Genomic DNA, 57,403 nt, shown 5'->3' on the forward strand with positions numbered 1-57,403 from the left:
GAAATAAATTTTTTTAAAAATAAAAAAATTTTGATTACAGGAATTTCCGGAATTATAGGTATTAATTTATTATTTTTTTTTAACACAATAATAAAAAAGAAAAAAATTCAAATATATATTGATGGAACATTTAATAAATCTCTTTTTCAATTCGTTAAGAATTATTTTAAAAAGAACAAACGGGTATATTTTAGAAAAATAGATCTATCAAAAAAAAAACTAGATAAAAAAAAAAAATACGACTTCATTTTTCATTGTGCGGGTTATGGTCAACCTTCAAAATTTTTAAAGTATTCTGAAGCTACTTATAAATTAAACTCGGCTGCTATTATTAGTTTGAAAGAGAATTTAAAAAAAAATGGAAAATTTATTTATATGAGCACGACTGAAATTTACTCAGGTAATAATAAATTATGTGATGAAAATAGCACTGGTTATACTTCAACTTCTCATCCAAGATCGCCATATATTGATAGTAAAAAGTTTGGTGAGTCTTATATAATAAACAATTTTAATAATTTTATAATTTATAGAGTTTGCTTAACATATGGTCCTGGAGCGAAATTAAATGATGAAAGAATACTAAATTTGTTATTAATTCGAGCAATTAAAAATAAGCAAATTGATATTTATGGAGGTGTCAATCAACTCAGATCGAATTTATATATTGGCGATGCAATTAAAATGATTATTAAAAGCACAGCAAAATATCAAAATCAAATTTTTAACATTAATAATCATAAAATGATAACATTAGGTAAAATGGTAAAGATAATTGCAAAATTATCTAAAAAGAAAATAAAAAGGCATAAAAGTTTTTTAAAAGGAGCACCTTCAATTATAAAAATCTCAAATAAAAAAATTTTAGGCTCAATTAACTATAAGATTTCAACAAAGTTAGAAGATGGATTGTTAAAAACTTATCAATGGTATTCGAATTTAATTAGCTAATAGCTCTTTAATATCTCTTTGAATATTTTTTTTTATTGAAATATTTTTCTTTGAATTTTTTTTATACCTTAAATACTTACTTTCTCCTGGGTATAAAATTCTCTTAATTCCTTTTAATTTTGGGAGTTTTTTTATTGTTCTAATATTATCTTTCATTCTGTTAATGTAATTTTTCTGAAATAAATTTGATTTAAAAGTTAAAAATAAATGTCCAACATTTTGAGGGCCCGAAAAATCAACGAAAGGATCTTTTACTTTTCCTGAATGATTACTTCCCGTAAGGACTCCGCTTAAAATATCCACCATCCAAGCAAAGCCGGATCCTCTATAACTAGCTATTGGGAGTTGAACACCTGCCAATGCTTTTCTTGGTTCAATAGTTGGTTTGCCAAATTTATCTAAAGCTACACCTTGAGGTATTTTTTCATTATTTTTTTCTGCGTATCTGATTTTACCTCTATTAATCATTGAGATGGAAGTGTCTAAAATAAAAGGTGCTTTTGAACCACTGGGCGATCCAAAACAAATTGGATTAGTACCAAATAAACCCTTTAGAGCTCCATGAGGAGCAATAGCTGGTGGAGCATTTGTATATATCATAGTAATTAAGTTTTTCTTAACAGCTTGTTCAGCGTAATATCCTGATAAACCGTAATGACCACTGTTTTTAACTGCTACTAGACCAATTCCAGTTTTTTTTGCATTTTGAATTGCTTTTTTGATTGCTATATCTGCAGCAACAAAACCAATGCTGTTGTTAGCATCTATGTGAGAAATAGATTGAGATATTCTTTTAATTTTTATTTTTGGTTTTGGGTTTATTACTTTTTTTCTAATTCTTTCACAATACATTTTGAGCCTTGATAAGCCATGACCGTATGCGCCAACCAACTCAGCATTAATGAGTGCTTTTGCAGATATTTCAGCATGTTGAGAGCTTAACTTGTGTTTAATGAAGATTTTTTTTACTAAATTAGATAAATTTTTATTTTTAATATTCATTTAATTTTAGTTTCATCAATTAAATTATATTATAATTTAATTTTATAATATAAAGAAATTAATGAAACTTTTTGATTGCACCACATATTATGATGAGGAGTTAATAATAGATTTAAGACTCAATATGTTAAATCATTATGTGGACAAATTCATTATTTGTGAGGCTAAATTTTCACATTCAGGAAGAAAAAAAAAACTGAATTTTGATATTAAAAAATTCTCTAAATTTAGAGACAAAATAGAATACGTTATATTAGAAAACGAGCCAGATGATTTAGTCTATGAAGATGAGGATAAAAAAAGTGAGTCACATTTAAATTGGAGGTCTAATTCGGTGAAACGGATAGCATTTCAAAGAAACAAGCTATTTGAGGCTGTTAATAAAATTGCAGAGGAAAATGATTATATTATGTACAGTGATAATGATGAAATACCAAATTTAGATTTGTTTGATCCTAAAAAAAATAAAAATAAAATTACAATTTTTGAACAAGATTTATTTTATTATAAGTTTAATTTATTATGTGACAGAATTAAGTGGTATGGGACACGTATGATAAAAAAAAAAGATCTGATTAATTTTGAATGGTTGAGACAAATTAAACCAAAGAAATATCCTTTTTATAGAATTGATACATTTTTTAAAAAAGACCGTTTTATGGATATAAATATAATTCAAAATGGTGGATGGCACTTCACTAGGATAATAAGTCCAGAAGAAATTCACAAAAAAGAATTAGATACAGAACATCATGATGAGTATCGTACTTCAAAAAAAACTCCAGAGAAAATTAGGGATTTTATAAAAAGAAGGGTAATTGATCATGATCATTTAGCTGATTCCAGAGAAAATAAATTTGGTAAAGAATTCCCTTTAAAACAACTAGATATTAATAAGATGCCTAAATATATTAGAGAAAATCAATTTAAATATAATAATTGGTTAGATATAAATTAAATTATAATAAAGATATTGTTTAATAAATTTAAATGAAAAAAAATATCATAATTGTTACAGGTGGTGCAGGTTTTGTAGGTTCAAATATGATTGAATACTTACTAAAAAAAACAAAATATAAAATTATAAGCATAGATAATTATTCATCTGGATATAAAAAAAATCATTTAAAGAACAAAAGAGTAAAATATGTTAAGGCTAATACAAAAGATATATTTAGGTTAATTAAGTATCCAAAAAGTATTCAAGCTGTTTTTCATTTCGGTGAATTTGCAAGAATTTATCAAAGTTTTATAAACATGAATGAGTGTATAGACTCTAACACTATTGGAACTAACTCTATTTTCAATTTTTGTTTAAAGAATAATGTTAAATTGATTTATTCAGCTACATCTGCGTCTTTAGGAAATAAAGGAAAAGACAAAAATCTTTCACCATATGCTTTTACAAAAGCAAAAAACTTGGAACTACTAGAAAACTTAAAAAAGTGGTTTAATTTTAAGTTTGAAGTAATTTATTTTTACAATGTTTATGGACCAAAACAAATAACTAGTGGCAAAATGTCAACAGTTATAGGTATTTTTGAGGAAGCTTATAAAAATAAAAAGCCTTTGCCCATAGTTAGACCTGGAACACAAACTAGAAGATTTACGCATATAAATGATACAATTGAGATTTGCTATTTAGCTTGGAAAAAAAATCTATCAAGACATTATAGTATTTCAAGCAAACAAAGTTACTCAATAATTGAAGTTGCAAAAATGTTCAAATCAAAAATAAAATATTTAAATAAAAGACCTGGTGAGAGATATGCATCTGCATTAACTAAAATGAACCTATCAAATAAAGTTTATAGATATTTTGGTAAAATTAAACTAACTGATTATATTGGAAGTTTTAGAGAGAGTCGGAAATAAATATTAACCTTTTCCTCGCCACGGTATCGTTTTATCAATTATTTTTCTTAAAGTAATGTCGAATAATAATCCAAGCATTCCCATAATAAAGATTGTTATCCATATCACTTCATATTGAAAATATTTCTTTGCTACATTTTCAACAAAACCAATACCAGTGGTGCCAGCTAAAAATTCTGCGGCTACCAAGGTTCCCCAACACATACCCACTGCCACTCTAATACCAGTAAGTATCTCTGGTAATGAGTTTGGAAAAATAACATGTCTTAATATTTGTCTTTTTGATGCTCCTAATGAGTGAGCTGCATGGATTTTTGATAATTGCGTTCCTGATGCACCTGCTCTTGCAGAAATAATCATTATAGATAAAGAAACCATAAATAGTAAAAACACTTTTCCAGTATTATCAATTCCTAAGACTGAAATTATAAGTGGAGCCCATGCAAGAGGAGGAACAGGTCTATAAAGTTCAATCAAAGGATCAAAAAAACCTTTTGCAAATCTATTTAAACCCATAAATAGACCAAGCGGTACACCAATTAATATACCAAAAACTAAACCAAGGAAAACCCTTAAAAAAGAATCCCAAATATGTCCATAAGGAACAGGCACTTTAAATAAATTAAAATCACCTGTTACAATTTTTAAAACTCCACCTTTGAAATTCTGTTTTACTATTCCGTCTTTAGTGTGAACAGGATATTCACCTGGCAAGATATCTGCAATCCAATCTGGTAAAATGAAGCCAATCATTTTACTCACATCAACCATCTGTATCCACAATAGAGGAATATCTTTGTAACCAACACTAGGTTTTGACATTAATATGAATTTATTGAAAGTATCGGATGGTTTAGGTAACCATCTACCTGATCCCTGTTCTGAACAACTTGGACCGCTAGCAACGATAGTTCCCGCAGGAAATAAGAAAATATCAATTAATCTCAATCCACCTTGTTCTTTTTTTTGAGCATTATCAAATTTAACAATAGCTGTCTGCATCTTATCTAATGCATTTGGAGGGTAGATGCTTGCAAATTCAATTCTTCTAGCAATCTTAACAATATTTTTTGCGTATGTTGAAGCCACTTCCTCACTATCACTTAAACTTTTTCTATAAGATTTAATTTCTTCTTTAAGTTCTTTAATCTTATTTTTAAATTGAGGGTTATGATTTCTTAATTTAAAAAACTCATCACTGATTAAATTTAATTCTTGGGCAGCAGTGTGAAACTTTAAACCTCTATACGTTGCAGGTACTAAAGGCACTTCTAATGTATTTTCAATAGAACCTGAACCTGCATCTACTTTAGTTATACCCCAACCACCTTCTTCATCTACCGCTTTCAGTCTTTCATTTAGCTCTTGCTCAGTTTCGAATGGATAATCAGGTTTTTGGAAATTTTCAATTAATAGATTAATTTTTCCAGTGATATCATCTATTTTTTGTTGAGTCTCAATCTCTAATAAATCCTCATTCGTAAGCAATGGGATAAGTTGATTAGTTTTGCTTATATAACTAATTAGTATTGTTTTTTGTTGACTATTTAGTTCTTCAGAATTTTGAATTTCACTTTGGATTATTTTTAAGTTTTTGTTCTCTTTTTTAATTTGTGAAGTACTTTTGAATTCTCTTTCTTCAATTGGAAACTGATATTTCAATCCAAGAAGAGAGTCATTAACTTTTGCAACTTGGCATAGTTCGTTGGCAGATTTTGGGTAAAATCCTTTTGCAATATCCCATGAATAATAGAGCCAAATTAAAAGTAAAAAACTACTTCCAACAATTACCCAGTGAGTACCCCCTAGTGCTCTCTCTGGATTTCCAAATACAGCATCTACTTTTTCAGTCCTTATTAATCTTCTTCCATAAAGAATACAGCCGATTACAGCGAAGAATATTAGAAAAGTTATTATCTGAGTTAACATTTAATTATCTTTCCCCATAATTTCCTCTTCCATGTTCCAGATCATTTCAAGGATTTCTTCTCGTTTTTGAGAGAACTCTTTATTTTTTTTAATTTCTCTTAAATCTTCTTTTAAACCCATTGAAGCGAATGGTAGATTATATTCTTTATGTATTCTCCCTGGCCTTGGAGCCATTACATATAGTCTTTCTCCAAGAAGCAAAGCCTCCTCAACTGAATGAGTAATCAGAATAATTGTTTTGCCTGTTTCTTTCCAAATTTTTAAAACTAAAGACTGCATTTTTTCTCTTGTAAGAGCATCAAGAGCTCCCAATGGCTCATCCATTAAAATTAAATCTGGATTATTTATTAGACATCTTGCAAGAGCAACTCTTTGCTGCATTCCTCCAGATAATTGATAAGTTGGTGTATTTCCAAAACCTTTTAAACCTACAATCTCTAACCATTCATCAACTTTTTTTTGAGTTTCAACTGGATCTTCTTTTTTCATTCTTAATCCAAAGTTGACATTTTCAGCAACTGTTAGCCATTCAAATAAAGCACCTTGTTGAAAAACCATTCCTCGCTCAACTCCTGGTCCATCTATTTCTTTATTATTTAGAGTAATACTTCCTGAAGTTGGTCTAATAAATCCTGCAGTAATGTTTAGTAATGTGGTCTTTCCACAACCAGATGGCCCAAGAACTGTAAGAAGCTCTCCTTTTTTAAGAGTAAAATTTAAATCTTTTAATGCGTGAACAGTTTCTCCTTTAGGAGTTTTAAAAATCATGTTTAGATTTTGTGAAATTAAATCACTCATAAAGAGACTTTATATTTGAATTTTTAATAAAAAAATAGGCACCAATTTATTACAATTGGCGCCTATTAAAATTTAAATTACCTTTAGATTATAAAGGTAAGAAACTAGTATCTACGTTTCCTCTTGGTGTTCCCATTCCTTTTAAGAATGCATCAAGATTTCCACTTTCCATAGATTGTTTAGTTTCCTCAGGTGTTAGAAATTTAAAGCCACTTAAAGTTTCTTTCATATCAGCAACTTTCATTTCAGAAGCTTTTGACATTGAGTTCATATCGCTTTTACCAGCTCTATATCTCGCATTAGCTTCATGAGTTACTTCAATAAAAGTTCTTAGCATACCTGGATTTTCCTTCATAAACTTAGTAGTTACTGAAGTAATATCAATACCTAAGATACCTGCATCTCTAGCTTCTTGAACTGTAAGCAATCTAGATCCAACCGCAGTTGCAGCTTTAATTGAGTTACCACCAAATAAACATGCCATTACGACATCACCACTTACTAAAGCAGCAGCACCTTCCTCAGGGTCCATTTGAATGATATCCATTTTTTTTCTGTCCGCACCAACAACTTTCATACTTTCATCAAAAACGTATTCAGCCATTGTACCTAGTGGAACAGCAACTTTTTTACCTTCAAGTTCTGTAGCGTTAGCTTTTGTTATACCTGAAGCATTAGATGTTACACATGTTGTACCACCCATTCCGTATTCCATAGCAATATCTACAAGTTTGATAGGAGCTTTTGATTTAACAGCATTAATGAATGGAACTAAACCTTGAGAGTAAGATATATCAATATCTCCTGCTAACATAGCATCAGTCATTGCACCACCGTTAGTAAAGTTTGTCCACTTAACAGGAACCCCTAAAGCTTTAGCGAAGTTTTTCTTCATCATGTCCTCTAGATTTGGGCTCGGCCACTCTAAGAAGTAAGCAACTCTAACTTCATTAGCTGCTGAATTAGCAACTGAAATTGAAAGATTAAGAGCTACAAAACATCCAAGAATAAAACTAATTATTTTTTTCATTTTTCCTCTTCCTTGTTTATTTATATGTTCTAATTTTAAGATTAAATTGACCTAGATGTAAAACAAAAAAATGCTCATTCTAGTTACACAACTTTAAGTTGTGACAATTATTTTGGTGGTTTATTGGACTTAATTAGTCTAAGGATTCATTAATTAACCATTTATAAATTTTTAATATGAGCTCAGAAAAAAGAACATCTGTACCAAATTCTTTAAACGAACATTGGATGCCATTTACATCTAACAAAGATTTTAAAGAAAATCCAAAACTAATTGTAGAAGCAAAGGGTGTATACTTAAAAAATCACCAAGGCAAAACCCAAATCGACGCGAGCTCAGGATTATTCTGCAATCCATTAGGTCATGGTAGAAAAGAAATTATTGATGCAATAACTAATCAATTACAAACTTTAGATTATTGCCAACCGTTTCAACAAGGATTTGGTGGATCGTTTGAATTAGCAACTAGAATTTCAAAACATACTCCAGGAAATTTGAATAAGATTTTTTACACAATTTGTGGATCTACTGCAGTGGAAACGGCAATTAAAATTAGTATTGCATATCATAAAGCAAGAGGTGAGGGACAAAGATTTAGATTTGTTGGAAGAGAACGTGCTTATCATGGCATGAATATTGGAGCAACTTCAGTTGGAGGAATGATTAATAACGTTAAAGCTTACGCCAGCGTTTTAATGCCAGGAGTTGTTCATATGAGACATACTCATTTAGATGAACATAAATTTATATCAGGTCAACCCGAAACAGGCGCTGAAATTGCAAATGACTTAGAGAGAATTTGTACTAATTTTGGTTCAGAAAATATTGCAGCCTGTATTGTCGAACCAATTGCTGGTTCCACAGGAACATTAGTTCCTCCAGTTGGTTATTTACAAAGATTAAGAGAGCTATGTGATAAACATAAAATACTTTTAATATTTGATGAAGTAATTACAGGTTGGGGAAGAACTGGTTCAGCATTCGGAGCTCAAGAGTTTGGTGTAACACCAGATATAATGACAATGGCAAAAGCAACTACAAACGGCATAGTTCCATTTGGAGTTGTTGCATGTAAAGAAGAAATTTATGATGCGGTTATGGATAATTCTCCTAAAGGTGCAATAGAATTATTCCATGGTTATACTTATTCAGGAATACCAGTATCTGTTGCAGCAGCATTAGCAGTGCAAGATATTTTTGAAAAAGAGGATATTTTTAATAGAGCAAAAGAATTAGCTCCCTATTTCCAAGAAGGATTATTTTCTCTAAAAGATATTGATGTAGTAGATAATATCAGAGGATATGGAATGATGGGTGGTATCGATATCAAAACAGATGGAAGACCTGGTAAAGCAGGTTTAGCAACTTTTAAACATTGTTATGATGCAGGAGTAAATTTCAAAGCTACAGGAGACTGTTTAATTATTGCACCAATGTTTATTTGTGAAAAAAAACACATAGATGAAATTATAGATAAGCTTCGAACGGGAATTACAAATTACGCGAAAAGTAAAAAAAATTAAATTTCATTAATGAAAATTGGTGTACCCAAGGAAATAAAACCTCAAGAGACTAGGATTGGATTAACACCTGATAGCGTAAAGGTTTTAGTTTCAGAAGGTCACGATGTTTTAGTTGAGAATAATGGTGGTTTTGAAGCAGGCTTTGATAATGATCAATACATAAAAGCTGGTGCAAAAATAGCAAGAAATGCCTCAGATATTTTTAATGATTCAGATATTATTGTAAAAGTCAAAGAACCTCAAAAAACTGAAGTTGATATGATTAAAGAAGATCAAATAGTTTATACGTATTTACATTTAGCTGCTGCAAAAGAACTTACTAAGGGATTAATAAAATCAAAAAGTATTAATATTGCCTACGAAACAGTCACCGATGATAATGGAAGACTTCCTTTATTAGCACCAATGAGTGCAGTTGCTGGAAGGATGTCTGTTCAAGCTGGAGCTCACTGTTTAGAAAAAAATCAAAAAGGCAGAGGAATATTATTAGGTGGTGCTCCAGGGGGTGAGCCAGCAAATGTATTAATTCTTGGTGGTGGTGTAGTGGGTGAAAATGCAGCAACCATTGCTACAGGTATGAAAGCGAAAGTTCATATAGTTGATAAATCTAAGGAAAGATTAAAACAATTGGTTCAAATGTTTGGAGATAAGATTATTCCAGAGCAAAGTGATAAAATAGATTTAGGAAAATTAGTAGCAGAGGCTGATTTAGTAGTTGGCGGAGTTTTGATACCAGGCGCAGAGGCACCAAAGTTAGTCAGTAAAGAAATGATAAAATCTATGAAGAGAGGATCAGTTATAGTCGATGTGGCCATTGATCAAGGAGGATGCGTTGAAACTAGCAAACCAACAACTCATGGAAACCCGACCTTTATAGTTGATGATGTCGTTCATTATTGTGTAGCTAATATGCCAGGTGGAGTTCCAAGAACCTCAACATTTGCATTAAATAAAGTTACACTCCCGTATTTAGTAAAACTTGCTAATAAAGGGTATCAAAAAGCCTTATCTGAAGATAAAAATTTTTTGGCAGGTTTAAATATTTTTAAAGGTCAAGTTACCTACAAAGCAGTAGCAGAAGTTTTTGGTTATGATTATGCAGATCCTTCTAAGCTTGTTTAATTATAATAATTTAAATACCAGTCCAAAAATTTTCTAATTCCGGTTTTAAAATTTGTTTTCGGATTATATCTAGTTATTTTTTTTAATAAATTTGTATTGGATAAAGTTTGCTTTACATCACCTTTTTGTAAAGGCATGTATTTTCTCTTTGCTTTTTTTCCTAATACTTTTTCAATTTCTTTAATGAAATCTAATAAATATACTTTTTTTGTGTTTCCAATATTTAATATTCTAAATGGAGCAATAGGGGAAAGACTGTCATTTTTGTATTTTCCTAATTGTTTTGTATTAGGTACTTTTTTTATTAATAAATTTATTCCACTTACTATGTCATCTATATAAGTAAAATCTCTGTACATTTTACCATTGTTATAAATATCTATTTTTTTATTATTCAGTATTCCTTTGGTAAATTTGAATAAAGCCATATCTGGACGACCCCATGGCCCGTAAACAGTAAAAAATCTAACCATTGTAATTGGAACCTTCCATATATTAGAATACGCGTGAGCCATACTTTCATTAGATTTTTTAGTTGCAGCATAAATACTCATTTGTGTTTCAGTTTTGTCTATTTCTTTAAATGGAATTTTTTTATTTGCACCATACACTGAAGAACTCGAAGCCATAATAAGATGCTTTACATTTAATTTTTTTGAAATTTCAATAATATTATAAGTACCAGTGATATTTGAATCTAGATAAACTCTTGGCTTTTCAATGCTATATCTAACACCTGCTTGTGCAGCTAAGTGGATAACAACAACTGGTTTAAATTTTTTAAAAGCTTTGTCTAAATTTTTTTTATCTTCAATTTTTGCTTTTGAAAATGAAAAATTTTTATATTTTTTAAGTATACTTAATCTAGCTTTTTTTAGATTAACGTCATAATAATTATTCATTGAGTCTACCCCATGAACTTTTTTACCACTCTCAAGAAGTTTCTTGGAAACATGAAAACCGATAAAGCCAGACGATCCAGTTACTATAATTTTCATTTATTAAATTCTAATTATCAAATATATTATATTTGATATATCATAAATTCTATGAGTAAAGAAATTCCAAATCAAACAAAGGTAGTAGTGATAGGTGGAGGGGTCGTTGGTTGTTCTGTGGCTTATCATTTGGCAAAATTTGGTTGGAAAGATACAATTCTTTTAGAGAGAGATCAGTTAACTTCAGGTACTACCTGGCATGCTGCGGGTCTCGTAAGTCAATTAGGTCCATCAGCAGCGATAACTAAGATAAGAAAATATACTTTGGATTTATACAAAGAGCTTGAAAAGAAAGTTGATCATTCAGCTGGATTAAGATTAAACGGTGCACTTTCAATTGCTGAAAATAAAGGTAGATGGCAAGAACTTCAAAGACAAGCAACAACTGCACAGCTCTTTGATGTAGATGTAAGAATTTTGAATAAAGATCAAATTAAAAATGATTATCCAATTATAGATACCAATGAAGTTCTAGGAGGAATTTTAATGCCCGGCGATGGTGCAGCAGATCCATCTGGAGTAACTCATATGTTGGCAAAAGCAGCTAGAATGGAAGGAGCAAAGATTTTTGAAAAATCTCCTGTTGATGAGATCTTAACTAAAAATGGAAAAATTTCTGGAGTAACAGTAAATGGAAAAAAAATTGATTGCGAGTATATAGTTTTAGCATCAGGAATGTGGTCACGCCAAATTGGAGAAAAAGCTGGAGTAAGCATTCCTCTTTATCCAGCAGAACACTTTTATATTATCACTGAGCCGATTGAAAATCTTTCTAAGACTTTACCAGTGATAAGAGATTTTGATAACAGAACTTATATAAAAGAAGATGCTGGAAAAATATTAGTTGGAATTTTTGAGTCTCAATCAATCCCGGCATGGGATAAGATTAATAAAGTTCCAGAGGATTTTTCCTTTGGAGAATTTCAAGAAAATTTTGAGCATTTTGAACCTTATTTAGCGTCTGCGATTAAAAGATTTCCAGTTTTAGAAACTGCGGGAATTAGAAAATTTTTTTCAGGTCCTGAGTCTTTTACCCCAGATACAAATACATTGCTTGGAGAAGTACCAGAGATAAAAAACTTTTTTGTATGCTGTGGTTTAAATAGTATTGGAATTGGTAGTGGAGGGGGTGTTGGTAAAGTTACAGCTGAATGGTTAATTAATGGACATATTAATGAAGATATTTTTTGCTATGACATCAAAAGATTTCAAAAATTTCACTCTGAGCTAGGTTTTATTAAAAAAAGAATTACGGAGTCTTTAGGAGATTTATATGGAATGCATTGGCCGTTTAAACAACATAAAACCTCAAGGAATATAAAAACACTTCCATATCATGATGAGTTGAAAAGTTTTGGTGCGTGTTTTGGGGTTTCTGGTGGATACGAAAGACCAATGTGGTTTGCATTAGATGGAGAAAAAACAGAATATGAATATAGTTACAACTATCAAAATTGGTACCCATCAGCAGAATATGAAACAAATAATACAATAAAAAATGTTGGTTTGTTTGATTTAACTCCCTTTTCAAAGTTTGAGATAAAATCGGATAAAGCTCACAAGGAATTACAGAAAATTTGCACAGCTAATATTAAAAATCAGGTTGGAAAATGTACTTATACACATATGTTAAATTCTGATGGTGGAATTGAAACAGATTTAACAGTTGTTTGTATCAATAAAGATCACTTTAGAATAATAAGCTCTGCAGCTACACGAGAAAGAGACAAATTTCATATAAAAAAATACCTTGCAAAAGATGTTGAGTTACAAGACGTTACAGATGATTTTTGTGTATTCGGAGTCTTTGGACCAAAAAGTAGAGATTTAATGAAACTAATTTCAAAAGATAATTTTGAAAATGATAATTTTAGATTTAGTACAGCAAAATACATCTCGATTGATGGAATTAAAATTTGGACTCAAAGATTGTCATATGTTGGAGAATTAGGTTACGAGTTATATGTAAAATCTAAAGAAGCTAAAAAAATTTATGAATTATTGGTTAATAAAGGAAAAGATTTTAACCTCTCAAATTGTGGTATGCATGCTATGGATATTATGCGGATGGAGAGTGGATTTTTACATTGGGGACACGATATTTCACCAGAGGAAAATCAATATCAAGCCGGTTTATCTTTCACGATAAGTTCTAAAAAGGAGGATGGATTTATTGGCAAAAAAGCTTTGGAAAAAATTAAAAAGGAAAAAATAAAAAGTAGATTTGCAATGTTTATTCTTAAAGATAGCAAACCAGGTGAGCCATTATTGCTTCATGATGAGCCTATTTATTTAGAAAATAAAATCATAGGTAGATCAACATCTGGCAATTATTCTTTTAATTTTAAGAAAAATTTAACATTTGGTTATATCAATAATGATATTTCAAATGATGAACTTCACAACAAAGATCTGTTCATAGAGGTAGAGAAAAAAAAATACCCTATAGAGATAATCAACAAACCTTTAAAGCAAACAAATTTTAAAAAAAATTAAGTTTTTCCTCTTAAGAAAAATACAAAAAGAACTGAGGTCATCATCATTATCAAAGCATATGCTGCAGTCGGAACCATATATGTCATATTTTGCCCAAATAATTGAGTGCCTACAAAAACAGCCAATGTCCCATTTTGTAATCCACACTCAAGAGATATACATTTTTGTTGGGCAACACCTGATGCAAAAAATTTAGCAACATAGAAACCTATAATCATCATGGAAATATTTAGAACTAAAGCAATAGTTCCTGCTGTAGTGAGGAACATTATGATGCTGTCCCATTCCTGAATATAGATAGCAATAAAAACAATTGAAAATAATCCTATAGATGTTTTCTCAATAATTTTCATATTGTTTTCGATAAAATCACTGAAAAATTTTCTAATAATCATTCCAATTATTACTGGCACAGTAACTACGAAAAACATTTTCAATGATATACCAAGCATTGAAACTTCTTTTTCAACGTAAGTAATATTAAATAAATCAATTGATAAAAAAACAATATAAGGAACTGAAACAATACTTATTAAACTGGTAAAAGCAGTAAGAGATATAGATAGCGCAACATCGCCGTCTGCAAATTTAGTAAGGACATTTGAAGTTACTCCACCAGGAGCAGCTGCAATTAACATTACTCCTAATGCTAACTCTATTGGGGTATTTAAAATAATTATTAATGAATAACCTATAATTGGAAGAACAACTAATTGACAAATTAAACCAACAAAAAATTCTTTTGGATGCTGAAAAACTCTTGTAAAATCTTTTACTGTTAATGACGCACCAAGCCCTAACATAATTAATGCTAACGCAAATGGTGCAATTGATGTTACTATACCCATGACCCCTCTAAGTACTTCCGCAACAATATACTAGAACATAATTTTTAAGATATTACAAGGAGATTTAAAACTTTACGAATAAATTTAGCTTTGTATTTAAAAATTTCAGTTTGATAAGGTAAAATTTTTCTAAAATTCATAGAAGTTAATACATATTGTTTTTTTTCATTTAATTTTATTAAATCTTCTTTAATTAAATATTTACACTTTCTAATTATTGTTGCTCGAGGAATTTTTGTCATATCAGAAATTGACATTGCACTTATACCGGTATTTGTACCAAGATTATCTATGAGAATGTTATTAGTAGCAAAATAATCTAATGATGATTTTTCATTACCTGAATTTAATTGGCTTGAAACATTTAAAACCTGATTCATACAAACAGTCCCCCAAATATGAAAAGTTGTCAAATCTTGAAAAAATTTATGATATCCTATAATTAAAGGTATCTGCATTCTGTAAAACCATCTCCATGATAATGAAAATTTTTTTTTTATTACATTTTCAATAGTTTTTTGATCGAGTTTTTTTGAATAAACTTTGTCTTTATTTAAGGCTTGTGAAACTAAGTAAATATACTTTGATGAAAATCTTATTTGGTTATCAGGTTTAACAAATGGAAATGCTTTTCTATCAATAATTATTTTTTTTTTATTACGTGTTATAACTCCATCTTTCTCAAGTTCTAAAACCTTTCTTCTAACAGTCTCTTTTGGTAAATCTAATTTTTCACAAAGTTCAGTAATACTAAATTTTTCTATTTGTTGATATGATTTAGAATAATATTCATCATATGTATATTGAATATTCATTTGGTCATAAAATTGAAGAGTTTTTTCGACCAAAGAAATTATTATCATATATTTGTAATGGTCATTGAATGATGCATAAACGTTATTCATCCAATTCCATTGGTGTGATATCCACTCTTTGCTTAGAGTAGAATAATGTGACATTATAGACTCATAGACCTGGTCATCACTGAGAGTTTTAGAAAAATCTATTTCTTGAATACTCATAAATTATAAAAAGTGCAGTAAAGACCCAAATTGGACATGTGTCAATTTATAATTAACCCAGTTTGAACTTCCAAGAAAATTGTTTTTTTTTAAAATTATGGTTTAATGTCCACATGACATCTAAAGGCTTTACAGGAAAAACTAATAATATCGAGACCCCACATGATATTAATTTAACTGAAAAGCCTTTAAATTCTAACAAAATTAGCTCAGGTAGAGTCGATATCAATGTTTTAAAATCAAAATTAGAGGCTGAGCAAAGCAAGGAGTTAAGAAAAAATATTTTTATTTTTTCATTTTGTGTCCTTCTGTTAGGTTCGATTGGAATATTTTTATCTCTATAATTTTATTTGCTAATAAATTAAAAGGATGGTTTATTTAGCTTGATGAAAAATTTGACCGATCCTCTTAAACAAAAACTTGTTTCTAAATATACAGTTTCAGATTCACCACAATCTACCACAACAAATACAGACATTAACGTTCTTTTAAACAGAGTAAAATCGAATAAGAGAGAAGAAATTAAAAAAAAATTTTATTTTTCAGCCATAGCATCTACAGGCCTGATTCTGTTTGGTTTAGTTATTTTTTCCTAAAATTTAAAAAATTTAATTCATTAGGAAAAATATTAAATTTTTCCTGCTTTTATTGACTTATTAACTATTTTTACCAATTAATTTTACAGTTAAGTTAGTAATAATCTGTATGGAAGAAATTTTAAAAAAAATAATAGATTACTTAAATAATAATCAATTAATAGAAGCTCTTCAATTATGTAATAAACATACAGAAAAAAAAATTGAACATTTAATACTAAATATTAAAGGTGTTATTTTTTTTAAACAAAATAAACTTGAGCTTGCAAAAGAAAACTTTTTAAAATCTATAGATCTTAGCAAAAACTTTATTGATCCATATAAAAATCTTTTTAAAATTCACTTAAAACAAAAAGACTATATATCGGCTATTGAAAGTGGAAAAAAAGTAATTGAATATGAAAATAAGAAAAATCCTTTATCCTACTTCAATTTAGCTTTAGCTTTTGATCTAAATGAAGATTATAAAACTGCGATAAAATTATATAAAATTGTAGAAAAAACAGATTTCAAAGAAAAAAAAATTTTATTCAATAATTTGGCTAAATGTTATTTCAGTGATAGAAATATAAATGAGTCTACACATTATTATCATAAGGCATTAGAAATTGATAAAAATGATAAAATAATAATAAATAATCTTTTAAATTTATATCTTAGAATCGAAAAAATAGATGAGGTTGAATATTATTATAATAGGGCAAAAGAGATTGATGAAAATTATATTGAGTTTAAATTAAACAAATCTGAATACTTGTTATTAAAAAATAAAACTGAAGAAGCGATAAAACTTTTAGAATCTATAATTAACGAAACAAAAAGTTATATAGCATATCCAAAATTAGCAAAAATTTACGCAATGATAAACAACAACAAAAAAGTGATAGAAACAATTGATGAAGCTCTTAAAGTCTATCCAAATATGAGAGATTTAAAGTTTACAAGAGGTTTACTTCATTTAGCTGAGGGCGAATATGAAAAAGGTTGGGACTTATATGAGCTTAGACCTAGTATACAAAAAAGAAAATTTTTTGAAAATATAAAATTATGGAGAGGGGAAAATCTTAAAAATTCATCGATTTTAGTTACCTCAGAACAAGGAATGGGAGATGTTTTACAATTTTCAAAATTTTTAATCAATTTATCTCCACTATGTAAAAAAATAGATTTTTTAGTTTATAGTAAACTTTTACCTCTTTTTAAAAAAAACTATAAAAATATTAATATTTGTGAAGTTAGTGAAATTCAAAATAGAAAATATGACTATCGAATTTCTATAGGTTCTTTAAATAAGTATTTTTATAAAGATGTTAAATCAGACACTTCTGAACTTATTAATTTTGATAATGATAAAAAAAATGAATGGGAATCAATTTTGTCTAAAAAAAAGAGAAATATTGGTTTAATTTGGTCTGGTAATTTTTTTGGACCAAAAGAACCATATAGATCAATCGAGCTTAAAAATTTTCAAAAATTGCTAAAATTAGATTTGAATTTTTATTCATTTCAAAACGAAATTTGGGATAGAGACAAAAATTTTTTTCAAAATTCAAATATTGTAGATTATAGTCAAAAAAGCTTTTCCGATATTATAGCTATAATTCAAAACTTAGATCTTGTAATATCAACTGATACTCTCTTTTTACATTTATCTTGTATTATAAATAAAGAAACTTGGGGCTTGATATCATTTAATGCTGATTGGAGATGGTATGATTACTATAATTACAACCCGTATAAATCCTTAAAAATTTACAAACAATCTGAAAATAGAAATTGGGATGGTGTGATAGATTTAATTTATAGCAATATAAAAAACAAATTTTTAATTTGATATAATTTTAATTTGATCAAACACATAATTGAAATTCTTAATTTCTTGTTTGAAAGAAAAAAAATAAGTAGTATATATCAACGTGAATTTAATGGCGGGGTAGCTCAGTTGGTTAGAGCGCGGGACTCATAAGCCCGAGGTCAGTGGTTCGATCCCACTTCCCGCTACCATAAATAATGAAAAAAATTTATAAGTCATTTAAAAATTCTCCGAAATATTCAATAAAATGGAATAATTATTTTGATATTTATGAAAATCTTTTTCAAAAGTTTTTAAAAAAAAACATCAAGATTGTAGAGGTTGGAATTGGCGACGGTGGTTCATTATTTATGTGGAAAAACTTTTTTGGAAAAAAAGCAAAAGTCATAGGCATAGAATTAAATCCTGATGCAAAAAAACTTGAAAAAAAAGGTTTTAAGATTTTTGTTGGAGACCAATCCAGCCCGACTTTTTGGAAAAATTTTTACAAGAAAGTTGGAAATATTGATATTTTAATTGATGACGGTGGTCATACAAATCTTCAACAAGTTACAACTTTAATGGAGTCAATAAATCATATTAAACCCGGTGGAATGATATTAGTAGAGGATACCCATACAAGTTATATGAAAAATAAAGGTTTTAAAAATCCTTCCAAATATTCTTTTATTAACTTCACATCATCCTTAATTGAAATTATTCATCGAAGAAATCCCTCATTAAATAAAAATTTAAATTTTATAGCAAAAAAAATTAATTCAATTGAGTATTATGATTCTATTACTGTAATAAATATAGCTAATAAGAGTTTAAAAAAATCTAAGAATCTTGAAAATAACAAAAGATTAAGAAGTTATTTTGATGATTACAGATATAAGACAGTAAATATTTCCAAAAAAAATAAAAATAAGATATCATTAAATTTTTTAACACAAAAAATTTCGAAGAGAAGTTATTTATATAAGATTTATGAAAATAACGTTATTAAGAAGTATTTAAAATTAATAAAAAAATAATCTTAATTATTTCAAAGCTTTTAAATATTTTTTAATATTCATTGATTGCTTCAGAGGAAATTTTTTTCCCAATATTTTTTTTGCAGATATAGGCTTAACTTTATTGTTAGATTGCTTTGCAAACTTATAAACAATTTGTTTTTGACCACCGATATTAATTATACCTTTTTTATTTATCAACTTTAATAAATTTTTTGCTAAGTCTTCATGAAACATAAAATTCATCTCAACATCGTTAAAAGCGACTTTATGTACAAAAGGTTTTTCAGTCATACAAATTCTTAGTATCAAAGAATTTTTATACATTTGAACTGCGCATTCCCCACCTAATTTTGAAATTGCATAATTATTGATTGGAAGTACTGGATCATCCTCAGAATAATTACCTTTTGTTCCCGGATAAACATAATTAGTTGAAAAGTAGATTAGCTTAATATTTTTTTTTACACACGCTCTTACAATATTTGAAGTCCCAATAATGTTTATAAGGATACTTTTAGAGATATTTTTTTCATGAATTTTCATTGGTCTTGATAGTCCAGCACAATGTATTAAATAGCTAGGTTTTTTTTTTTCAAGATACTTCAATACCGAATAAAAATTTTCAATATTTAATTGTTTCTTTGATGGGTATTCAATCTTATATTTATGCTTTATCTTTTTGAATACCGTCGCAAATCTGCCAGAACCCCCAGTAAAGACAATTTTTTTCATAAAATTTTTGGTGTTGGTGTGTGTATAATAAATTTCCCACCTCTTTTAATAAAATTTTTTTCTTTTTTAAATATTTCTTTTTTAAAATTCCAGGCACCTAAAAATACAAAATCAATATCTTTTTCAATAAATCCTGGATACTTAAAAATTGGAATTTTAGTCCCCGGAGTATATTTATTTTGTTTAGCCTTAGTAGTATCAATAAAGTAAGAAACCAGGTCATTTCCAATTTTGCAATAATTTAATATTGTTGTCGATTTTGCAGTAACCCCATAACCAATAATTTTATTATCATTTAAAATAATTTTTAAAAAAATTTTTTTTAACTTTTTTTTTGATAATTTTACCCTTTTTGCAAATTTTCTATATGTGGATATTTTATTTATACCATATTTCATTTCTTTTTTTTTCTGATCTTTGACACTAGATGAAATTTTTTTTTTATTAATTCTTTTCTTGATAAAATATCTATTTGATCCCCCATGGATCTCTAAAGTTTGAATATGAAAAATTTCAAAATTATGTTTTTTTAAAACATTTTCTAAACCAATTAGAGAGAAGACATATATATGTTCATTATAAAATTGATCATAAGTATTTTTTTTTAAACACTCTAGTAATGATGGGTCCTCTATGATTAAAATTCCGTTATCATTCAGAATAATATCAATCGATCTAAAAACTTCATCAAGATTTTCTATATGACTTATTGTATTCGCTGAGTAAATTAAATCTACCTTACCCTCTTTAATGAGTAACTTTTTTGCCGTTTTCAAGTTCCAATACAATGGATATGTATTAAAACCTTTTTTTTTCGTAATTTTTTCTACGTTTGAACAAGGTTCAATTCCAATTACTTTTTTTTTTGAGAAATTTTTAATAAAACTTCCATCATTACTTCCAATTTCAAGTATTTTTTTAGGTTTAAATTTTTTATTAATTAACACCGCTAAATTTTGAAAAGATTTTAGCATAGTTTTAGACATTGAAGATCTATAGGGATATTTATTATTAAACATTAATTTACTAGAAATTGGTTGATTGATAGAAACAAGTTTTGTACCAATATTAATTCCTATTTTTAATCTATATTTTTTTTCTTTCCTATTGAGTTGATTTTTTTTCAAGTAGTTATTTGCTAGAGGTTGAAGGCCAAGATCTAAAAAATTTATATTATTTTTCAATTTATTTTTTCCTTTCTTAAATCATTGAACACGACTGGCCATTCAAGACATTTTGAATATTTATTAAACCAAAATGGTAAAAATCTTTCAGCTAGGAAACCGTAAATTCTAATTTTTCCATATCCATTTAAATCAAAACCAAATATTTTTTCACATTCATCTAACCAACTAAAAATAGTCTCATAATATTTACGCATCAATTTTTTAGATTTACATATAAACATGTTACCTTGATTATAGGAACTATTAGTATTCACAAATTTTCTAAAATCTTCTCTATCATTTTCGTTTAAAACATTTATAGCTTTATCCAAAACTCCGTTTCCATGAAACATATCAAATTGAAATTTGATTGATCTATTTCTTTTAAGAATAGCTTTAGGGTTTTTTAATAATGAAATTTTACCATACTTTAAAATCTTTATCCATTTTATGTCATTAATACTTATCTTATCACCCAAAATTACTTGGTAATCTTCCCATAGTTCTGGAATTTTTTTTAGCACTTTATCTTGAAAATTTAAATTTTGTTTATTGTTTTTTTTTTCATTTAGCCAGAATCTTCTATAAGCACAAAAACCAATCCAATCATTTTCACTAATATTATTTAATTTATTTTTCCAAAACCAATAATGAAAAGTATACTCACCGTAAAATTTATTTTTTTTTGATATATTTTGACCAATATTATCTGTGATCCATTCATCATCAAATTTGTCATCGCCTAGTCCTACAGGGATATAATTTAATTTTTTTACTTTTGGTAAAAGTTCGTTATGTATACAAACACAAAACATCTTAAGATTTTGCATTTTAAAACTTTACTTCTCTAAACTTAAGGTTTTTCTTGTCTTTTTTGGACAAGATAGGTGACTTAACATTCCAATTAATTTTTAAATCTTTATCATTCCAATTTATACCAATTTCTGAATCTTTATCTCTATAATTTGTACAGCTATAAATGACTATATTTTCTGTATCCAAACCTAAAAAACCATGGATAAAACCTGGAGGTATATAAATTGATTTACAATTTTTTTCACTTAATACTATTTTATAGTGTTTTCCAAATGTTTTTGATTTTTTCCTACAATCTACTACCACGTCCAAAATTTTTCCTTTGATACAAGAAATATATTTTCCCTGTTGATGCTTTCTTTGCATGTGCAAACCTCTTAAAACATTTTTTTTTGATCTTGATACAACAGTAAAGGGAAATCTTTTTTTTATTTTTTTTTCTAAAGTTAATTCTCTAAATAAGCCTCTTTTATCGTAAAAATTTTTTGACGAAAAAACTATTAAATCTTTGAATTTTGTTCTTAAAATTTTCATTTATAAAAGTTTTGTTAAATACTTTGAATATTCGCAATTTCCGTAAAATTTTATAGATCTTTTTATATCTCTCTTATTAGTCCATTTGTTGTTAAATGCAATTTCCTCAAGACAAGCAATTTTCAAACCTTGACGATTTTCAATAGCTGATACAAAGTTACTAGTTTTATAAAAATCATCCATCGATCCAGTATCTAACCACGCTCCACCTCTACCAATTAAATCTGCTGATAACCTCTTTTTTGTTTTGTATAAATTTAATAAATCAACAATTTCCACCTCACCTCTTTTTGAGGGTTTTAATTGTTTTGAATATTTTACAACATCATTATCAAAAAAATAAAGACCAGTAATTGCAAGATCTGAAAAATATTTTTTTGGTTTTTCTTTAATCTTTATAATTTTGTTGCTCTTATTAATCTTCGCTACACCGAATAACTCAGGTTTTAAAACTTTATGTAAAATAACTCTTGCTCCTCTTTTCAATTTTGTATTAGCTAAAAGTAATCTAGAAAGATTTTGGCCATAAAAGAAATTGTCACCTAAAATCATTGCAACATTTTCTTTTCCTATAAATTTTTCACCAATTACAAACGCATCAGGTAGTCCTCTTGGTTCGTTTTGCTCTAAATAACTTATTTTAATTCCTAAATTATCTCCATTAGGTAATATCTTTTTATATTGTTTTAGCTGACCTTTATTCACAATAATTAAGATGTCTTTAATTTTTGCTAACATCAAAATCGATAATGGGTAAAAGATCAATGGTTTGTCATAGATTGGAAGCAACTGTTTGTTCACAGCTTTTGTTAAGGGACTCATTCTTGTTCCTTTCCCCCCTGCTAGTATTATTCCTTTTTTTATCATCTTTTGCCTAATCTATTCAAAATATCTCTTTTTGATAATGATTTGTAGTATGTCTTGTTCTTATAATACCAGTTGAGTGTAAATTCTATTCCTTTAGAAAAATTTGTTTTTGGAAGCCACTTGAGCTCTTTTTTGATTTTATTACTATTAAGAGCATATCTTAAATCATGACCAGGGCGGTCTTTAACAAAATTAATTTTTACTTTCTGACCAAGTTGCAAAATTTTTTTTGATTTTTTTAAAAGCTCTTTTGTGACTTGTAAATTATTTAAGTTTTTATTTGATCCAATGTTATAAAACTCTCCCAATTTTCCTTTATAAAAAACTTTAATTAGTGCTTCGCAATGATCCTTTACATATATCCATTCCCTTGAATTAGTTCCTTTTCCGTATATTGGAAGAGGTCTGTTATTCATTATATTATAAATTAGTTTTGGAATTAACTTTTCTGGGTGTTGTTTTGGACCATAATTGTTAGAACAGTTTGTTACAATCGCTGGTAAATCATAAGTCCTTATATAAGCACTAACCAGATGATCAGATGCAGCTTTACTAGCAGCATATGGTGAACTGGGATTATAGGGATAATTTTCATTAGTTCTTCCATTTAAAACATCTCCATAAACTTCATCAGTGGAAATATGAATTAATCTTGATCTGTTTTTTTTTGAAAAATTTTTAAAACATTCTAGTAAATTGTATACTCCAACAATATTACTTTGTATAAAACTGTCTGGGTTATCAATTGATCTATCAACATGAGTTTCTGCAGCTAGATTAAAAATTCCTGAAGGTTTAAAATTTTCAAATACTTTGCTTATTTTTTTGTTTGCAATATCAAGTTTTATAAACTTGTAATTTTTAGATTTCTTAAAATCTTTTACATTATAAAAATTTGATGAATAAGTTACTTTATCAATGTTAATTATTTGAAAATTTTTTTTTAATAAAAGCTCTATTAGATTGCTTCCTATGAAGCCAAGACCACCAGTAACTATGATTTTTTTCATTTTTTGATTTTTACATTAAAAATAAATTTTAGTATAGTCGACTATATATATATTATGTCAATAACTAGGCAAAATCTTTCAGTCATAATCGTTAGTTATAGAAGTGATCATGTGATTGAAAATTGTATCAATTCTATTGATAGCGAAATAGAAATAATTGTTATTGATAATTCAAATAATCATGAATTAAAAAAGAAAGTTGAGTCAAAATATCAAAATGTCAGATGTATTTTATCAAAAGAAAATTTAGGTATGGGTGCAGGAAATAATTTAGGTATTAAAAATGTGAATAAAGATTTTGCTTTTATATTAAATCCTGATGTTACTTTAGAGAGGAATTCTATGAAAGAAATATTTGCAGCATCAAATGAAATTGATGACTTTGGAATTATTGCACCAATTTCAAATAAAGACGAATATCCAAATTACGTTTTAAAAAAGGGTCAAAATTTTGATACAGAGAAACCTTTTAAAGTTAAAAGTGTTGACGGATATGCGATGCTTTTAAATTTAAAACAATTAAAAAAAATAAATGATTTCAATTTTTTTGATGAGAATTTTTTTTTATATCTTGAAAATGAGGATTTATGTAAGAGATTAATAGAAAAAAATAAGGATATTTATATTATACCAAAATCAAAAATAAATCATTTAGGAGGAAAAGCTGTAGATCCAAAATATAAAAATGAAATTGAATATTTAAGAAATTGGCATTGGATGTGGTCAAAATTTTATTTTAATAAAAAACATTACGGCTATTCAATTGCTTTATTCAAAGTTTTAAAAAATTTGATTTCTGCAAAAATAAAATTTTTTTATTATTTGATTACCTTTAATACTTTTAAAAGAAAAATTTATCAGATGAGATTGTTAGGATTAATAAATTCCATGATAGGGAAAAATTCTTATTATAGGCCTAGCTTTTGAAAATTTAATGACCTGGGAATTCGATTAAATTTTTTACCTGATATCCTTTTTTAATCAAATTGTCAGAACCATTTAAATCAAAAAGATTTATTACAAATACAAATCCTGCGACTTTTCCTTTAGAAATTTCTACAAGTTTTGCTGCAGCATTTGCAGTACCACCAGTCGCAATTAAATCATCAATAATTAGAATAGTGTCTCCTTCAACTATAGAGTCTTTATGAACTTCAATGGTAGCTTTTCCATACTCTAATTCAAAATCAACAGAGTGGACATCAGCAGGTAATTTATCTTTTTTTCTAAACATAATAAATGGTTTTTTTAAAATATAAGAAACTGCTGAGGCAAAAACAAATCCTCTAGACTCAATTGCTGCAATTTTATTAAATTCTAAATTTTTTGATTTTTCTATAATTAGATCAATTGTTTCAGAAAAAGCTTTCTCGTTTTTAATTAGCGTAGTTATATCTCTAAATAAGATACCTTTTTTTGGATAATCTGGGATAGATCTAATAAAGTCTTTTAAATTCATAAGAGTAAATTATAAAAGCATAAATAAATTAATTTTATAAGATGACAATGAATAAATTAGCAATTATTGGTGGCAGTGGCCTATATGATGTTGAGGAGTTCAAAAATAGAGAATTATTGGATTTAAACACTCCTTGGGGGAAACCTTCAGACCAAATTTTAAAAACTAATTATAACAATAAAGAAGTTTATTTTTTACCAAGACATGGAAGAGGTCATTTTATTTCTCCTTCAAAAATTAATTTTAGAGCAAATATTGATGCCTTAAAACAATTAGGTGTTACTGATATTGTATCTGTTTCAGCTGTTGGTTCGTTAAAAGAGAGTTTACCCCCAGGAAAATTCGTTATTGTTGATCAGTTTATTGATAGAACATTTGCTAGAGAGAAAACTTTTTTTGAGGACGAAATAGTTGCACATGTTTCTATGGCTTATCCCACATCTAATGGTTTGATGAACGCGTGTGAAGAGGCAATAAAAAAAGACAAAATTGAATATCAAAGAAATGGAACATATGTTGTTATGGAAGGACCTCAATTTTCAACATTAGCGGAGTCAAACTTATATAGATCTTGGAAAGCAGACGTAATTGGAATGACTAATATGCCAGAGGCAAAATTAGCAAGAGAAGCAGAGATAAGATATGCATCTGTATCAATGGTCACTGATTATGATTGTTGGCATCCTGATCATGAAAACGTTGATGTTCAACAAGTTGTAAAAGTTTTATTAGATAATGCCGCAAAGGCAAAAAACATGATCAAAAACTTAATAGAAAATTTTGAAAATCATATTGATCCTAATGATCCAACCAATAATTGTTTAGATGTTGCAATTATAACAGCACCTGAAAAAAGAACAAAAAAAACAATAGAAAAACTTTACACTGTTGCTGGTAGAGTTTTAAATCAATGAGAATAGAAGGAAAAGAATATCGTACTATTTGGTTTGAAAATAATGTTGTAAAAATTATTGATCAAACAAAACTTCCACATCAATTTATCATTAAAGACCTTAAATCAGTTAAGGACTCAATAAATGCGATTAAGGTTATGGAGGTAAGAGGAGCACCTTTAATAGGAGCTACAGCAGCTTATGGAATGGTTTTAGCTATAATTGAAAATAATGATCAATCATTTTTAAAGAAATCTGCAGAAGATTTAATTAGTTCAAGACCAACGGCAATTAATTTAAAGTGGGCTGTTGATAGAATGATGAATAAACTATCAGGTGTTAATAGCGATAAAATCTTAGAAATAGCCTTGAATGAAGCAAAAGATATATGTGAAGAGGATGTGAAATTTTGTGAAAGTATAGGTTTAAACGGACTAAAAATTATTGAGGAAATCTATAATAAAAAAAAGGATACAATTAATATATTAACTCATTGTAATGCAGGTTGGCTTGCAACAATAAATTGGGGGACTGCAACTTCTCCAATTTATCATGCACACAAAAAAGGAATTCCTGTCCATGTATGGGCAGATGAAACCAGACCCAGAAATCAAGGAGCAAATCTGACTTCTTATGAATTAAATGAAGAGGGAATTAAAAACACAATCATTGCAGATAATACAGGTGGTATATTAATGCAAAGAGGTGAAGTTGACATGTGTATTGTTGGAACAGACAGAACTTTAGCCAATGGAGATGTTTGCAATAAAGTTGGAACTTATCTTAAAGCATTGGCCGCCCATGATAATAAGATTCCTTTTTATGTTGCACTACCAAGTTCAACAATTGATTGGAATATAAAAGATCATAAAGATATTCCAATTGAGGAGAGAAATTCAGATGAATTATCTCACATTGAAGGTTTGGATGAAAAAGGAGATTTAAAGAAAATACAAATTTATCCAAAAAAAAGTAAAGCTATAAATTTAGCTTTTGATGTAACTCCAGCAAAATATGTTACAGGATTAATAACTGAAAAAGGAGTATGTGAAGCTTCAGAAAAAGGACTGAAAAAATTATTTAAATGAAGAATTTAGATAAAAGAAATCAGATTATTGAATATTCACTAAAGTTAAATTCAACAAATCTTTCACCTCTTAGGTCAGGCAATATATCATTGAGAGGAATTGAGGATGATATAGAAGGATATTTAATAACTCCATCAGGAAAAAAATACGAAACACTAAAACCTGAAGATATTGTTTTTATGGGGTTAAATGAAGAAGAAGAAAAAAACGATTCAAGCAACAAACCATCATCAGAATGGAGATTTCATCGAGATATTTATGTAAATAAAAAAGAAGCACAGGCTATTGTTCATGCTCACTCTCCACACGCAACAGCTGTATCCTCTCATGGAAAACCAATTCCACCATTTCATTATATGATCGCTCTTGCAGGCGGAGACGACATTAAATGTGCAGAATACGCTACTTTTGGAACAAAAGAGTTGTCTAAAAATGTTATCAAAGCTTTAGAGAATCGAAGTGCTTGTTTAATGTCTAATCACGGTCAGGTTGCTTTTGGAAAAAATTTAGATGATGCATTCGAACTTGCACAAGAGATAGAAAATATTTGTCATCAATACACTATTGCTCTAAAGTTAGGTCAACCTAAGATTCTTTCATTTGAAGAAATGAAAAAAGTTTTAGATAAGGCTAAAAACTATAAAAAAGGGTAAAATGATTAAGGTAGGGGAGCATATTACTTTAGATATTATAGGTACTACAAAAGAGTACGATTCTCCGGTTTTCGAGAAAGTCATAAATAAAATTGCCAAAGCAGCAGATGTAACTATCCTTAATATTTCTAAATATAAATTTGAACCTCAGGGCTTTACAATTTTAGCTTTATTAGCCGAAAGTCACATCAGCTTTCATACATTTCCAGAAAAAGGAATAATTAGTTTTGATTTTTTTACCTGTGGAAAAATAAGTCCATCAGTAGCAATTGATATTGTTAAAAAAGAATTTGAACATAGGCGTATAGTTAAAAAAAAATTTAACAGAGATACTAGATCTCTTTACCACGATATCTATAGTTCACCGGGATTACAAAAATCATATGTTGTAAATGAAGTTTTAGAAGACTTTAAATCAAAAGTAGGTCAACACATTGAAATTTTAGAATTAGAACAATTTGGAAAATCTTTATTTATTGATGGTGAAATTCAAGTAGCTGCTTCAGATGAACATTTGTATAGCTCAACTTTTGTTGGTGCTGGTTTAAAATTAAACAAAAAAAATGAGAGAGCTGCAATAATTGGTGGTGGTGATGGTGGTGTTGCAAGAGAATGTATTTCAAAAAAGTTTAATTTTATAGATTGGTATGAATTAGATCCAGAAGTTGTTGAAGTTTGCAACAAACATCTTGGTGATATAGGAAAAAAAGCTACAGAAAAAAATTCTGTAAAATGTGTCTGGGGTGATGCTTTTGAAAGCATAAAGACAGTGAACGAAGATACTTATGATCATATTTTTGTTGATCTAAATGATGACCAATTTTGCATAGACCTTGCTGCTAAAAATATGGACTCTTTAGTTAGAATACTTAAACCTAAAGGAGTTATTACTGCTCAAGTTGGTAGCCAAGACAAAAAACCTCTTCAAGTTGAAAATTGGTTAAACGTTTTTAATCACCATTTTGGAAACACTAATTTATCTAGAGTTTACATACCTAGTTTTGATTGTTCTTGGAATTTCTCATCATCGATAAATCATTAATTTTTTCTTTTTAATACACCCAATCTGTGAAATACTATTACTTTTATTAAAGGAGATAACAATGAATATATTCAAGAAAACTATTTTTTCAGTTTTACTTTCTCTATTAGTAATGGGAAATGTTAATGCTGATAAAATAAGGATTGGAACAGAGGGTGCTTATCCTCCATGGAACTCAAAAAATGAAGCAGGTAAGTTAATAGGTTTTGAAGTTGAATTAGCTTATACGCTTTGTAGATACATTGGACAGCAATGTGTAATTGTTGAGCAAGACTGGGATGGGATGATACCAGCGCTTATTATGAGAAAGTTTGATGCAATAATGGCAGGTATGTCAATTACTGCAGAAAGACAAAAGGCTATTAGTTTTTCTCAAGGATATGCTGATGAAGTTGCATCTTTAGCAGTCATGAAAGGTTCTAGCCTAGAAGGTTTAGATACCTCTGCTGGGATAAATCTTACTAAACCAAATGCTACAGCTAAAAAAGATCTTAAAACACTTACTGCTGCATTAGCAGGTAAAACTGTTTGTGTACAAACTGCTACAATTCACCAAAACTTTTTAGACTCTGGTGATGTTGGAAAAGTAAATGTAAGAACTTATAAAACACAGGATGAAGTTAACCTAGATTTAGCATCAGGTAGATGTGATGCTGCATTAGCTGCTGCTGTCGCATTCAGTGATTATGCAGAAAAATCTGGTAAGCCAGTTGTCTTAACTGGACCAACTTTCTCAGGTGGTGCGTTTGGAAACGGTGTTGGAGTAGGTATTAGAAAAGATGATACCGAACTTTTGAAAAAGTTTAACGCCGCTATCAATAAAGCAAGAAAAAACGGAGACATTAGTAGAATTGCTACTAAGTGGTTTGGTTTCGACGCTTCTATGTAATTAAATTTTAGATTTGGCGACTATCATGTATAGTCGCCAATCTGTATGGAACTTCTAGCATTTGGAGACACTGGTTGGGGTGATGAATTATTTTACGCAACCCTGATGACTATAGCTGTTTCAATAACAGCAATGTTTATAGGTTTTCTTTTTGCATTAATCTTTACTCCATTAAAATTATCTAAAAACAAGTTTTTAAATTTTATAGCAAATTCTTACACAACCATCATCAGAGGTGTCCCAGAATTATTAGTAATTTATCTTTTCTTTTTTGGTGGAACCGGTGCAGTAATGTATGTTGCATCAATATTTGGTTATAATGAATACATTGAAATAAATGCATTTATCACAGGGGCTTTTGCAATCGGAATAATCTCTGGTGCTTATTCAACTGAAGTTTTTAGGGGAGCCATTCAATCAATTGATAAAGGCCAGTTCGAAGCTGCCAATGTATTAGGTCTAAATAAATTTGGAAAATTTTTTAAAATTATTTTACCTCAAACATTAAGGTTAGCTATTCCAAATCTAAGCAATGTTTGGCAAATAACTCTAAAAGATACTTCTCTAATCTCAGTCACAGGTTTAGTTGAAATCATGAGACAATCTTATATAGCTGCTGGATCAACGAGAGATCCACTATTCTTTTATTCTTTCGCTGCAGTTTTATATTTATTACTTACTTTTGTGAGTATGAAATTAATCAATAGATTAGAAATTAAATATAGTAGGGGGTATTGATGGATCTTGAATTGATGATTAACAGTTTCCCAAAGTTATTAAGTGCAGCAGTGATAACTTTAAAACTTCTCTCAGTTTCTTTAATAATAGGATTATTCATTGGATTGTTTTTCGCAATTCTAAGATTAAATAAAAATATATTTATCAATAGATTTGCATATGGATATTCGTATGTGTTTAGAGGTACTCCACTTTTGGTTCAAATTTTTATAATTTATTTTGGACTAGGTCAGATTGAATATTTAAGATCGACAATTCTATGGGTAATTTTGAAAGAACCATATTGGTGTGCAATTATTGCTTTTGCTCTAAACACGGGTGCTTACACTTCAGAGATTTTAAGATCAGCATTTCAAACAATTAAACCTGGAATAATTGAGGCAGGTAAAAGTTTGGGCATCTCAAACAATATAATTTTTTATAAAATTCAGATACCTATCGCTATCAGACAATCTTTACCAGCTTATGGGAACGAAATTATCCTGATGATGAAAGGAACTTCTTTAGCAAGCACTGTCACCATAATGGACCTTACAGGTGTTGCAAAATATATAATTTCAACAACTTTTAAACCAATTGAAGTATTTATAGTTGCTGGTGGAATTTATCTATTTATGACTTTTATAATTCACAACGTAATTAAATTTTTAGAGAAAAAATATAGTTTTAATTAAAGTATTACTAAATCTAACTTTTGTTTACCGAGTCTTTCATTGCCATCTCCTGTAACTAAATAAGTTTCACCTAGGTTCATTGCTAATTGGTTTTCAGAGTCCATTAATATCATATGCATAAAAAAAATATTTCCAGGCTGAATTACATAAGGATTATTTGTATATAGCATCGGCCAATCCATCCAGTTTGGAGAAAAAGTATTTCCTAAAGAGTAACCACAAGCGTTCATTCGGGCTTTTTCAAATCCAAGATGATCAAATGTTTTTGCATGAATATCAAAAACTTCTCCAACTTTATTCCCAGGTTTTAATTTACTTTCACAATTTTTAAGAGCTTCGACACATGCTTCATGCATTTTATGATGTTTAGGATCTGCTTTACCTATAGGAATAGTTCTAAACATTGCAGAATGGTAATGTCTATAAGTACCAGCCCATTCAATAGTTAATTGATCTTGTTTGTCTAAAATTTGTTTTTCTGCTTGATAACGACAAAGCAGTGCATTTTTACCAGAACCAATTATAAATTCATTTGCGGGATAATCTCCACCACCTTCAAATATAACTTTATTCATTTCTGCTAATATCTTAGATTCACTTACTCCAGCTTTTGCATGTTTCCATACTTCGTCTAAAGCTTTATCTGCAAGTTCTGCAGCTTTCTTAACATAAACAATTTCTTCATTAGATTTTACAACTCGTAATTTTGTTATTAAGTCTGATTTATCTTCAAGAGAACAATAATTTTCTAAAGATTTGTTTAATCGAAGAGCATTACGACCAGTTAAACCATAAGCTTCATATTCAACTCCTAATTTTTTTCCTTTAAGATTTAATTCATTCAAAATAGCTTTAAGATCATTAGTTGGATTTGATTTATCTTTATCAACCCATATCCTAATATCTTCTATATTGGATGTATTTTGAGCTTGTCTTAAATCAGGAGCTCTTGTGAGTAGTATTACATTCCCGTTTTTATCTAAAACTAATGTCTGAAAAAAAACATAACCAAAGGTATCGTATCCAGTTAACCAATACATGGACTCTTGTCTAAACATCAAAAGAGCATCAAGGTTTTGCTCTTGCATAGAATTTAAAACTTTACTTTTTCTGCTAGAAAACTCTTCTTTTGAAAAATGAAGTGCCATTAATATTACTTAGTAACTAGTATATTCTTTTATCTCTTTTATGACTGAACCAGTGTGATTATTAATTTCTAATTTTATTTTTGCTCGATCGTCATTAAGAAAATGGACGTCTCTTGAAAGTTTAATAAATTTTTCGCCAAAATCTTTATCTCTTTCACACTGTCTTTTATCATCCTCAATGACCCATAGTTTAGAATTTATTTCTTTTAATGATTGATAAAGATCATTAAGTTTATTGTCAGATTTTACATTCATATTCAATTGATCTTTTAAAATAGAGTGTTCATTGTTAATAAATTTTAGTTTTTCTGGATTTTTAATTTTTTCTTGTTTGATTTCTAAAATTGAAATTTTATCTAAAAGTTCACCTATCGAGACTTCTACTATAATTTTATTCATAAAATTTAATACTGTGCTATCTTGTTATAAATATGTCTAATATTTTAATAATTAAACACGGATCATTAGGAGATATAGCTCAAGCAAGTGGTGCAATTCAAGACATATCTGAAAATCATAAAAATGATCGAATTTATTTACTAACTACAAAAGCTTATTTAGAAGTTTTTAAAAAAAATCCATTTATTCACGAGGTAATCCTAGATAAAAGGTTACCAAGATATAATCTGATATACTTATACTTCTTAATGAGAGATCTTAAGAAACATAGTTTTTCAAAAGTCTACGACCTTCAAAATTCTTCAAGAACAAATTTTTATAAAAATATTCTTTTTCCTAAAGCACAAAAAGAAACATGGTCTAGCTCAATTACAACTTTGCCAGAAGTAATAGATAAAAAGGAATTTGATAAACATTCTGTTTTAGACAGATTTAATCATCAACTACAAACTTCTGGATTAAAAACATTTAATACAATAAACCCAGATTTTAGTTGGGCTTGTTCAGAAATTAGTGAAATTAAAAATTATTTTAAATTAGACAAATTTATTTTGTTATTTCCTTTTTGCTCGCCACATTTAAATATTAAAAAATGGCCTTATTATAATGATCTTATTAAACTTATTTTAGATAAATTTGGTAAAGAATATAAAGTTGTGACTGCTCCTGGTCCTACTGAAATAAATGATGCCAAGGAAGTTAACGCTTTAGCTATATTAAACAATGGAAAAGCACTCGATATCTCTCAACTAACCCGTTTAATTAAAGAGAGTTCTTTTGTAGTAGCAAATGATACTGGACCAGCTCATATAGCTGCTCATGTGGGAGCCAAAGGTCTAACTTTATTTGGCAAACATACAACTGCTTATAAAGTAAGTATTGAAAGAGAAAATTTTAAAGCAATTGAAGTAACAGACTTAAATAATTTAAGTGCAGAGAAAGTTTTTGAGAGATTAAGCAATTCTTTAAATTAATTAAGAATTTTTTTGTATTGCTCTAAAGTTTTGTCCCATTGAAATTTTGAAACGTGCTCTTTTGCATTTTTTCCAAGTTCAATATATTTTTTATTTTCAATCATTGAATTTAATGATGAATAAATATCATCTAGATTGTTACCATCACAAATTAATCCTGTTTTGTCATGATCTATGGCATCTGATGCACCACCATCTTTTCCTCCAAGTGAGGGAATTCCATATTGAGCTGCTTCCACATAAGCTATCCCAAAACCTTCCACAGAAGTTTTATGGATTATAGATGGCATAACAAAAATATTAGATTTAGCTATTAATGCATTTTTTAAATCACTGCTAATGTCTTTAAAGAGCATAACTTGTGAAGTTAGATCTAATTCTTCAACTAATTTTTTTATGTTTTCCTCTTCATCACCATAACCAATACAAATATAAACAATGTCAGGATATAATTGTTTCAAATTCCTTAATGCCATAATTACTTTTTCATGATTTTTTCTTTTATCAAATCTAGAAACTGTAACTAGCCTTGGTGTTTTTACTTTTAATAAACTCTCAACTTTTTCCAAAGATTTTTTATTTAATTCTTGAACTGGGTCTATCCCAGGATTTATAACTACAACTTTATCTTGTTCTACACCATTATTAATAGCTAAATTTTTAGTGTACTCAGAATTTGCAATTACTTTTTCAACATTATTAAGAATTTTTACAACTCTTTTATTCAATGAGCTACCTACGGGATGGTTGATCTCTTTCCCATGGATTAAACAATACTTTTTTTTATCAGTTTTTATTAACTCTAAACTTTTCCAGTGATCAGCAATAATACCTTGAACTTTATTTTCTTTTAAAAATTCATTAATTAATTGAGCTTTTCTAATTTTTCTTAAAAATTTTATTCCGCCAACTCTTTCAATTGAAAAACTAGTTTGCTCATCAAAATCTTTATGATTATCTTGGTAATCTGCAAAAACTTTAATCATAAAATTTTTGGACATTTCACGGGATAATCCCCACATCAAACTTTGCATTCCACCTAATTCTGGCGGGAATGATCTTGTCACAATTAGATACATTAATTAGTTTTCCACTTAATACCACATCCAGCACTAGGAATTTGGTTTTCAGGTCCTTTATTAGTTTCAGCAATTTGCATCATGGCTTTTAAAAGATCACTATCTCCATCTCTTACAGGAATTAATTTTTTGAGCTCTCTTACTCTTCCTCTGTATTGAAGTTCCAAATCTTTATTATAACCAAAAAAATCAGGTGTGCATACCGCATCGTAAGTTTTTGCTATCTCTTGAGTTTCATCAACTAAATAGGGGAAACCAAATTGGTTTTCTTTTGAAAATTTAATCATATTTTCATATGAGTCTTCAGGATAATTTTCTGCATCATTAGCACAAATAGCTACAGAGTTAATACCGATATCTTTTAATTTTTTACAATCTTCAACAATGTCTTTTGTAACCGCTTTTACATATGGGCAATGATTACAGATAAACATAATTAATGTTCCTTTTTCACCTTTCACATCTGCTAAGGAAAGAATTTTACCCTCTGTTGATTTAAGCTTAAAGTCATGAGCTTTTTGACCAAAATCACATATTGGAGTTTGTATTGGCATAATGTAATAATATATAAATTATGTTTTACGATTTAAAAGATAAAAAACCAAAAAACTCTGGCGAAAATTGGGTAGCACCAAATGCAACTATCATAGGTGATGTTACCTTAGAAAAAAATTCTAGTATTTGGTTTAATGCAACCTTAAGAGGCGACTTAGAAAATATTCATATTGGCGAGGGTTCCAACATTCAAGATGGAAGTGTTTTACATACAGATCCTGGTTATCCTTTAAAGGTTGGTAAGAATGTTACTGTCGGGCATATGGTTATGCTTCATGGATGTACAATAGGAGATAATAGTTTAATCGGTATTGGAGCAGTAATTTTAAATAACGCAAAGATTGGAAAAAACTGTCTTATTGGAGCTAAAGCATTAATCACAGAAAACAAAGAAATTCCAGACAACTCCTTAGTTATTGGTTCACCTGGAAAAGTTGTAAGAGAAATTACTGAGGAAGAAAAAAAAGCAATTATTGAGAATACAAAACACTATCAAGACAATTGGAAAAGATATTCTAAATCTGTCTTTTAAGGAACTAACCAATTATTCTTATTTGTATCTAAATCAAACTTAGCTCTTCGATGTCCTTTTGCTGCAAGGTAAAGCCATTCAATAGATTTAATTTTACATTTAATCACTGTAAAGTTTTTATAACCTTCCTCACTTTGTTCCATTGTATAATCAAAATCTTCTAATTTAGATATCATTCCTGATGTTGGATTATTCGATGTAGTTCCTGGAGGATTATCAGTTAAATAACAGCGCCTGCTTATATGTTGAGTTTTTTTCCAAGATTCCTCTGTCGTAGTGTTTTGATTATTAATTTCACATTCTACTTTAACTCTCAACTGTATCTTTTCCTCTTTATCGTAGAAAACTAAAGAAGCATTATTATTTTTTTTAAGAATATCCACCTTTGGAGATCTTAAATCAGTGTGAAATTGTAATATATTATTTTCTCTATCCGATTTACGTAGAACAACAATTCTGCCATCAACTTCATTTTGATGAGCACAAATAAAAACAGGAATTCTAAATGGTGAGCCTCTATTGGTTACAGCATCATTTAACATAGACCAATACTTATTTTGAATTTCTGCAAAATCTTCGTAGTATGCTGGCTGCATACTTTACTTTCTAAATCTTTTTATTAAGCTTGAAGTATCCCAGCGATTGCCACCCATTCCTTGTACTTCACCATAATATTTATCAACAAGTTCAGTGACAGGTAATAATGAGCCATTATTTTTGGCTTCTTCCATTGCAATCTTTAAATCTTTTCTCATCCAATCTACTGCAAAACCAAAATCAAACTTATCATCTATCATTGTTTTATATCTATTCTCCATTTGCCAAGATTGAGCTGCACCTTTAGATATAACCTCAATAACATCTTCCATATTCAATCCAGCTTTCATTCCAAAATTTATAGCTTCAGATAAACCTTGAACTAAACCTGCAATACAAATTTGATTAACCATTTTAGCAAGCTGCCCATTTCCTGGACCACCAAGTAATTTCATTTTTTTACTGTAACAATCAATCTTATCTTTTGCCTTATCAAAGTCTGCTTGATCACCACCAATCATAACTGTTAATGCTCCATTTTCTGCACCAGCTTGTCCTCCCGATACAGGAGCGTCTAATGCACCAAATCCATTTTTTTTTGCATATGTATGTATCTCTCTTGCAATTGTCGCAGAAGCAGTTGTGTTATCAATATAAACAGCATCTTTCTTAATAGTTTTAAATGCACCATTGTCTCCAAAAGTAACTTCTCTTAAATCATTATCATTTCCAACACATGTAAAAATGTATTCAGCTTCCTTAGCAGCTTCAGCTGGAGTGCTAGCCATATTACCTTTATATTCTTTAATCCATTTTTCAGCTTTGGATTTTGTTCTGTTAAAAACAGTTACATTGTGTCCACCTTTTGATATATAACCAGCCATTGGATAACCCATGACACCAAGACCTATGAAAGCAACGTTACAACTCATAATTTTTTAATATGTTTAAAAGTTTAAGTTTAAAAGTAATTATATTTGGTTTTATATTTACATTTTTTTCTAGTTTTGGACAGAGTTTTTTTCTTGGTCTTTTTAATTCAAGCATACGAGAAGCATTATCTATCAGTCAGGGACAATTTGGAACAATTTATGCATCTGCAACTTTATTAAGTAGTTTTTTATTAATTTGGGTTGGAAAAAAAATAGATGATATAAATATTTTCAAATTTGCATTTTTTGTAACAATACTTTTATCTTTTTCATGTTTTTTCTTTTCAAAGATTTACTCAATTACTTTTTTATTTATTGCAATTTTTCTAATGAGATTTTCAGGCCAAGGAATGATGTCACATACTGCAACAACAACAATCTCCAGATATTTTACAAAATCTAGAGGAAAAGCTTTAAGTACAAGTTGGTTTGGTCTTTCTACCGCTGAATTTATACTCCCTGTTTTAATTGTATATTTGCTTACTATTACTTCTTGGCAAAATTTATGGATATATATATCAATATTAGTATTAATATTTCTTCCAATTACATCTTTTGCTCTAGTTAAAAACTTGAACTTTGAATCTAGGGAAGAAACTAACCAACAAGAATTCAGTCAGAAAATAAAACAATGGAAAAGAATTGAAGTTCTTAAAGACTATCGATTTTATATAGTTTGTCTTAATATGTTAGCAATGCCGTGGATCGCAACAGGTGTTTTTGTATATCAATCTTTTATTATAGAGTCTAAAGGATGGGGTCCTTATGTAATTGCCCAATCTTTTATGGTCTATTCTGTTTTATCAGTAATAACTTTACTAGTCGCAGGTTTTTTAATTGATAAATTTACTAGCAGAAAATTACTTATTTTCATGAATATTCCATTATTAATTTCAACAATAGTTTTAATGTATTTTGATCTTTCATTTTCAGCTTTCTTATTTCTGGGTTTAATTGGTATATCCAATGGACTTGCTAACGTATTAGGCTCATCAACATGGGCAGAAATTTACGGCGTTAGATACATTGGTTCAATAAAAGCCTTGACCACAGCATTAATGGTTTTTTCAACGGCTTTTGGTACTGCATTATTTGGCCTTTTAATTGATGCAGGATTTTCGATAGAGCAGGTTGCTCTTGTATCATTTATCTATATTTCAATAGCTGCTGTCTTGTTATTTTTTGTTAGAAATAAGCTAAATCCAAAGTATTTATAAAATCTCCTTGATTTTTTTAAGTTCACTGTGTAGATACTCCGCATGGCAAGGGTAACTGTAGAAGATTGTATCGATAAAGTAGAGAGTCCTTATGAATTAGTGTTAGTTGCTAAAGAAAGAGCAACTCAACTTAATACAGGTGTTGAACCAACTTTAGATAGAGATAATGATAAGAATACAGTTATTGCTCTAAGAGAAATTGCAGAAGAAAATATTAAAGTAAATGAACTTACTGATAGTGCAGTTTACAAATTAAGAAAGCACGTAGAGCAAGTTGATGATGGCGTAGAAGATGATGAAGATGTAGGTGATGATTTTGAAAGTTTATATAAAGGTGAAATATCAAAAAGTGGTACACCTATTCTACCGTCTAAGAGAGCAAGAAAAACTCCAGAGAAAATTCAAGTTTCAAATGAGGATTTAGCTGAACTTTCTCAAACAGCTAAGCCAGACATTAATACTGCACCAACAGATGAAACAGGCGATGAGCAAAGTGATGTCTCGTTGGATGAAGTAACTGAAACAGAAAATCAAGCTAGCGAGCAAGACACTTCAAACGAGGCAGAGAACAATTAATTAAATTCTTTTAAAATTTTTTCCCTATGTTCATCTAAATCAGGGATATCACCTCTTGTTTTTTCGTCTTTATAAGAAGACATTTTAATTGGATTACCTGCTAGTTTAAAATCTCCAATTTCTTTATGGAATGCTTTTACAATCATGTTTCTTGCATCTACTTGAGGATTTTCGACTGCTTCTTTAATATTGAATATTGGACCACATGGAATCTTTTCTTTTTCCATATCTTTAACCCATTCACTTGTAGATCTAGAAACTAATTTCTTTTCAAGTATGTTTTTAAGTTCATCCATATTTTTAGATCTAGATGAATTGTCAGAAAATTTTGGATCTTTACTTATCTCAGGCATTGTTAAAAGTTCACAAAGTTTTTCGAATAATCTATCGTTTCCAGCCGCTATAATAATGTAACTATCTTTTGTTTTAAAAGCTTCAAATGGTGCAATTGATGGATGGCGTGACCCCATTGGTTTTGGAATCTCATTTTTTGCTAAGTAACGAGCTATAGCATTTTCTAAAATTGCTATTTGACAATCTAGCATCGAAACATCAATGTACATCCCTTTACCTGTTTTTTGTCTATCATAAAGAGCTGCATTAATTCCAATTGCCGTAAACAAACCAGCAGTAATGTCACCAATTGATGTTCCAACTCTAGTTGGTTCAGAATTAGGTTGTCCAGTTACACTCATTAATCCACCCATGCCTTGTACAACCATATCGTAAGCAGGCAATTCTTTGAGAGGACCGGTTTGACCAAATCCAGAAGCAGATGCATAAATTAATTTAGGATATTTTTTATTTACATCATTCCAACCGTAACCCCATTTTTCTAAAGTACCTGGTTTAAAATTTTCAACTAAAATATCTGCTTTAGATAAAATTTTATCAAAAATTTTTTTATCATCAGTGTTCTTTAAATTCAGAGCAATACTCTCTTTACCTCTATTCAAAGACATAAAATAAGCTGAGTAATCTTTTATGAATGGTCCAAATTTTCTTGAGTCATCTCCTATTTCTGGTGCCTCAACTTTAATTACTCTTGCACCAAGATCTGATAGTATCATAGTACAGTAAGGACCCACTAATACCCTTGTTAAATCAACTACCAGTAGGTTTTTTAAAGGTCCATCCATATAATTATATATATCATGAGTTTTTGTCGACTTGACTCTTATTAATAAGTTCACTTTAATTCAATTATTAAAAATAACAATAGAGGGAAAAAATAATGTTAAAAAAGATATCTTTATATTTAACTTCATTAGTTTTTGTTTTTACTACTATTGGTTCTGCTTATGCAGTTACGCTGAAAGCAAGTCACCAATGGCCTGGTACACCAAGAGCTGATGGATCTTATGACCCACGTCATGAAATGGTTCAAATCATTGCTGACGAGGTTAAAAAAGCAAACGTTGGAGTAGATATTAGAATTTACCCAGCTAAATCATTATATAAACCAAAAGAACAGTGGAAACCAATGACAACCGGTCAATTAGATATTTCTGCTTTTCCATTAGCATATGCTTCTAAATTCCATCCAGAATTTGATGCAACTTTAATGCCTGGAACAGTAAAAAATCATGATCACGCATTAAGATTTAATAAAGGTCCAATGATGACTGAAATTAAAAAAATCATTAACGATGCTGGTGTTGTAGTTTTATCTGATGCTTGGTTAGGTGGTGGTTTTGCATCAAAAACAAAATGTATTAAAAATCCTAGCGACGCAAAAGGTCAAGTTATGAGAGCTGCTGGAAAAGCATTTAACCAAATGTTAGAGGCAGCTGGAGCTGGTATACAAAGTATGCCTTCATCTGAAATTTACACAGGTTTACAAACTGGTGTATTAACAGGTGCTAACACAAGTTCAGGAAGTTTTGTAAGTTACAAAATTTATGAACAAGTCTCATGTGCAACTCCCCCAGGAAAATTTGGTCTATGGTTTATGTATGAGCCAATTTTAATGTCTAAAAAGTCTTTTGATGCCTTAAATTCTAAGCAGCAAAAAGCTTTAATGAAGGCTGGAAAAGTTGCTGAAAAATACATGACAGCTCAAGTAGAAAACTTAGATAAAAAGTTTGAAGATGCTTATAAAGCTGCAGGTGTTAAATTAGTATACATGGATGCAAAAGACCATGCTGCATGGGTAGAGATTGCGAAGAAATCTTCTCACAAGGCATTTGCTGATAAAGTTCCAGGTGGCGATAAGCTAATGGAAATGGCTTTAGCAGTTAAATAAAATAATATATAAAGAACCCCTATTTATTCTTATTAAATAGGGGTTTTTTTTATGAAAAAAAAGTATCTTCAATTTTGTGATCTAATCGCTAAAGCATGTGGTGCTTTCGCAGTATTAGCATTGCTCTTATCAATTTTAGTAATCGTTGAACTTGTTTTTGAAAGATATTTTTTTCAAAGAGCAATTACATGGCAAACAGAACTTGTAACTATGTTGTTAGTTGCTTCAACTTTTATAGGAAGTGTATACGTCCTAAGTGAAAAGGCTCACGTGAGCATGGAATGGATATATGATTTTTTATCCAAAAAAAATATCATTAGACTAAAAATTTTTACATCTTCTATTAGTTTATTATTTTTCCTAATTTTATTTTATTTTGGATTCTTAATGTTTGAGGAAGCATTTACCAAAAATTATTCAACAGGAACTGTGTGGGATCCACCACTATGGATACCATATTCATCAATGATGTTAGGGGCTTTATTGATGATATTACAATATATCGCAGAAATTATAAAATTAACTGACGAAGAGGATTTTAAATAAATGGATCCATTGATTATAGCATTAATTGTTGCAGTTTTTACTTTATTGGTACTTTTTTCAGGAATTCCAATTGCTTTTGGTTTGAGTTTTGTGTCGATAGCTCTTTTGGTTACATTTGAGGGTTTTCAAATGCTTGACGTATTCGCTGAAACATTTTTTGCAGGATTAAACTCTTTTGTTTTACTTTCTATACCAATGTTTATTTTAATGGGAATGGCTGTCGCCAACTCTCCTGCTGGAAAAGATTTATATACAGGATTAGATAGATGGCTTTGGAGAGTGCCAGGTGGATTGGTAATTTCAAATATTGGCGCTTGTTCAATTTTTGCAGCTTTAAGTGGATCTAGTCCTGCAACTTGTGCTGCGATTGGGACAATGGGAATACCAGAAATGAGAAAAAGAGGTTATTCCGATCAAATTGCAACAGGAACCATTGCAGCAGGTGGAACCTTAGGAGTTTTAATTCCGCCTAGTATTGTTTTAATAGTTTATGGAATTGCAACAGGTACATCTATTGGGAGATTATTTTTATGTGGTCTTGTACCAGGTTTTATGTTGGCAGGTATGTTTGCTATATGGGCTCTAATACACAGTTATTTTATTGATAAAGATGCAGCAAAAGCTTTAAGAAATAGAGTAAGACCAACTCTAAAAGAAAAACTTGAAGTTTTACCAAGAATTCTTCCTTTCTTAGCAATTATAGCAGGAGTTCTCTATGTACTTTATGGAGGAGTTGCAACACCATCCGAGGCATCTGGAGTAGGGGCATTCTTAGTTTTTGTATTAATAGCTGTTGTTTACAAAATTTATCAGCCAAAAAAGATTTGGAACATTGTTAAAGTTTCTATGAAAGAAAGTGTAATGATAATGTTCATTATCGCTGCCTCATATCTTTTTGCATTCACTCTTTCACAACTGTATGTAACTCAGTCATTAGCGCAGAGCATGGTCGAATTAAGCTCTAACAAATGGGTTGTGTTCATTCTAATAAACATATTTCTTTTAATAGCTGGTTTCTTTTTACCCCCAGTTGCAGTTATTGTAATGACTTCAGCAATATTATTGCCAGTTATTACTACTTTAGGTTTTGACCCATATTGGTTTGCAATAGTATTTACAATCAATATGGAGATTGGCTTAATTACACCACCAGTTGGATTAAATCTTTATATTATAAAAGGAATTACCCCAGACGTTAGTTTGTCAGAAATTTTAAAAGGATCTATACCGTTTATGATAATTATGGCTTTAGCTATAGTAATTTTATGTATTTTTCCTGAGATTGTTACATGGTTACCTGATAAAATAATGGGTAAAGACCTTGGATTCTAAAAAAAAAATAAACAGAAAAATATCAGTCGCCCCAATGATGGATTGTACTGATAGGCATGATCGTTTCTTTTTAAGACTGATGAGTAAAAATGTAATGCTCTATACTGAGATGGTTGCTACAAAATCTGCAATTCATGGTGATAGAAAAAAAATTTTATCTTTTAACCCTGAAGAAAAACCATTAGCTCTACAAGTAGGTGGATCTAATAAAGAAGAATTAGCAGAGGTAGCTAAAATTGCAGAAGATATGGGTTATGATGAAATTAATATTAATCTTGGTTGTCCTAGCAAAAAAGTTCAAAAAAATAAATTTGGTGCATGTTTAATTAAAGAACCTGATTTGGTTGCTGAATGTATTAATTCAATGGTAAATGCATGTAGAATTCCTGTTACAGCTAAGACAAGAATTGGTTTCGATGATACAGAAGAATTTGATTATTTAAATAATTTTATTCATAAGATGAGAGATGCTGGTTCAAAAACATTTATATTGCATGCAAGGAAAGCAATTTTGACAGGTTTATCTCCCAAACAAAATTTAAACATTCCAAAACTAAATTATAAAATGGTTTATGACATTAAAAAAGAAAATCCTAACTTAGAAATAATTATAAATGGAGGGATAACAAAAGTTGAGGAAATAAATAACCATTTAAAGCATTGTGATGGTGTAATGATAGGAAGATCAATATATCAAAATCCATATTTCTTAATTGAAATTGAAAAAGAAATATTCAAGACAAAGAGTAGTCCTACAAGGGAACAAGTTGTAGAAAAACTTTTAGAGTATGCTGATAGAGAAGTAAAATTAGGAACAAAAATTAATCATATCATGAGACATACAATAGGTTTATATCATGGACAAGTTGGTTCAAAAGAATGGAAAAGATATTTAAGTGATAACATGATGGCAAGAGACTCCGATTTTCAAAAAGCAAAACATATTATGACTATTGTTCAAAATAATGAGAAAGCAATCCAAGCTAACTCATAATGGAAACTTTAGATATCAATGAAATTATAAATCTTTTATTTGTTTTATCTTTAGCAGCATCTGTTGCTGGTTTTATGGCAGGTTTACTAGGAGTTGGTGGTGGCATTATAATAGTGCCTGCTCTGTATTATGCTTTTACTGTTTTAGATTTTGATATTGCAACAAGAATGCATCTTTCAGTTGGTACTTCATTAGCGATTATAATTCCAACTTCTATCATATCAACAAAAACTCATATGGAGTATGATGCGGTTGATTTTAAACTCATAAAATCCTTTGGCATTTTTATTTTATTTGGAGTTATTGGGGGAACATTTTTGGCAGTAAACTTAAAAACACCAGCTTTCGTTTTATTTTTTTCCATTATGGCTTTTATAGTTGGTTTATTCTTTATCTTTTTTAGAGAACAGCTTTTAAAAAATCCAAAAATGATTTCTGACTCAGCTAAAAATATTTCAGGAATTATTATAGGTTTCATATCTGTGTTACTGGGAATTGGTGGCGGTTCATTAATGGTTCCTTTTATGAGAACTTTTGGATACGATATTAGGAGATCAATAGGAACTGCAGCAGGAGTTGGCTTTCTGATTGCTGTATTTGGTACAATTACAATGATTACTGGAGGTAAAATTGTAGATAATATTAATACACCCTACAGTCTTGGATATGTAAATTTACTTGGGTTTCTTGTTTTCGTGCCAGTGACAATGATAATGGCTAGAGTAGGGGCAAAAGCAGTTTATAAAATAGATAAAAATATATTGAGCAAGATCTTTGGGATATTCTTAATTATTGTATCGATTAGATCTTTTTTTGAATACTTATCAATAAATTAATATTAACCAGTTCCCCATTTAACTTTGTTCCAAATTCTCTCATGAAAATAGTAAAAAAAAAGTGGAACTATTGATCCAACACCGAGTATTCCTGCACCTGTGAATGTTCCGGTGTATATGTATCCAAAAATTACCCAATAAACAAAAATGATAAATCTCCAAGAAAAAGTTTTAGCTATTGATCTAATTTTTTTATCTGCCATAAAAAAAAAGAGGTGACTTCAGTCTCCCTCCATCACCTCACAAATTTAGAATAAATGATTCTTTACAGTTTTATGAACACTTTTTAGTTGAATCTTTCCATTATTAAATTTTTTGATCGTACTCACCAATCTTTCCAGTTTTCATTAGTGTTTTATCAATGAATTTAAAAATATTTAATTTTCTTTCATCAGAAGTAGGGCTTTCAGTTACTACAACTAATGAGGGTTTATTAGAGGATGCTCGAATTAAACCCCAAGAACCATCCTCAAAAGAAAATCTAACTCCATTAACAGTTATAATCTCTTTTATTTCTTGATTATCTATTTTTATTTTTTGGTCTTTTATTTTTTTAAATTCCCTTACCATTTCTTCAACTACTTTGTATTTCTCCTTATCTTTGCAAAAAGGTGCCATTGTTGGTGACTGGTAAGTGGTTGGAAGTTCTTTAATTATTTCACTCATTTTTTTATCTTGATTATTTAATAAGTGACAAACTTGAATTGCTGAATTAATTCCGTCGTCATAACCGTAACCTAATGGTTGATTGAAAAAAAAGTGTCCACTTTTTTCAAATCCAGCTAAAGCCTTTTCACTATGAACTTTTCTTTTGATGTGAGAATGGCCTGTTTTCCAATATAAAGTTTCACATTGATTTTTATTTAAAATTTTGTCAGTTGAGTAAAGACCAGTAGATTTTACATCAACAACAAACTTTGAATTTTTATGTGAATTTGATAAATTTCTAGCAATCAACAAGCCTATTTTATCAGAAAAAATTTCGTTTCCCTCGTTATCAATTACACCTACACGATCACCATCTCCATCAAAACCAAAACCAATATCGGCATTGTTTTCTTTTACTGATTTAACAATTGCATGGAGCATTTCTAAATCTTCAGGATTTGGATTATATTTTGGGAAATTCCAATCTAAATTACAGTCTAATTCTACTACTTCACACCCAATTCCTCTTAATATATCTGGAGCAAAAATCCCTGCTGTACCATTACCACAAGCAACAACAGCTTTTATTTTCTTTTTTAACTTATTCTTATTTATTAAATCTTCTTTATAAACTTTATCAAAATCTTTAATTTGTTTTTCATTACCGTTACCTTTAGTAAAATTTTGATTTAAGGTAATTTCTTTTAATTCTTTCATTTCCTCAGGTGCATGCGTTAATCCTTTTTTGATTCCCATTTTTACTCCCGTCCAGCCGTTTTCATTGTGACTAGCTGTTACCATAGCAACTGCGTCAGCATCTAAATTAAATTGTGCGAAATAAACCATTGGTGATAGAGATAAACCAACATCTTCAATAAAGCATCCAGTTGATAGCAAACCTTTTTTTAAGGCTGATTTTATTTTTTCACTGTATGATCTGTAATCATGTCCAACTATCACTCTTGGGTTTTCTTTTTTAGTATGTTCTTTAATTTGGGTACCTAAACCTTTTCCAAGATTCGTGATTCCTGGCTCATTAATGTCTTTTTCGTAAATCCATCTTGCGTCATATTCTCTAAATCCGAAGGGGTCTATTTTTATTGATTGAGACATGCTGTTAATTACTTACATTTTTTTCATTTTTATAGTTGAATTTTTTTTTCACTGTTCTATAAATGTTCTGTTGATTTACATAATATTTAGTATATTAACACCAAGCGCACACAACATATAGTTGTTTTCGCTATATTAACAAGATATATTAACAAAAAATGAATAAAATACTATCGCAGGCATTAAAGAAAGCTGTCTCTGAATATAGCCCCGAGGTTAAAGAAGTCCAAAAAAGCAATAGACCAGATTTATTCTCTTTAAATAACGAAACTGAATTATTTCAAAATGATAAGGGCATAATAATTAAAATTGACCGATCAAAAGATATAAACCTAACCGATTTTGGTAAGGCAACTTTAAAAGACAGATATCTTGGTCACAACGAGTCTTTTCAAGATTTATTTGCGAGAGTAGCTAGTACATATGCTGACGATAATTTGCATGCGCAAAGAATTTATAATTATATAAGTAATCTCTGGTTCATGCCGGCTACACCTGTTTTGTCTAATGGTGGAACTAAAAGAGGATTACCAATTTCATGTTTTTTAAATGAAGCATCAGATAGCTTAGGTGGTATTTTAGATCTTTGGAGTGAAAATGTTTGGTTAGCAGCAAAAGGTGGAGGTATTGGAAGTTATTGGGGAAATTTGAGATCAATAGGTGAGAAGATTGGTAAAGTTGGAAAAACTTCTGGGATTATTCCGTTTATAAAAGTGATGGACTCATTAACTATGGCAATCAGCCAAGGTTCATTAAGAAGAGGATCTGCAGCATGTTATCTTCCAATTGACCATCCTGAAATAGAAGAGTTTATGGAAATGAGAAGACCAACTGGTGGTGATCCGAACAGAAAAGCATTAAATTTACACCACGGTGTTTTAGTTTCAGATGCATTTATGCGAGCTGTAGAAAATGATGAGCAATGGGCGCTAAAGAGTCCTGCTGACGGAACTATTCAACAAACTATATCCGCAAGAAATTTATGGATCAGATTATTAACAGCGAGAATTGAAACAGGTGAACCTTACATTATTTACATCGATACTGTTAATAGACAAATACCGCAACATCATAAGCTTGCAAACCTTACAGTTAAAACTTCAAACCTTTGCAGTGAAATAACTTTACCTACTGGTATCGATAAAGATGGAAGAGATAGAACAGCTGTTTGTTGTTTGTCTTCATTAAATTTAGAAAAGTATGATGAGTGGAAAGATGATCCAGATATGATTGGAGATGTAATGAGATTTTTAGATAATGTTTTATCTGATTTTATTAACAAAGCCCCTGAGCAATTTAAAGATGCTAAATACTCTGCTGAAAGAGAGAGAAGTGTTGGGTTAGGAGTGATGGGTTTCCATTCTTTCTTGCAGAAAAAAAGAATTCCACTTGAGTCTGTTATGGCAAAGTCATGGAATAAAAAGATTTTTAAAAATATTCATGAAAAGGTAAATCAAGCCTCAAAAGATTTGGCCGAAGAAAGAGGTGCATGTCCAGATGCTGCAGAATATGGTTTTAAAGAAAGGTTTTCAAACAAAACTGCAATTGCACCAACTGCATCTATTTCAATAATCTGCGGAGGTGCATCACCAGGAGTAGAACCTATTGCAGCTAACAGTTATACCCACAAAACTTTGTCAGGATCTTTCAATGTAAGAAATAGATATCTTGAGGAGATTTTGGAAGGTCACGGTAAGAATGATGATGAAACATGGTCAACAATAACTACTAATCAAGGTTCAGTTTCGCATCTAGATTTTTTAACTGATTTAGAAAAAGATGTTTTTAAAACTGCTTTTGAATTAAATCAAAAATGGATTATTGAGTTGAGTGGCGATAGGACACCATTTATTTCTCAAGCACAATCAGTCAATTTGTTTTTACCAGCAGACGTTCACAAAAAAGAATTACATAGAATTCATTTTGATGCATGGAAAAAAGGTTTGAAAAGCCTTTATTACTGTAGATCAAAATCAATTCAAAGAGCTGAAAATATCAATAATGCTCAATCAACTGATATTACAGCCAATGTATATAAATCTAAAAATCAACAAACTAACGAGGAACCAGAATACGAGGAGTGTTTATCATGTCAGTAGCAAAGAAAGTTAAAGTAGAAAAAAAAGAAATTATTCAACCAAAAAAGATGGGTCTTTTAGTTGAAAACCCAGTTTATAAACCTTTTAGATATCCATGGTGTTATGATGCATGGTTAACGCAACAAAGGATTCATTGGTTACCTGAGGAGGTACCACTTGGTGATGATGTTAGAGATTGGCAGAAAAATTTATCACAACCTGAAAAAAATCTCTTAACTCAAATCTTTAGATTTTTTACTCAAGCTGATGTTGAAGTAAATAACTGTTACCTAAGACATTACACGACTGTTTTTAAACCAACTGAAGTTTTAATGATGATGACTGCTTTTGCATCAATGGAAACAGTGCATGTTGCTGCTTATTCCCATTTATTGGATACAATTGGAATGCCAGAGTCAGAATATTCTGCATTCATGAAGTATAAAGAAATGAAAGATAAATATGATTACATGCAAGGATTTAATGTTAATTCAAAAGAAGACATTGCTAAAACTGTTGCGGTCTTTAGTGCTTTTACTGAAGGTTTACAACTATTTGCAAGTTTTGCGATCCTTTTGAATTTCCCAAGACATAATAAGATGAAAGGAATGGGTCAAATAGTTACTTGGTCTGTGCGAGATGAAACTCTTCACTGCAACTCTATGATTAGAATTTTTAAAGAATTCATTAAAGAGAATCCAGAAATCTGGACACCAAAATTGAAAAAAGAATTATATGAAGCTTGCAGAACCATTATTGAACATGAGGATGCTTTTATAGATTTAGCTTTTGAAATGGGTCCAATGGAAGGATTAACTGCAAAAGAGGTAAAAGACTATATTAGATTTATTGGAAATAGAAGACTAGTTCAACTAGGTTTGGAACCAATTTATGATGTACAAAAAAATCCTCTTGGATGGTTAGATACAATGTTAAATGCAGTTGAGCACATGAACTTCTTTGAGGGTCGTGCAACTGAGTATTCTAAAGCATCTACACAAGGAACTTGGGTTGAGGCATTTAGTTAAAGACAAAAATTTTTTAATCTGAAACACTTCAATTAATTTCAATGTTATGACATTGATTAAGGTTAACATCATATGATCGAATTGATAAGTCTTTACCTAATTAGTATAATTCTAGGTACGATGTTATTTTTTTCTTTTGTAGTAGCACCGGTTACTTTTACTGCCTTGAATGAAGAAAACGCGAGAAAATTTATAAGAAAAATATTTCCCTATTATTATAATGTAAATTTAGTAATTAGCCTATTAGTATTAATATATTTTACCTCTCAAAAAATTTTTTCAATAGATTTTTATTTAATCTTAACCATATCAATTTTGTTTGCCATTTCAAATTACATACTAATGCCGTTAATAAATAAATATAAAGATAATAATCAAGAAAGAAAATTTAAATATTCACATTCTATGTCGGTATTAATAAACTTTATTCAAATTTTTTTTTTAATATTTTTACTAATATAACGAAAGGAGTAAGAGATGAGAGTATTAAAAGAGTTAGAGGACGCGAAAATCGTAATTGTAGATTTAGAGGTAAATCTGGGAAATAAAACTCGAAGTGCTCCAACATTATGTGCAAAATACAGAGGTAAGATTATTCCATTAAACACTGCTCATGACGGTAGACCTATTTTAATGAAAGAAGAAAATTCTATAGAATAATTATCTTTGATTTAGCTGCAAAACTTTTCTGTGCTTGTTACCTTTGTAACTTGCAAGAGGTCTGATCAATTTGTTGGCAGCATGTTGCTCCATTATATGTGCTGACCATCCAGTTATTCTTGAAATAACGAATATTGGTGTAAAGAAATCTGTATCAAAACCCATCAAGTGATAAGTCGGTCCAGTAGGATAATCCACGTTTGGATGGATGTTTTTTCTCTCAATCATTACTTTTTCAACAATGTCGTAAATTTTTTCAAATTTTTTATCTTTTTTAATTTTTGCTACTTTAGCGAAATATTTTCTCATTGTAGGAACTCTTGAGTCTCCACTTTTGTAAACTCTATGACCAAAACCCATAACAACCTCTTTGTTATCTAAGGCATCATTTATCCATTTAAGAGCTTTTTTAGGATCCTTAATTTTGTTCATCATATGCATTACCTCCTCATTAGCTCCGCCATGTAATGGACCTTTTAAACTTGCTATTGCTCCAGTGATTGCCCCGTGAATATCAGACAAGCTGCTGGTAATAGTTCTTGCAGTAAAAGTTGAAACGTTAAAGCTATGCTCTGCATATAATATTAAAGACACATCAAAAGCTTTTACTATTTCTTTTTGAGGTACTTTTCCAAAACACATATAAAAAAAGTTTTCTGCTATATTTAAATTCTTTTTGGGTTTGATAATTTTTTTACCTTTTCTAATTCTGTAGAAGGCGGCTAATGCAGTAGGAGTTTTTGCAAGGATTCTAATCGCTTTTCTCATATTTGCTTCAGGAGAGGAGTCAGTTGTTTCTTTATCTTCCAAACCCATAATACTTACAGCAGTTCTGGCCACATCCATAGGATGAGATTTTTTAGGCATTTTTTTTATAACTGAGTATAAATCTTTAGATAATTCTCTATTATTTTTCTCTTCCTTTTCAAATTTTCTAAGCTGAATAGTATTAGGTAAATCTTTATTTAAAATAAGATAAGCTACTTCCTCAAATCTACAATATTCACAAAGATCTTGAGCAGCATAACCTCTATAAGTTAAAGAGTTAATTTCAGGCATTACTTTTGAGACCTCTGTTTCGTCTACAACAATTCCTAATAAGCCTTTTTTAATATCATCACTCATTATTCGTGACCATCGGTGTTAAAGTTATAAATTTTTTCGTCCAAACTATTATATTTCTCATAATCCACAAGATCATATAATCGTTTTCTAGTTTGCATCCTATCAATAATGTTATTTTGATGTCCATTTGCATAAATGTCTCTCAAACCATCCTCAACGTTTTTCATTGCTAACCTTTGAGTTGTAACAGGATAAATAACGATGTTGTAACCCAGTTCTTCTAATTGTTTATAATTTAATAATTTAGTTTTTCCAAATTCAGTCATATTGGCTAACAAATAACTCGATAATTCTTTTCTAACTTTTTCAAAATCTTTTTCATCATGAAGTGCCTCAGGAAAAATAATTTCTGCTCCAGCATCTATATAAGCCTTACATCTCTCGATCATTTTATCAATTCCCTCTACACTTTTCGCATCGGATCTTGCAATAATCTTAAAATTTTCATCTTTTTTTGCAGAAACACATTCTTTAATTTTTTTCACCATCGCATCTGTGGATATCAATTCTTTATTATCTAGGTGCCCACATCTTTTTCTTTCAATTTGATCTTCTAAATGAACTCCAGTAATTCCAAACTCCTCAAAAGTTTCTATAGTTTCTTTACATGATTTAAATCCTGTATCTATATCTACAATTGTAGGAAGATTTGTAACTCTAGAAATTAAGTATGACCGTGTACTAACATCTTGCAGTGTGGTTAATCCAATATCAGGAAATCCAAGATCATTTGCCATAACACCTCCTGAAACATAAACAGCATCATAACCAATCTCCTCAATTAATTTTGCTGTTAAAGGATTATAAGCACCAGGAACTCTTAATATTTTTTTGGATTTTAATTTATCTGTAAAATCTTTTCTTTTTTGTATTGGTTCTTTTTCAACAAAATGCATTAAAAAATTCCTTTTTTTAAATTTCGTTTAATTTTGCTCTTTTTAACAACAATATTCAATCTATCTAATTGACCTGACTTTAGTTTTCTTAAGTTTTGCACAGTTTTTAAAAATCTTTCTATTTCTTTTTTATCTAAAATATTCTCGGTAAGTGTTAAAAATTTGTTTATATAATTTTTTCTCTTGAATGGTCTTGAGCCATAAGGATGAGCATCTGCAACTCCTTGTTCTTCGGTAATTTTTTTTCCATTTTTAAGGGTAATTATGACTTTTGCACCAAAAGCTTTTTTTCTGGGGTTTGGGTCATGATATCTTTTGGTCCATTTTTTATCCTCATGGGTCTTGATTGATCTCCATATCTTAATTGTGCTTTTTCTTTTTGCTCTGGCTTTCGAATAAGATTTTACATGATGCCAACTACCATCTTCTAAAGCTACAGCAAATATATACATTATTGAATGATCTAACGTTTCTCTACTTGCATTTGGATCCATTTTTTGAGGATCGTTTGCACCTGTACCAATCACATAATGAGTATGATGACTGGTATAAATATCAATTTTTCTTATTTGATTTAGATTTGATATTTTATTTTTAAGTTTTTTTGCAAGATCAATTAATGCTTGAGATTGATATTCGGCAGAATATTCTTTTGTGTAAGTTTCAAGAATAGCTTTCTTAGTCTCGTTTTTTTTTGGAAGTGGAACTCTATATAAAGCTTTTTTTCCATCTAAAATTCGTGCAATAACACTATCTTCACCTTCATAAATTGGACTTGGAGCACCTTCACCACGCATAACTCTATCTACAGCCTCGATTGCAAGTTTACCGGCATGTGCTGGGGCATAAGCTTTCCAACTAGAGATTTCACCTTTTCTAGACTGTCTTGTTGAAATAGTTGTATGTAGAGCTTGTTGAACAGCTTGATATATTGTTTCTGTATTTAGTCTTAACATTGATCCTATTCCAGCAGCAACACTTGGTCCTAAGTGAGCGATGTGGTCTACTTTATGTTTATGTAAACAAATTCCTTTAACTAAATTAACTTGCACTTCATAGGCAGTAATTATCCCTCTTAAAAGATCTAATCCACTTTTTTTATTTTGTTGTGCAACACTTATAAGGGGAGGAATATTATCACCAGGATGACTGTAATCAGCTGCTAAAAATGTATCATGAAAATCAAGTTCTCTTACAGCTGTTCCGTTGCTCCATGCTGCCCATTCACAATCAAATTTTAATTTATTATCAACTCCAAATAATGTTGCACCATTTTTTCTTAAATGCTTTAGGGCCATCTCTCGGGATGAAATAACTGGACGTCTATTTAAAGAAGCTATTGCGACTGAAGCATTATCAATAATTCTATTAATCACCATCTCTATCGCTTCTTTATCCAACTTTGCATTATCACTTGCAATCTCTGCGATTTTCCAAGCCAGCTGTTTTTTTTTGGGTAAATGAACTTTAGATGGGAAAACTTTTACGTTATGTATGATCAAAATAACTCCTAATTGAAAACTGTTCTAATAGTTAAAAAAAAATAATCAATATTAAAGATATTTTGTTACGATTTTTTCAATACCAATGAAGTCTTTTATTAAGTGATTATGGTAAATTTCAGTTGTATTTTTTTCCGTATAACCATCCTCAAGTAAAATAACTGGAATTCCAGCAGCTTTTGCGGCATTAGCATCTGTTTCACTATCGCCAATCATTAAAGTTTTTTTAAGATCCCCATCTAAAATTTCAACTACAGACGTCAAGTGTCTCGGATCGGGTTTACAATAATCAAATGTATTGTGACCCGCTACATATTCAAAAAAATCATAAATTCCAATTTTTTTTAAAAGATCAATTGCTAGATGTTCTTGTTTGTTTGTGCAAACACCCATTGAAATCTTTTTTTCTTTAGACCATATTAAAAAATCTTTAACTCCATCAATTAATTTACTTTCATTTACAATATTATTTCCGTAATACTCTACAAATTCCTTGACCATTTCTTTTTTAATTTTTTCATCTTGGACTTTTCCAAATTCTTTTTTTGCCTGACCCCATATAGATCGACCAAGCATTGCACCAGCGCCTTGACCTACCAAGTTTCTTATTTCCTCAGTAGACTTGGTTGGATATCCAAATTTACTCATAACATGATTGTGGGCTCTCATTAAGTCGGGAGCTGTATCCACTAAAGTGCCATCTAAATCAAAAAGAATTGTAAAAATTTGTTTCATAATTAAAAGTATTTTTAAGAAATATTTTGTGAATTAAGAAAGATATATACTTAATGTAAGTAATTTTCTAGATGAAACAATTCAATATAAATAAACTTCAAAATTCACTGAGAGTAAAGTTCTTAAAATCTAAAGTAAATATGATTGCTCCAGAAACAATCTATTTTTCTAAAGATACAAAAATTGGAAAAAATGTGACTATAGAACCATATGTAGTTATTGGATCAAAAGTGAAGATTGGTAACAATGTTATTATTAAATCTTTCAGTCATTTAGAGAATTGTAAAATCGAAAATAAAGTTGAAATAGGTCCCTATGCACGAATAAGACCTGGCACCACTTTAAAGGAAGGGTCTAAAATTGGAAACTTTGTTGAAATTAAAAAAAGTACTCTTGGAAAAAAATCTAAGGTGAATCATTTAACTTATATTGGTGATACTTCAATTGGTAAATCAGTTAACGTTGGAGCGGGAACAATTACGTGCAACTACGATGGAATAAAAAAATATAAAACTAGAATAAAAGATAATGTTTTTATTGGCTCTAACTCCTCTTTAGTAGCCCCAATTACACTTGCAGAAAATAGTATAGTTGGGGCAGGATCAGTAATTACTAGGAATGTAAGTAAAAAATCTCTAGCGCTCACTAGAAGCCAACAACTAGAGGTAAAAAATTATAAAAGAAAATCTAAATAATTATGTGCGGCATTATCGGAATAAATAGTAATAGACCTGTTTCATCAACAATTATCAGCTCGTTAAAAAAATTAGAATACAGAGGATATGATTCAGCAGGTATAGCAACGCTTTCAAACAATGAAATTAACGAAGTTAAATCTGAAGGAAGAGTTGATAATCTTGAAAATAATCTATTAGTTCAAAAAATGGAAGGAACCATTGGTATAGGACATGTTCGTTGGGCTACACATGGATTGCCAAATAGTGTTAATGCTCATCCTCACTCTTCACAAAATGTTTCTGTAGTTCATAATGGAATAATTGAAAATTCTACGTTATTAAAAAAATTTTTGGTAAGCAAGGGTCATAAATTTAAGTCACAAACTGATACTGAAGTGATTGTACATTTGATTACGGAAAATTTAAAAACTGAAAACATTGTTAATTCAATTAAAAAAACTCTCAAATCTCTTCATGGTAGTTTTGCGCTAGGTATAATATTTAAAGATCAACCTGATTTGATTGTTGGTGCAAGAAGAGGATCTCCATTAGCTGTGGGGTATGGTCCAAATGAAAATTATTTAGGTTCAGATTCATACGCTTTGAAGGCGATGACAAATAAGATTACTTATCTTAATGACGGTGAATTTTGTATTATAAAAAAAGATCAGGTTGAATTTTTTAATGAGGAAGGGGACAAGATAAATAAAAAAGTTTTAGAATTATCTTTAGAAGATGAAAAATATGACAAAGGTGATTACAAACATTTCATGGCTAAAGAAATAGAGGAACAACCGACAACATTAAAAAATGGAATTAATGAATATGTAGATACATTAAATAATGATATTAATATTTATAATTTTCCTTGGAAAATGAATGAAATTTCTTCAGTAACTTTAATTGGTTGTGGAACAGCCTATCATTCTTGTCTACTTGCAAAATACTGGTTCGAAGAATTAACTTCATTAGATGTTAATGTAGATATTGCGTCAGAGTTTAGGTATAGAAAAAATAGATTTAAGAAAGAGACTTTATATATATTTGTATCTCAATCTGGTGAAACAGCAGATACTTATGCAGCATTAGATTTGTGTAATCAAAATGATATGAAAACATGTGCTGTTGTAAATGTTATTGAGAGTTCTATTGCTAGAGACTCTAAATTTGTTTTACCAATTCATTGTGGGACCGAGATAGGGGTAGCCTCTACCAAAGCTTTTTTGGGTCAAATCCTTATATTATACATTTTAGCTTTAAAACTAGGATTATTAAGAAAAGATTTAAAAAAAGAGTTATTCAATGAAAAACTTAAAGATCTTAAATCTCTTCCTAAATTAGCAGAAAAGACTTTATTGACCGATAATAAGATACAGACAATATCTAATACCTTTAATGAGGTTAAAGGTTCAATGTTTTTAGGAAGAGGCTTTTCTTTTCCAATTGCATTAGAGGGTGCATTAAAATTAAAAGAACT

The 57,403-nt window shown here is 29.6% G+C and carries 60 protein-coding genes and 1 tRNA gene (1 of these 61 cut by a window edge); 34 read left to right on the forward strand and 27 right to left on the reverse strand.

Going from position 1 to position 57,403, the window contains the following annotated elements; translation table 11 throughout:
* On the forward strand, window positions 1-951 hold a 951-nt coding region (locus ACTT9C_RS03455; RefSeq protein ID WP_440923120.1), incomplete at its 5' end, for an NAD-dependent epimerase/dehydratase family protein.
* Here the strand turns inward: ACTT9C_RS03455 and ACTT9C_RS03460 are convergent.
* On the reverse strand, window positions 940-1,953 hold the full coding sequence (locus ACTT9C_RS03460; RefSeq protein WP_440923121.1) for an Ldh family oxidoreductase: 1,014 nt from the start codon (window positions 1,951-1,953) through the stop codon (window positions 940-942). The genes ACTT9C_RS03455 and ACTT9C_RS03460 overlap by 12 nt on opposite strands.
* A 61-nt stretch (window positions 1,954-2,014) precedes the next feature.
* Here ACTT9C_RS03460 and ACTT9C_RS03465 point away from each other — a divergent pair, with 61 nt between their 5' ends.
* The gene (locus ACTT9C_RS03465; protein ID WP_440923122.1) at window positions 2,015-2,911 is read left to right on the forward strand and encodes a hypothetical protein; all 897 of its coding nucleotides are present in this window, start codon (window positions 2,015-2,017) and stop codon (window positions 2,909-2,911) included.
* A 32-nt stretch (window positions 2,912-2,943) separates the two neighbouring features.
* Window positions 2,944-3,828, forward strand: coding sequence for an NAD-dependent epimerase/dehydratase family protein (locus ACTT9C_RS03470; protein WP_440923123.1), 885 nt, complete (start codon window positions 2,944-2,946; stop codon window positions 3,826-3,828).
* A gap of 3 nt (window positions 3,829-3,831) precedes the next feature.
* On the opposite strand, the gene ACTT9C_RS03475 is transcribed toward ACTT9C_RS03470, so the two are convergent.
* The 3 genes from ACTT9C_RS03475 to ACTT9C_RS03485 form a co-directional block, all read right to left on the reverse strand.
* Window positions 3,832-5,757, reverse strand: coding sequence for an ABC transporter permease subunit (locus tag ACTT9C_RS03475; protein ID WP_440923124.1), 1,926 nt, complete (start codon window positions 5,755-5,757; stop codon window positions 3,832-3,834).
* The gene (locus ACTT9C_RS03480; protein WP_440923125.1) at window positions 5,758-6,555 is read right to left on the reverse strand and encodes an ABC transporter ATP-binding protein; all 798 of its coding nucleotides are present in this window, start codon (window positions 6,553-6,555) and stop codon (window positions 5,758-5,760) included.
* Between the two features lie 88 nt (window positions 6,556-6,643).
* Window positions 6,644-7,585, reverse strand: coding sequence for an ABC transporter substrate-binding protein (locus ACTT9C_RS03485; protein WP_085148479.1), 942 nt, complete (start codon window positions 7,583-7,585; stop codon window positions 6,644-6,646).
* Window positions 7,586-7,761: 176 nt separating this feature from the next.
* Here ACTT9C_RS03485 and ACTT9C_RS03490 point away from each other — a divergent pair, with 176 nt between their 5' ends.
* Both ACTT9C_RS03490 and ald read left to right on the forward strand, forming a co-directional pair.
* Entirely contained in the window at window positions 7,762-9,108 is a 1,347-nt protein-coding gene (locus tag ACTT9C_RS03490) for an aminotransferase class III-fold pyridoxal phosphate-dependent enzyme (RefSeq protein WP_440923126.1), read from the forward strand.
* Window positions 9,109-9,117: 9 nt separating this feature from the next.
* Window positions 9,118-10,230, forward strand: coding sequence for an alanine dehydrogenase (gene ald / locus ACTT9C_RS03495; RefSeq protein ID WP_440923127.1), 1,113 nt, complete (start codon window positions 9,118-9,120; stop codon window positions 10,228-10,230).
* Here the strand turns inward: ald and ACTT9C_RS03500 are convergent.
* A complete protein-coding gene (locus ACTT9C_RS03500) occupies window positions 10,227-11,228 on the reverse strand; it encodes an NAD-dependent epimerase/dehydratase family protein (RefSeq protein ID WP_440923128.1) in 1,002 nt (333 codons plus the stop codon). The genes ald and ACTT9C_RS03500 overlap by 4 nt on opposite strands.
* Window positions 11,229-11,279: 51 nt before the next feature.
* Here ACTT9C_RS03500 and ACTT9C_RS03505 point away from each other — a divergent pair, with 51 nt between their 5' ends.
* On the forward strand, window positions 11,280-13,724 hold the full coding sequence (locus ACTT9C_RS03505) for a GcvT family protein (RefSeq protein ID WP_440923129.1): 2,445 nt from the start codon (window positions 11,280-11,282) through the stop codon (window positions 13,722-13,724).
* Here the strand turns inward: ACTT9C_RS03505 and ACTT9C_RS03510 are convergent.
* A complete protein-coding gene (locus tag ACTT9C_RS03510; protein WP_440923130.1) occupies window positions 13,721-14,572 on the reverse strand; it encodes a bile acid:sodium symporter family protein in 852 nt (283 codons plus the stop codon). The two genes, ACTT9C_RS03505 and ACTT9C_RS03510, sit on opposite strands and share 4 nt — an antisense overlap.
* 44 nt (window positions 14,573-14,616) lie before the next feature.
* Window positions 14,617-15,594, reverse strand: a complete 978-nt coding sequence (locus tag ACTT9C_RS03515) for a DeoR family transcriptional regulator (RefSeq protein WP_440923131.1) — start codon at window positions 15,592-15,594, stop codon at window positions 14,617-14,619.
* 113 nt (window positions 15,595-15,707) lie between these two features.
* Here ACTT9C_RS03515 and ACTT9C_RS03520 point away from each other — a divergent pair, with 113 nt between their 5' ends.
* The 5 genes from ACTT9C_RS03520 to ACTT9C_RS03540 all read left to right on the forward strand — a co-directional run bounded on the left by ACTT9C_RS03520 (window position 15,708) and on the right by ACTT9C_RS03540 (window position 19,019).
* Window positions 15,708-15,938, forward strand: a complete 231-nt coding sequence (locus tag ACTT9C_RS03520; RefSeq protein WP_440923132.1) for a hypothetical protein — start codon at window positions 15,708-15,710, stop codon at window positions 15,936-15,938.
* 42 nt (window positions 15,939-15,980) lie between these two features.
* Complete coding sequence (locus tag ACTT9C_RS03525; RefSeq protein WP_440923133.1) at window positions 15,981-16,190, forward strand: hypothetical protein; 210 nt, start codon at window positions 15,981-15,983, stop codon at window positions 16,188-16,190.
* A gap of 109 nt (window positions 16,191-16,299) precedes the next feature.
* A complete protein-coding gene (locus ACTT9C_RS03530; protein WP_440923134.1) occupies window positions 16,300-18,024 on the forward strand; it encodes a hypothetical protein in 1,725 nt (574 codons plus the stop codon).
* Window positions 18,025-18,117: 93 nt separating this feature from the next.
* Window positions 18,118-18,194 (forward strand) — tRNA-Met (locus tag ACTT9C_RS03535).
* A gap of 6 nt (window positions 18,195-18,200) precedes the next feature.
* On the forward strand, window positions 18,201-19,019 hold the full coding sequence (locus ACTT9C_RS03540; RefSeq protein WP_440923135.1) for a hypothetical protein: 819 nt from the start codon (window positions 18,201-18,203) through the stop codon (window positions 19,017-19,019).
* Window positions 19,020-19,025: 6 nt separating this feature from the next.
* Here the strand turns inward: ACTT9C_RS03540 and ACTT9C_RS03545 are convergent, their stop codons facing one another.
* Genes ACTT9C_RS03545 through rfbB form a run of 6 tightly spaced genes read right to left on the reverse strand, consistent with a single transcriptional unit; the run spans window position 19,026 to window position 24,126 of the window.
* Window positions 19,026-19,733, reverse strand: coding sequence for a sugar nucleotide-binding protein (locus tag ACTT9C_RS03545; RefSeq protein WP_440923136.1), 708 nt, complete (start codon window positions 19,731-19,733; stop codon window positions 19,026-19,028).
* Window positions 19,730-20,917, reverse strand: coding sequence for a methyltransferase domain-containing protein (locus ACTT9C_RS03550; protein WP_440923137.1), 1,188 nt, complete (start codon window positions 20,915-20,917; stop codon window positions 19,730-19,732). Before ACTT9C_RS03550 ends, ACTT9C_RS03545 begins: the two co-directional genes overlap by 4 nt.
* Entirely contained in the window at window positions 20,914-21,729 is an 816-nt protein-coding gene (locus ACTT9C_RS03555; RefSeq protein WP_440923138.1) for a DUF4422 domain-containing protein, read from the reverse strand. Before ACTT9C_RS03555 ends, ACTT9C_RS03550 begins: the two co-directional genes overlap by 4 nt.
* A 1-nt stretch (window position 21,730) precedes the next feature.
* Window positions 21,731-22,249: a dTDP-4-dehydrorhamnose 3,5-epimerase gene (gene rfbC, locus ACTT9C_RS03560; protein WP_440923139.1), complete on the reverse strand. Its 519-nt coding sequence runs from the start codon at window positions 22,247-22,249 to the stop codon at window positions 21,731-21,733.
* Window positions 22,250-23,116, reverse strand: a complete 867-nt coding sequence (locus tag ACTT9C_RS03565; RefSeq protein WP_440923140.1) for a sugar nucleotidyltransferase — start codon at window positions 23,114-23,116, stop codon at window positions 22,250-22,252.
* On the reverse strand, window positions 23,113-24,126 hold the full coding sequence (gene rfbB / locus ACTT9C_RS03570; protein ID WP_440923141.1) for a dTDP-glucose 4,6-dehydratase: 1,014 nt from the start codon (window positions 24,124-24,126) through the stop codon (window positions 23,113-23,115). The genes ACTT9C_RS03565 and rfbB overlap by 4 nt, the downstream gene beginning before the upstream one ends.
* A 54-nt stretch (window positions 24,127-24,180) precedes the next feature.
* On the opposite strand from rfbB, the gene ACTT9C_RS03575 reads away from it, so the two are divergent.
* Window positions 24,181-25,053, forward strand: coding sequence for a glycosyltransferase family 2 protein (locus tag ACTT9C_RS03575; protein WP_440923142.1), 873 nt, complete (start codon window positions 24,181-24,183; stop codon window positions 25,051-25,053).
* Window positions 25,054-25,057: 4 nt separating this feature from the next.
* Here ACTT9C_RS03575 and ACTT9C_RS03580 read toward each other — a convergent pair whose 3' ends face one another.
* Window positions 25,058-25,585 carry an adenine phosphoribosyltransferase gene (locus ACTT9C_RS03580; RefSeq protein ID WP_440923143.1) on the reverse strand — a complete coding sequence of 176 codons (528 nt, stop codon included), beginning with the start codon at window positions 25,583-25,585 and terminating at the stop codon, window positions 25,058-25,060.
* A 41-nt stretch (window positions 25,586-25,626) separates the two neighbouring features.
* Between ACTT9C_RS03580 and ACTT9C_RS03585 the strand changes: the two genes are divergently transcribed.
* The 7 genes from ACTT9C_RS03585 (at window position 25,627) to ACTT9C_RS03615 (ending at window position 31,562) form a co-directional block, all read left to right on the forward strand.
* The gene (locus tag ACTT9C_RS03585) at window positions 25,627-26,499 is read left to right on the forward strand and encodes an S-methyl-5'-thioadenosine phosphorylase (RefSeq protein WP_440923144.1); all 873 of its coding nucleotides are present in this window, start codon (window positions 25,627-25,629) and stop codon (window positions 26,497-26,499) included.
* Window positions 26,496-27,566 (forward strand): S-methyl-5-thioribose-1-phosphate isomerase, encoded by a 1,071-nt coding sequence (mtnA, locus tag ACTT9C_RS03590; RefSeq protein ID WP_440923145.1) that lies wholly within the window; start codon window positions 26,496-26,498, stop codon window positions 27,564-27,566. Before ACTT9C_RS03585 ends, mtnA begins: the two co-directional genes overlap by 4 nt.
* Window positions 27,563-28,219, forward strand: a complete 657-nt coding sequence (locus tag ACTT9C_RS03595) for a class II aldolase/adducin family protein (protein WP_440923146.1) — start codon at window positions 27,563-27,565, stop codon at window positions 28,217-28,219. The genes mtnA and ACTT9C_RS03595 overlap by 4 nt, the downstream gene beginning before the upstream one ends.
* Before the next feature lies 1 nt (window position 28,220).
* Window positions 28,221-29,261: an adenosylmethionine decarboxylase gene (gene speD, locus ACTT9C_RS03600; RefSeq protein WP_440923147.1), complete on the forward strand. Its 1,041-nt coding sequence runs from the start codon at window positions 28,221-28,223 to the stop codon at window positions 29,259-29,261.
* Between the two features lie 61 nt (window positions 29,262-29,322).
* Window positions 29,323-30,150 (forward strand): transporter substrate-binding domain-containing protein, encoded by an 828-nt coding sequence (locus ACTT9C_RS03605; RefSeq protein WP_440923148.1) that lies wholly within the window; start codon window positions 29,323-29,325, stop codon window positions 30,148-30,150.
* Window positions 30,151-30,195: 45 nt separating this feature from the next.
* Window positions 30,196-30,888 (forward strand): ABC transporter permease, encoded by a 693-nt coding sequence (locus ACTT9C_RS03610; RefSeq protein WP_440923149.1) that lies wholly within the window; start codon window positions 30,196-30,198, stop codon window positions 30,886-30,888.
* Complete coding sequence (locus ACTT9C_RS03615; RefSeq protein WP_440923150.1) at window positions 30,888-31,562, forward strand: ABC transporter permease; 675 nt, start codon at window positions 30,888-30,890, stop codon at window positions 31,560-31,562. Before ACTT9C_RS03610 ends, ACTT9C_RS03615 begins: the two co-directional genes overlap by 1 nt.
* Here the strand turns inward: ACTT9C_RS03615 and ACTT9C_RS03620 are convergent.
* Both ACTT9C_RS03620 and ACTT9C_RS03625 read right to left on the reverse strand, forming a co-directional pair.
* On the reverse strand, window positions 31,559-32,710 hold the full coding sequence (locus ACTT9C_RS03620) for a M24 family metallopeptidase (protein ID WP_440923151.1): 1,152 nt from the start codon (window positions 32,708-32,710) through the stop codon (window positions 31,559-31,561). The two genes, ACTT9C_RS03615 and ACTT9C_RS03620, sit on opposite strands and share 4 nt — an antisense overlap.
* A 9-nt stretch (window positions 32,711-32,719) precedes the next feature.
* Window positions 32,720-33,109 (reverse strand): DUF6165 family protein, encoded by a 390-nt coding sequence (locus tag ACTT9C_RS03625; protein WP_440923152.1) that lies wholly within the window; start codon window positions 33,107-33,109, stop codon window positions 32,720-32,722.
* Window positions 33,110-33,141: 32 nt separating this feature from the next.
* Here ACTT9C_RS03625 and ACTT9C_RS03630 point away from each other — a divergent pair, with 32 nt between their 5' ends.
* Entirely contained in the window at window positions 33,142-34,083 is a 942-nt protein-coding gene (locus tag ACTT9C_RS03630) for a glycosyltransferase family 9 protein (RefSeq protein ID WP_440923153.1), read from the forward strand.
* Here the strand turns inward: ACTT9C_RS03630 and ACTT9C_RS03635 are convergent.
* Both ACTT9C_RS03635 and ACTT9C_RS03640 read right to left on the reverse strand, forming a co-directional pair.
* Window positions 34,080-35,162, reverse strand: a complete 1,083-nt coding sequence (locus ACTT9C_RS03635) for a glycosyltransferase family 4 protein (RefSeq protein ID WP_440923154.1) — start codon at window positions 35,160-35,162, stop codon at window positions 34,080-34,082. The genes ACTT9C_RS03630 and ACTT9C_RS03635 overlap by 4 nt on opposite strands.
* A complete protein-coding gene (locus tag ACTT9C_RS03640; RefSeq protein ID WP_440923155.1) occupies window positions 35,162-35,716 on the reverse strand; it encodes a thioredoxin family protein in 555 nt (184 codons plus the stop codon). Before ACTT9C_RS03640 ends, ACTT9C_RS03635 begins: the two co-directional genes overlap by 1 nt.
* A 20-nt stretch (window positions 35,717-35,736) precedes the next feature.
* Between ACTT9C_RS03640 and ACTT9C_RS03645 the strand changes: the two genes are divergently transcribed.
* Window positions 35,737-36,249 (forward strand): gamma carbonic anhydrase family protein, encoded by a 513-nt coding sequence (locus ACTT9C_RS03645; protein ID WP_440923156.1) that lies wholly within the window; start codon window positions 35,737-35,739, stop codon window positions 36,247-36,249.
* Here the strand turns inward: ACTT9C_RS03645 and ACTT9C_RS03650 are convergent.
* A complete protein-coding gene (locus ACTT9C_RS03650) occupies window positions 36,246-36,845 on the reverse strand; it encodes a flavin-binding protein (protein ID WP_440923157.1) in 600 nt (199 codons plus the stop codon). The genes ACTT9C_RS03645 and ACTT9C_RS03650 overlap by 4 nt on opposite strands.
* A gap of 3 nt (window positions 36,846-36,848) precedes the next feature.
* Window positions 36,849-37,718 (reverse strand): NAD(P)-dependent oxidoreductase, encoded by an 870-nt coding sequence (locus tag ACTT9C_RS03655; RefSeq protein ID WP_440923158.1) that lies wholly within the window; start codon window positions 37,716-37,718, stop codon window positions 36,849-36,851.
* Window positions 37,719-37,729: 11 nt separating this feature from the next.
* Between ACTT9C_RS03655 and ACTT9C_RS03660 the strand changes: the two genes are divergently transcribed.
* Together ACTT9C_RS03660 and rpoZ are read left to right on the forward strand one after the other, a co-directional pair.
* Complete coding sequence (locus ACTT9C_RS03660) at window positions 37,730-38,935, forward strand: MFS transporter (RefSeq protein ID WP_440923159.1); 1,206 nt, start codon at window positions 37,730-37,732, stop codon at window positions 38,933-38,935.
* A 42-nt stretch (window positions 38,936-38,977) separates the two neighbouring features.
* Entirely contained in the window at window positions 38,978-39,511 is a 534-nt protein-coding gene (gene rpoZ, locus ACTT9C_RS03665; RefSeq protein ID WP_440923160.1) for a DNA-directed RNA polymerase subunit omega, read from the forward strand.
* Here rpoZ and ACTT9C_RS03670 read toward each other — a convergent pair.
* Complete coding sequence (locus ACTT9C_RS03670) at window positions 39,508-40,650, reverse strand: CaiB/BaiF CoA transferase family protein (RefSeq protein ID WP_440923161.1); 1,143 nt, start codon at window positions 40,648-40,650, stop codon at window positions 39,508-39,510. The genes rpoZ and ACTT9C_RS03670 overlap by 4 nt on opposite strands.
* A 95-nt stretch (window positions 40,651-40,745) precedes the next feature.
* On the opposite strand from ACTT9C_RS03670, the gene dctP reads away from it, so the two are divergent.
* From dctP to ACTT9C_RS03695, 5 genes are read left to right on the forward strand one after another with little or no spacing between them, the layout of a single operon-like run.
* Window positions 40,746-41,756, forward strand: coding sequence for a TRAP transporter substrate-binding protein DctP (gene dctP / locus ACTT9C_RS03675; protein ID WP_085148370.1), 1,011 nt, complete (start codon window positions 40,746-40,748; stop codon window positions 41,754-41,756).
* A gap of 51 nt (window positions 41,757-41,807) precedes the next feature.
* Window positions 41,808-42,302 carry a TRAP transporter small permease subunit gene (locus ACTT9C_RS03680; RefSeq protein WP_440923162.1) on the forward strand — a complete coding sequence of 165 codons (495 nt, stop codon included), beginning with the start codon at window positions 41,808-41,810 and terminating at the stop codon, window positions 42,300-42,302.
* Window positions 42,303-43,634, forward strand: a complete 1,332-nt coding sequence (locus tag ACTT9C_RS03685) for a TRAP transporter large permease (RefSeq protein WP_085148364.1) — start codon at window positions 42,303-42,305, stop codon at window positions 43,632-43,634. It abuts the gene before it with no gap.
* Window positions 43,624-44,628, forward strand: a complete 1,005-nt coding sequence (gene dusA, locus ACTT9C_RS03690; RefSeq protein WP_440923163.1) for a tRNA dihydrouridine(20/20a) synthase DusA — start codon at window positions 43,624-43,626, stop codon at window positions 44,626-44,628. Before ACTT9C_RS03685 ends, dusA begins: the two co-directional genes overlap by 11 nt.
* Complete coding sequence (locus ACTT9C_RS03695) at window positions 44,628-45,464, forward strand: sulfite exporter TauE/SafE family protein (protein WP_440923164.1); 837 nt, start codon at window positions 44,628-44,630, stop codon at window positions 45,462-45,464. Before dusA ends, ACTT9C_RS03695 begins: the two co-directional genes overlap by 1 nt.
* 2 nt (window positions 45,465-45,466) lie before the next feature.
* Here ACTT9C_RS03695 and ACTT9C_RS03700 read toward each other — a convergent pair whose 3' ends face one another.
* Window positions 45,467-45,667, reverse strand: coding sequence for a DUF2061 domain-containing protein (locus tag ACTT9C_RS03700; RefSeq protein ID WP_440923165.1), 201 nt, complete (start codon window positions 45,665-45,667; stop codon window positions 45,467-45,469).
* A 103-nt stretch (window positions 45,668-45,770) separates the two neighbouring features.
* On the reverse strand, window positions 45,771-47,225 hold the full coding sequence (locus ACTT9C_RS03705) for a phosphomannomutase/phosphoglucomutase (RefSeq protein ID WP_440923166.1): 1,455 nt from the start codon (window positions 47,223-47,225) through the stop codon (window positions 45,771-45,773).
* A gap of 158 nt (window positions 47,226-47,383) precedes the next feature.
* On the opposite strand from ACTT9C_RS03705, the gene ACTT9C_RS03710 reads away from it, so the two are divergent.
* From ACTT9C_RS03710 to ACTT9C_RS03725, 4 genes are all read left to right on the forward strand, one after another.
* Window positions 47,384-49,324 carry a ribonucleoside-diphosphate reductase subunit alpha gene (locus tag ACTT9C_RS03710; RefSeq protein ID WP_440923167.1) on the forward strand — a complete coding sequence of 647 codons (1,941 nt, stop codon included), beginning with the start codon at window positions 47,384-47,386 and terminating at the stop codon, window positions 49,322-49,324.
* Window positions 49,315-50,331, forward strand: a complete 1,017-nt coding sequence (locus ACTT9C_RS03715) for a ribonucleotide-diphosphate reductase subunit beta (protein WP_440923168.1) — start codon at window positions 49,315-49,317, stop codon at window positions 50,329-50,331. The genes ACTT9C_RS03710 and ACTT9C_RS03715 overlap by 10 nt, the downstream gene beginning before the upstream one ends.
* Window positions 50,332-50,403: 72 nt before the next feature.
* Window positions 50,404-50,793, forward strand: a complete 390-nt coding sequence (locus ACTT9C_RS03720) for a DUF4149 domain-containing protein (RefSeq protein WP_440923169.1) — start codon at window positions 50,404-50,406, stop codon at window positions 50,791-50,793.
* 15 nt (window positions 50,794-50,808) lie between these two features.
* A complete protein-coding gene (locus tag ACTT9C_RS03725; RefSeq protein ID WP_440923170.1) occupies window positions 50,809-50,991 on the forward strand; it encodes a hypothetical protein in 183 nt (60 codons plus the stop codon).
* On the opposite strand, the gene ACTT9C_RS03730 is transcribed toward ACTT9C_RS03725, so the two are convergent.
* From ACTT9C_RS03730 to ACTT9C_RS03745, 4 genes are read right to left on the reverse strand one after another with little or no spacing between them, the layout of a single operon-like run.
* On the reverse strand, window positions 50,992-52,116 hold the full coding sequence (locus ACTT9C_RS03730; protein ID WP_440923171.1) for a bifunctional 2-methylcitrate synthase/citrate synthase: 1,125 nt from the start codon (window positions 52,114-52,116) through the stop codon (window positions 50,992-50,994). It abuts the gene before it with no gap.
* A complete protein-coding gene (prpB, locus tag ACTT9C_RS03735) occupies window positions 52,116-53,012 on the reverse strand; it encodes a methylisocitrate lyase (protein ID WP_440923172.1) in 897 nt (298 codons plus the stop codon). The genes ACTT9C_RS03730 and prpB overlap by 1 nt, the downstream gene beginning before the upstream one ends.
* Window positions 53,012-54,514, reverse strand: a complete 1,503-nt coding sequence (locus tag ACTT9C_RS03740; protein ID WP_440923173.1) for an MmgE/PrpD family protein — start codon at window positions 54,512-54,514, stop codon at window positions 53,012-53,014. The genes prpB and ACTT9C_RS03740 overlap by 1 nt, the downstream gene beginning before the upstream one ends.
* A gap of 51 nt (window positions 54,515-54,565) precedes the next feature.
* Window positions 54,566-55,249 (reverse strand): HAD-IA family hydrolase, encoded by a 684-nt coding sequence (locus ACTT9C_RS03745; protein ID WP_440923174.1) that lies wholly within the window; start codon window positions 55,247-55,249, stop codon window positions 54,566-54,568.
* A 71-nt stretch (window positions 55,250-55,320) separates the two neighbouring features.
* Between ACTT9C_RS03745 and ACTT9C_RS03750 the strand changes: the two genes are divergently transcribed.
* On the forward strand, window positions 55,321-55,944 hold the full coding sequence (locus ACTT9C_RS03750) for a DapH/DapD/GlmU-related protein (protein WP_440923175.1): 624 nt from the start codon (window positions 55,321-55,323) through the stop codon (window positions 55,942-55,944).
* A 2-nt stretch (window positions 55,945-55,946) separates the two neighbouring features.
* Window positions 55,947-57,403: the 5' portion of a glutamine--fructose-6-phosphate transaminase (isomerizing) gene (gene glmS, locus ACTT9C_RS03755; protein WP_440923176.1), read on the forward strand. 364 nt of this gene lie beyond the right edge of the window; 1,457 of the gene's 1,821 nt are visible here — the first part of the coding sequence; the start codon lies at window positions 55,947-55,949; the stop codon falls past the right edge of the window.

This window comes from Candidatus Pelagibacter sp. (assembly GCF_052049575.1).
Lineage (GTDB): Bacteria > Pseudomonadota > Alphaproteobacteria > Pelagibacterales > Pelagibacteraceae > Pelagibacter.

Coding starts and splice junctions, on each gene's coding strand:
- prpB (WP_440923172.1), bottom strand. CDS start 53,012: ATGCATTTTGTTGAAAAAGAACCAATACAAAAAAGAAAAGATTTTACA.
- dctP (WP_085148370.1), top strand. CDS start 40,746: ATGTTAAAAAAGATATCTTTATATTTAACTTCATTAGTTTTTGTTTTT.
- ACTT9C_RS03670 (WP_440923161.1), bottom strand. CDS start 40,650: ATGGATGGACCTTTAAAAAACCTACTGGTAGTTGATTTAACAAGGGTA.
- ACTT9C_RS03520 (WP_440923132.1), top strand. CDS start 15,708: ATGACATCTAAAGGCTTTACAGGAAAAACTAATAATATCGAGACCCCA.
- ACTT9C_RS03610 (WP_440923149.1), top strand. CDS start 30,196: ATGGAACTTCTAGCATTTGGAGACACTGGTTGGGGTGATGAATTATTT.
- ACTT9C_RS03595 (WP_440923146.1), top strand. CDS start 27,563: ATGAAGAATTTAGATAAAAGAAATCAGATTATTGAATATTCACTAAAG.
- ACTT9C_RS03750 (WP_440923175.1), top strand. CDS start 55,321: ATGAAACAATTCAATATAAATAAACTTCAAAATTCACTGAGAGTAAAG.
- ACTT9C_RS03565 (WP_440923140.1), bottom strand. CDS start 23,116: ATGATAAAAAAAGGAATAATACTAGCAGGGGGGAAAGGAACAAGAATG.
- ACTT9C_RS03660 (WP_440923159.1), top strand. CDS start 37,730: ATGTTTAAAAGTTTAAGTTTAAAAGTAATTATATTTGGTTTTATATTT.
- ACTT9C_RS03625 (WP_440923152.1), bottom strand. CDS start 33,109: ATGAATAAAATTATAGTAGAAGTCTCGATAGGTGAACTTTTAGATAAA.
- ACTT9C_RS03465 (WP_440923122.1), top strand. CDS start 2,015: ATGAAACTTTTTGATTGCACCACATATTATGATGAGGAGTTAATAATA.
- ACTT9C_RS03580 (WP_440923143.1), bottom strand. CDS start 25,585: ATGAATTTAAAAGACTTTATTAGATCTATCCCAGATTATCCAAAAAAA.
- speD (WP_440923147.1), top strand. CDS start 28,221: ATGATTAAGGTAGGGGAGCATATTACTTTAGATATTATAGGTACTACA.
- ACTT9C_RS03490 (WP_440923126.1), top strand. CDS start 7,762: ATGAGCTCAGAAAAAAGAACATCTGTACCAAATTCTTTAAACGAACAT.
- ACTT9C_RS03530 (WP_440923134.1), top strand. CDS start 16,300: ATGGAAGAAATTTTAAAAAAAATAATAGATTACTTAAATAATAATCAA.
- ald (WP_440923127.1), top strand. CDS start 9,118: ATGAAAATTGGTGTACCCAAGGAAATAAAACCTCAAGAGACTAGGATT.
- ACTT9C_RS03635 (WP_440923154.1), bottom strand. CDS start 35,162: ATGTATCTAATTGTGACAAGATCATTCCCGCCAGAATTAGGTGGAATG.
- ACTT9C_RS03725 (WP_440923170.1), top strand. CDS start 50,809: ATGAGAGTATTAAAAGAGTTAGAGGACGCGAAAATCGTAATTGTAGAT.
- ACTT9C_RS03605 (WP_440923148.1), top strand. CDS start 29,323: ATGAATATATTCAAGAAAACTATTTTTTCAGTTTTACTTTCTCTATTA.
- ACTT9C_RS03475 (WP_440923124.1), bottom strand. CDS start 5,757: ATGTTAACTCAGATAATAACTTTTCTAATATTCTTCGCTGTAATCGGC.
- ACTT9C_RS03700 (WP_440923165.1), bottom strand. CDS start 45,667: ATGGCAGATAAAAAAATTAGATCAATAGCTAAAACTTTTTCTTGGAGA.
- ACTT9C_RS03680 (WP_440923162.1), top strand. CDS start 41,808: ATGAAAAAAAAGTATCTTCAATTTTGTGATCTAATCGCTAAAGCATGT.
- ACTT9C_RS03745 (WP_440923174.1), bottom strand. CDS start 55,249: ATGAAACAAATTTTTACAATTCTTTTTGATTTAGATGGCACTTTAGTG.
- ACTT9C_RS03585 (WP_440923144.1), top strand. CDS start 25,627: ATGACAATGAATAAATTAGCAATTATTGGTGGCAGTGGCCTATATGAT.
- mtnA (WP_440923145.1), top strand. CDS start 26,496: ATGAGAATAGAAGGAAAAGAATATCGTACTATTTGGTTTGAAAATAAT.
- ACTT9C_RS03615 (WP_440923150.1), top strand. CDS start 30,888: ATGGATCTTGAATTGATGATTAACAGTTTCCCAAAGTTATTAAGTGCA.
- ACTT9C_RS03575 (WP_440923142.1), top strand. CDS start 24,181: ATGTCAATAACTAGGCAAAATCTTTCAGTCATAATCGTTAGTTATAGA.
- ACTT9C_RS03540 (WP_440923135.1), top strand. CDS start 18,201: ATGAAAAAAATTTATAAGTCATTTAAAAATTCTCCGAAATATTCAATA.
- ACTT9C_RS03630 (WP_440923153.1), top strand. CDS start 33,142: ATGTCTAATATTTTAATAATTAAACACGGATCATTAGGAGATATAGCT.
- ACTT9C_RS03645 (WP_440923156.1), top strand. CDS start 35,737: ATGTTTTACGATTTAAAAGATAAAAAACCAAAAAACTCTGGCGAAAAT.
- ACTT9C_RS03620 (WP_440923151.1), bottom strand. CDS start 32,710: ATGGCACTTCATTTTTCAAAAGAAGAGTTTTCTAGCAGAAAAAGTAAA.
- ACTT9C_RS03640 (WP_440923155.1), bottom strand. CDS start 35,716: ATGCCAATACAAACTCCAATATGTGATTTTGGTCAAAAAGCTCATGAC.
- ACTT9C_RS03720 (WP_440923169.1), top strand. CDS start 50,404: ATGATCGAATTGATAAGTCTTTACCTAATTAGTATAATTCTAGGTACG.
- ACTT9C_RS03470 (WP_440923123.1), top strand. CDS start 2,944: ATGAAAAAAAATATCATAATTGTTACAGGTGGTGCAGGTTTTGTAGGT.
- ACTT9C_RS03730 (WP_440923171.1), bottom strand. CDS start 52,116: ATGAGTGATGATATTAAAAAAGGCTTATTAGGAATTGTTGTAGACGAA.
- ACTT9C_RS03505 (WP_440923129.1), top strand. CDS start 11,280: ATGAGTAAAGAAATTCCAAATCAAACAAAGGTAGTAGTGATAGGTGGA.
- ACTT9C_RS03685 (WP_085148364.1), top strand. CDS start 42,303: ATGGATCCATTGATTATAGCATTAATTGTTGCAGTTTTTACTTTATTG.
- ACTT9C_RS03710 (WP_440923167.1), top strand. CDS start 47,384: ATGAATAAAATACTATCGCAGGCATTAAAGAAAGCTGTCTCTGAATAT.
- ACTT9C_RS03460 (WP_440923121.1), bottom strand. CDS start 1,953: ATGAATATTAAAAATAAAAATTTATCTAATTTAGTAAAAAAAATCTTC.
- ACTT9C_RS03545 (WP_440923136.1), bottom strand. CDS start 19,733: ATGAAAAAAATTGTCTTTACTGGGGGTTCTGGCAGATTTGCGACGGTA.
- ACTT9C_RS03705 (WP_440923166.1), bottom strand. CDS start 47,225: ATGTCTCAATCAATAAAAATAGACCCCTTCGGATTTAGAGAATATGAC.
- ACTT9C_RS03510 (WP_440923130.1), bottom strand. CDS start 14,572: ATGGGTATAGTAACATCAATTGCACCATTTGCGTTAGCATTAATTATG.
- ACTT9C_RS03525 (WP_440923133.1), top strand. CDS start 15,981: ATGAAAAATTTGACCGATCCTCTTAAACAAAAACTTGTTTCTAAATAT.
- ACTT9C_RS03650 (WP_440923157.1), bottom strand. CDS start 36,845: ATGCAGCCAGCATACTACGAAGATTTTGCAGAAATTCAAAATAAGTAT.
- ACTT9C_RS03515 (WP_440923131.1), bottom strand. CDS start 15,594: ATGAGTATTCAAGAAATAGATTTTTCTAAAACTCTCAGTGATGACCAG.
- ACTT9C_RS03500 (WP_440923128.1), bottom strand. CDS start 11,228: ATGAAAATTATAGTAACTGGATCGTCTGGCTTTATCGGTTTTCATGTT.
- ACTT9C_RS03485 (WP_085148479.1), bottom strand. CDS start 7,585: ATGAAAAAAATAATTAGTTTTATTCTTGGATGTTTTGTAGCTCTTAAT.
- rfbB (WP_440923141.1), bottom strand. CDS start 24,126: ATGAAAAAAATCATAGTTACTGGTGGTCTTGGCTTCATAGGAAGCAAT.
- rpoZ (WP_440923160.1), top strand. CDS start 38,978: ATGGCAAGGGTAACTGTAGAAGATTGTATCGATAAAGTAGAGAGTCCT.
- ACTT9C_RS03655 (WP_440923158.1), bottom strand. CDS start 37,718: ATGAGTTGTAACGTTGCTTTCATAGGTCTTGGTGTCATGGGTTATCCA.
- ACTT9C_RS03715 (WP_440923168.1), top strand. CDS start 49,315: ATGTCAGTAGCAAAGAAAGTTAAAGTAGAAAAAAAAGAAATTATTCAA.
- ACTT9C_RS03695 (WP_440923164.1), top strand. CDS start 44,628: ATGGAAACTTTAGATATCAATGAAATTATAAATCTTTTATTTGTTTTA.
- ACTT9C_RS03480 (WP_440923125.1), bottom strand. CDS start 6,555: ATGAGTGATTTAATTTCACAAAATCTAAACATGATTTTTAAAACTCCT.
- rfbC (WP_440923139.1), bottom strand. CDS start 22,249: ATGAAAATTTTAAGAACAAAATTCAAAGATTTAATAGTTTTTTCGTCA.
- ACTT9C_RS03555 (WP_440923138.1), bottom strand. CDS start 21,729: ATGCAAAATCTTAAGATGTTTTGTGTTTGTATACATAACGAACTTTTA.